This window comes from Xanthomonas sp. BRIP62411 (assembly GCF_003993525.1).
GTDB classification, from domain to species: Bacteria; Pseudomonadota; Gammaproteobacteria; order Xanthomonadales; family Xanthomonadaceae; genus Xanthomonas; species Xanthomonas euroxanthea.
In genome coordinates, this window is sequence record NZ_QEZI01000016.1 from 1 (window position 1) to 56480 (window position 56480).

Here is a 56480-nt window from a genome sequence, read left to right on the forward strand (position 1 = left end):
TGCAGGGCGCCAAGGCACGGCCTGCGCACCACTGGCGCGCGGGGCCTGGAGCGCCCGCTGCAAGCGCGGGCCGGGGCGCGGAGCGGGGGGCGGGGTGAGGGTACGGGCGAAGCCACTCGCCAGATGGGCTGCACGAGGCTTCACGCGCGCCCTCATCCGCCCCTGCGGGGCACCTTCTCCCGCGTGCGGGAGAAGGGACATGCATGAGCGCCGCAGTAACCGCTCTTCCTTATGCGGGAGAAGCATCGGTCACTTAATCGGCTGATCCAGCATCAGCTCGCGTGCAAAGCGCACCGGCGGGGCGCCGTAGGACAGCATCTGGTCGTGGTATGCCTTCAGGTTGAACTTGTCGCCCAGCTTGTCCTGCACCGCCTTGCGCGTGTCCAGATGTTCCTGCACGCCGACGAAGTAAGTCGGCAGCTGCGCCGACGACAGCTGCGCGCGCACCCACTTGCCCGAGGCTTCGCTCTCCTGCTGGAAGGTGTCGTGGGTCATCAGGTGCATCGCCTTGTCGCGCTCCCAGCCGTCCACATGCACGCCCTGGTCGAGGATGGCGTTGGCGATGGTGCGCAGGTAGAACTTGAGCTGCACCAGGTGGAACAGCGGGTCGTTATCCAGATAGCCCTGTTCCTGCATCATGCGCTCGGTGTACACCGCCCAGCCTTCGGCGAACATGCCCGAGCGCAGCACCGCGCGCAGCGTGGAGGGGAACTTGGCCGAATGCCAGCCTTCCAGGTAATGGCCAGGGGTGCCTTCGTGGATGCTGAGCAGGTGGATCATGCGGCTGTTGTATTCGCGCAGGAACGAATCGACCTGCTGGTCGTTCCAGTCGTCGGGAATCGGCGAGACCGCATAGAAGGTCTTGAGATTCTTGTCGAGCGGGCCGGGCGAATCGCAGTACGCCACCGCCACGCCGCGCTGGAATTCCGGCATCAGGATGATGTCCACCGGCGAATCGGGCAGCGTCATCAGATCCTTCTGGCGCACGAACTCGGTGGACTGCGCCAGTGCGGCCTTGGCCTCGTCCACCACCTTGTCGCGTGCCGGCTTGTCGGCATAGGCCAGTTCCAGCGCCGCCTCGATCGCGGCCTGCTGCTGGTCGTCGTTGGGCGTTTCGGGCAGTGCCGGTGCGCCCGGCTTGTCCTTGAGCACGGTGCGCGCAATGCCGTACATCTCGCTGCGCACGCGCTTGAGCTCGGACTCGGCGCGCTGCTTGATCTCGCCGCGCGACAGCGACGACAGCAGCGCGAATTTCAGCTTCTGATCGTAGAGTTGCGCACCGACGCGGAAATCGCCCTTGGCATTGGGCACCAGCACGGTCTCCAGCCAGGTCTGCTGCTCGGCCACGGCCTTGCGCAGAGCGTCGATGGCGGCCTGCGCGCGGGCCGCTTCGATCGGGCCGAGCTGGCCGATGTTGGGCGCGATGAAGGTGTCGACGATGCTGAGGATGCCCTTGTTCTGCTTGGCCACCGTTTCGGCATGGATCTTCGGCACGCGGGCCGGGTCCAGGTTTTCGCGCGCCTGCGCAAAGATGCCGGGAATCTTCTCCATGCGCTGCGTGGCCGAGGTCAGGCGCTCGGACAGCGGCGCGAAGTCGCGTGCCATCAGGCCATACAGCGCGCTGCCGGCCAGGCCGTTGTAGACCTGCGGGTCCCAGGCCCAGCTCTGCAGCACCTCGCTGTTCCAGATTTCCGATTGCAGCTGGTTGCGCAAGATGGCCGCATCGACCTGGTTCTCGCGCGACAGCTTGGCCACTTCGATGGCATCCAGATCCGATAGCAATGCCTTGCCGGCATCCAGGCTGCGCTGGCGGCCGGCGCTGCTCAGATCGTCGATCTGCGTGTCGAAGCGGTGATCGCCGGTCTGGGTGGCGGTGACCGGCGACAGCTGCATCCAGGTGTCGAGCGCGCGCTTGGACAGCGCCGCAAAGCGGGCATCCGGCGTCTGCGCATCCTGGGCGCTGGCATCAGGGGTGCCGGCGCGCGGCGATTGGGGCTGTTGCTGGCAGGCGCCGAGGCCGGCGAGCAGGGCGAGGACGAGCAGACGTTGACGCATGGTGGATCCCGATGGAAGCAATCGGCCAGCATAGGCATGTGCGCGCTTGTCCGCATCCGCCATTGGTTTAGAGTGGCCGCTTCCAAGGAGGATCACCATGCACCACGCCGGTAGCTGTCATTGCGGACGCAGCGCGTCCGAGCTGGAAACCGATGCGCCGATCACCGGGGCGTACCACGGCAATGGCCCGTTGGGCCGTGGCCATGGCGGCCTGCCGCGGTCCGGGACGCGCAGACAACCACGCCTGCAGCGCGGGTCCCAGGCGCTGTGGGCCTGGCGCATCGACCGGCAGCGGATCGAGCATCGCCACTGCCGGCAGTGCGGCGGTGCGCCTATCAGCGCGAGGATGCGTCCCGGTGCCGGCGAGCCCGCCCTGGAGGTCAAGCTGCGCTGCGTGCCGGAGCTGGCCGCGCCGAGCATGCATGCGGTCGCCGGAGCCAGCCGATGAGGCGCGCGATGCAACGGTATGCGGCCGGGTTGCTGCTGGGCTGGGCGCTGAGCGGATGTTCCAGGCAGTCGGCAGAGCTGGCGGAAGACGGCGGCGCTGCGGCACCGGCACCGCCTGCCGCGCAAGGCAACGCGCTGGCGTATGAGCACGATGTGCGAATCGAGTTGCCGGCCGATCAGATCGGCCAACGCATCGTGGCGGTTCGCACTGCCTGCCAGTCGGCGCAGTTCGGCGACTGCGCGCTGCTGGCGGTCGAGCAGACCGGTGGCCGCGACCCCAGTGGCAGCGTCAGCGTGCGTGTGGTGCCCGACGGCATCGAGCCGCTGGTGCAACTGGCCGGCCAGCATGGCGATGTCGCCGCGCGCAGCACGCGCGCCGAGGATCTGGCGCAGCAGATCGCCGACACCGGTCTGGCACAGGCGCGCCTGCAGAAAGAACACGCACGCCTGCTCGAGCTGCAGCAACGCCGCGACCTGGCCGTGACCGATCTGCTGGCCTTGTCCAAGCGGCTGGCCGAGATCGAAGCCGAGGCGCAACAGGCCCAGCAGGACGCCGCGCAGCAGCAACGACGCGTGCGCACCCAGCTGCTGACGCTCAATTTCCGTGGGACCGGGGGCGAGCAGGGCAGGGGCGAAATCGCCGAGGCGGCCGCCGGGTTCGGCCAGGTCTTCGCATCCAGCGTGGCGTTCGTGATCCGCGCAGTGGCGGCGTTGCTGCCGGTGGCGGTGGTGGGGCTGATCGTTGGCTGGCTGCTGCTGCAGGCGTGGCGCTGGCGTGCGCGGCGGCGCCGGATGTCCTGATCGGCCGCGCGGCTGGCCGGCGATGCCGCACCAGCCGCGCATGTGTTGGAGACGCGCTTGTTTCAGACAGTGACGCGAGGCGTTGCGCGCTCGCAGGTCACGCGCGGTGACGCCGTTCGTCTGCGATGGCTGCGCAGCGCCTCGGTGCACCATCGCCACACGCCGACCGCGCGCAAGGGCGGCGCAGTCGGTACGACACCGCTCAGCCTTCGTCGAATTCGTATTCGACAAACACATCCAGCCGCAGCGCCAGTTCCTGCACGGCGTCGCGCACCTTCTGCGCGGTGGCTTCGTTGCCGGCTTCCACTTCGAATTCGTGGCTGCCCGGACCTTCGTCGTCGGACAGGCCGGCCGAGCTGGAATCGTCATCGTCCAGGTGCGGCATCAGATCGTCGACTTCTTCCACGTGCTCGATGCCTTCGATGCTCTGCAGCAGGTTGGCGATGGCACGCGCGTCGTCGTCGGTGCCGGTGATACGCATGCGAAGAGTGGGCATGGGAACGTCCTAGGGATTGGGGAGCTAAAGCCTAGGCACCGGCAGGACAAAACGAAGTGATGGTGTAGGGCACTCGCGGCCTGCGCTCATTCACATCGGGCGGGTCGGCCGTCTGACGTCGGGCCGCTGCCCGACATGCAGCAAAGGCTGGCCTGCCGCACGCAACATCGCCGGCAGGATGTAGTCACGATGCAGGCGATGGATTGCAGCCATGTGGCCGAACCGGTTGCGGCAGTTGACCTGCGTGGTCATCGTCAGCGCGATCGTGTGCGCGACCGTGTGCGCGTCCACGCGGCGCAGCGCGGAAGCTGACGCATGCGCCCGCTCCAGTCACTCGTGTGCCGAGGCCTTGCGCGATCGCCGACGCACACGCGGCGCACTCGCCGTCTCGCGCGCCGGCAATGCCACCAGCTCCGCCGGCAGCGCCGGCATCGGGGTGCGCTCGTCCAGGGCCTCGCGCTTGAGCCAGTCGATAAACGCCATTGCCGCAGGTCCAGGCACGCGATGGCTGGGATGCACGATGTAGTAGGCGTAACGCGCCTTGAGGGTGGGGCCGGGCAGGCGCACCAGCTCGTAGCGCTGCAGATACGGTTGGGCGATGTGCTTGCGTGCCAGGACCGCGCCCAGGCCATAGACCGCCGCGCGCATGGCGTCGGTGCTGTCGTTGAAGGTGTGCATCGGCGGCAGCGTGGTGCCGCGCACCTGCGCGGCACGGAACCAGTCACGCCATCCCTGTGGCGACATGTCGCTCAGCAGCGGCAATTGTGCGATCTGCGCCGGCGTGCGCAGCGCGGCGACCTCCGGCAGCGACGGCGAAGCCACCGGAAACAGTTCGTCGTCCATCAGGTGATGCGAGGTCAATCCGGGCCAGGCGCCCTGGCCATAGCGGATGCCCAGGTCGGGGCCGCCGTCCTCGAAGCGCGAAAACGCCGCGTCCGACTGCAGGTCCATGCGGATATGCGGGTGCGCGCGACAGAAGCGCGGCAGCCGCGGCAACAGCCAGCAGTACGACAGCGAGCGCAGGGTGGTCACGCGCAACGGGATGGCGTCTTCGCGCGGATGCAGGTTGCCGGCCACCGAGGCGATGTCGGCCAGCGCAGCGGTGGCCGCATCGGCCAATTGGCGCCCCTCCGCGGTGAGCTTGACCCCGCGCGGCAAGCGCTGGAACAGGGTCACGCCCAGCAGCGCTTCGAGCTTGCGCACGTGATGGCTGACCGCGCTGGCGGTCAGATGCAGTTCTTCGGCGGCATGCGCGAAGTTCTGGTGGCGCGCGGCGGCGGCGAACACGCCCAGCGCGGGCAACAGGGTGGGGCGCAGGTTCATCGAGGCATGAGTGAGATTTGTGGCTCGCCTCGATACTACGCGCTTGTCGCGCCTGCGGCTGCAACCGATGCTGCAGTACCCCATCGCGATGATCGTGCCATGTCCGTCTGTCTGCCTGATGTTGTCCTCTGCGGTTCCAGCACATCACGGCAGCCTGCGCAGGTGGGGCGATGAGCGCGCAACCGGCGCCGCAGCCGGGCGTTGCCACACGCGAATGGCGCACCCCGCTGGAGCTGGGGTTTCTCGGCATCGTCTGGGGCTGCTCGTTCCTGTTCATGCGCGTGGCCGCACCCAAGTTCGGCACCGTGGCGCTGGTGGAAATCCGCCTGGCGCTCGGGGCGTTGGTGCTGTTGCCGTTCCTGTGGCTGGCGCGGGCGCGGTTCCCGCTGCATCGCTGGCCGATGCTGGCGGCGATCGGCGTGCTCAATTCCGCGTTGCCGTTCCTGCTGTTCGCCTGGGGCGCGCAACACGCGCCGGCCGCGATCGGTGCGATCTGCAATGCGATGACGGTGTTGTTCACCGCCTTGATCGCCTTCCTGTTCTTCGGCGAGAAGATCGGCACGCGGCGCGCACTGGCCTTGCTGGTCGGCTTCATCGGCGTGCTGGTGCTGGCCACCGGCAAGTCGGCCGGGTTGAGCGTGGGCCCGGCGGCCCTGGCGGGTGCCACCGCGTCGCTGCTGTATGGCATCGGCTACAACCTGGTGAAGCGCCACATGGGCGACTTGCCACCGGCCGCATCGGCCGCGTCCACGCTGGGCTGCAGTGCGCTGCTGCTGGCGCCGCTGGCCTGGTTGCAGTGGCCGACCACGCCGGTGCCGGCCGTGGCCTGGGCCTGCGCCACCGCGCTGGGCGTGGCGTGCACCGGGTTGGCGTTCCTGATGTATTACCGCCTGATCCAGCGCATCGGCCCGGCACGCGCCTCCACGGTGACCTACCTGGTACCGGTGTTCGGCGCATTGCTGGCCTGGTCGCTGCTGGGCGAGCCGTTGACCTGGACCATGCTGGTGGCCGCGGTGCTGATCCTCGGCAGCGTCGCCTTCAGCCAGCGCGCCCGCTAAAAACAAGCGCGCCCGCTTTTACCAATCCCCAATTCCGAATCCCCAATCCCGAACTAGCCAGCAGGCGGCGCCCGCACCGGCAACGGCACATTGCACAGATCGATATGCCCGGCCGGGCGCTTGTAGAAGTCGTCCCTGCGATTGCGGCGTGCTTCGACCACATCGCGGAAGGTCTGGCTGTCGGTGCGCAGCAACTGCAGTGGCGTGCGTTCGGGCATGGGCACCTCGCTGGCCAGGCGAATGGCGCGAATCGGCGAGCGCTGCGCGGGATCTTCGTAGAAACCCATCGGGTCCGGCCCGCGCGGGATCACGCTGAGCAACTCCATGCCCTTGACCACGCGGCCGACCACGGTGATGTTGCGGTCCAGCTGGCGCGGCGACTGCCCGGTGACCACATACAGCTCGGCGCCGATGCTGCTGTCTTCGTCGTTGTTGCGGCCGGCGCCCAGGGTGCCGTAGCAGTGCGCCAGCCAGGTCTTTCCGCTGGCGCTGTCGCGCCCGACCGGGAAGCCGTCGACAAAGCCCACCTGCGCCGCCCAGCCATCGCTGTCAGGCAGGCGCTGGAAGTCCAGGCCTTGCGAGGCGCGTTCGAATTCGGCCGGCAGGTGCGTCTTGGCCGAGCCCAGCGACCTGGCCTTGGCCGGCGTCTCGCCATCCGGGTCGCCGAACTGCACCACGAAGTTGTCCTGCGAGCGATAGATGCTGAGCCCGTCCCAGAAGCGTTCGTGCGCCAGCGTGCGGATGTTGCCCACGTGCGCGGGCGCGAACTGCGGCGCCAGCTCGATGATCACCCGTCCGCCATCCAGTTCCAGGTATAGCGTGCGCTCGGGGTCGAGCACGCGCCATGCGCTGGCCGGCGAGGCGTCCAGGATCTGTTGCGGGCTGCGATAGGCCGCGTTGGCGGCAGCGGGTAACACCAGGGCAAGCAGGCAGGCGGAAGCAACAGTGCGCAGCAGCATGAAGGCAGCCAGTCGGGAAGAAGCCTGATTCTTGACCAATGCGCGCAGGGGCGCAAAGTGCGGGTTCGCAACGCGCGCCATCGACGACGTATGCGCCGTGAATGCCGGCCGACCCATGCCTGCCCAAAGGAGTCGGTCGGTGCCCAGCATGCGCCGGCGCTGCAATCGCGCGCCGGTCTGCCGGTCTGCCGGTCAGCGCGCCGGCTTGCGTTTGACGTAGAGCTGCTTGCGCACGCGTGCCACCACCTCGCCATCGCGGTTGTGCACGCTGTTTTCGAACCAACGCAGGTACTTCTCGCCAGTGGCGGTGGCATCGCGCAACTCGCCCAGCACACTATCGTCGATGACGAAATCCGCGCTCACCGTGCCGCGCCCGGGTTTGACGAACTCGATGCTGCCGGCCTTGTCCCACACGTAGTAGTCGCGCCCCAGGTTCTGCATGGTCAGCAGCATCCAGAACGGGTCGGTCATCGCGAACAGGCTGCCGCCGAAATGGGTGCCGACGTAATTGCGATTCCACGGCCGCTGGCGTAACTCGACGCGGGCATGGCGGTAGTCGGCCGACAACGCGGTGACGTGGATCCCGGCAAACAGGTACGGCGGCCACAGGTTGATACCGAGCTTGAACAGGGAAGCACGCATGCGGCCAGGGTCCATGGCGGGGGCGGACCCGTAGCATACCATTCGCATGCGTATGGAGCTTGTGTCGGTGATGGCAGCGCCCGGCCGGTCTGCAGACCGGGCGCCGTGGTGCCGGCGGCGCCTAGAACACCAGCGACGACATCTTGCGGCGGTAGCGGCCGACCAGGTCTTCGTCTTCGATCACCCGGAACGCATCGATCAGGCTACGCCGCGGCAGGTTGTCGTCGAAGCCGCGGTCCTGCCGCAGCATGTCCAGGAACTGCTCCAGCGCGGCTTCGTCATTGCCGTCGAGCAGGTGGCGCACGCCAAGCAGATGGCGCGCGCGCAGGTCGGCGCCGTTGGCGGCGACGGCGGCCTGCAGGGTGTCGGCGTCCGGCGCGTCCTTGAGCACATTGGCAAAGCCCAGCCGTGCCTTGGCGCGCACCGCACGGTCGTCGGTGGCCAGGTTGGCGGGCAGGGCGTCGATCAACTGCTCGGCCTCGGCGGTGTCGCCGGTCTTCAGCAGCGCCAGCGCCAGATCCAGCTTGAGCTCGTCCTTGTCCGGCTCGGCGGCGATCGCCTCGCGCAGCGCGGCAACCTGGTCCTGCGGCTCGAGCGGGGCCGGCGGCAGGTCTTCCACCACCTGCGCCTCGGCCGGCAGCACGCCGTGCTGGGTGAGGAAGTCGCGCACCTGGCCTTCCGGCATCGCACCCGGGAAGCCGTCGACCAGCTCGCCGCCCTTGACCAGGAACACCGTCGGCACCGAGCGGATCTGGAATGCGGCGGCGATCTGCTGCTCCTTGTCCACATCGACCTTGGCCAGCTCGAAGGCGCCGTTGTAGTCGGCGGCGAGCTTTTCCAGGATCGGCGTCAACGACTTGCAGGGGCCGCACCAGGTGGCCCAGAAGTCCACCAGTACCGGTGTCGTCAACGATTTCTGCAGGACCTCGGTCTCGAAGGTGTCGGTGGTGGCATCGAATACGTGCGGCTTGTCGGACATGGGCTTCCAGAAGTGAGTGCGGCAACAGTGGGAGGTAATGGTGGCAAACCGGGCCGACACAAGGCTGGCGGTGGCCAGGCGTGCCGGCGCGCGGTCGGCCGCCATGCTGCCGGCCGTCATGGCGGCAGGGGTTCACGCCAGGCGCGCCCGGCACGACAATGCCGCGTCCTGGCGGCGCAGCCTGCGCCCGGCGTTGGAGCAAGGCAATGACACGCATCGATGGCACCCAGCGCTACCTGGGCCTGGTCGCGGCAACCGTATTCGTGCTGGCGGTGGCCGGCTTTGGCGTGGCGCTGCCCGGTTACCTGCAGGCCAGCCATCCGGTGGCCTTACTCGGTGCCAATGGGGTGCCGCATGCGTTGGGCTTCAACCTGCTGGCGTTCGTGCTGGTCGGCGCGCTCGGCATGGCCACCGGGGTCAGCCTGCTGGCGCGCATGCCGGCCAGGTCCAGTTGGAGCCTGCGGGTGGGCGGGCAGTTGATCGTGCTGGCCGGGCTGGCCTTTGTCGGCATGGGTGCGCTGCCGCTGGATCCCGCCGATCTGGACGGGCGCGCCAGCCAGGCCCATGCCACGGCCTGGCTGCTGTGGGCGGTGGCCTTCGTGCCCGGCATGCTGTTGCTCGCCGCCGCGCTGCTCAACCAATCCAATACCCGCCTCCTGGCGTGGCTGAGCCTGGCGGCGGGGCTGCTGGTGGCGGTGCTGGCGTTCGGCCCGCCGGGCCTGCTGCGGCAGGCGATCGCCCAGCGCCTGGCGTTCCTGGCCTGGGTCGGCTGGCTGGCCGTGGCGGCCTGGCGCTGGCCGGCCAGAGCCGCCGGCTGAGGCGAGCGTTTGGAGCACCTGCTGCACTGCGGTACCCTGTGCCGCTTTGCACCGCCCGAGCATCCGCTCCCAATGTCCACCGTCGAACCGAACGCCTACGACCCGCAGCAGGTCGAAACCTCCGCCCAGCAGTTCTGGGATGCCACCCGCGCCTTCCAGGTCGACGAAACTTCGGACAAACCGAAGTTCTATTGCCTGTCGATGCTGCCGTACCCGTCCGGTGCGCTGCACATGGGCCATGTGCGCAACTACACCATCTCCGATGTGGTCAGCCGCTACAAGCGCATGACCGGCCACAACGTGCTGCAGCCGATGGGCTGGGATGCGTTCGGATTGCCGGCGGAAAACGCGGCGATCAAGAACAAGACCGCGCCGGCCAAGTGGACCTACGCCAACATCGACCACATGCGCGGCCAGCTCAAATCGTTGGGCTATGCGATCGACTGGTCGCGCGAGTTCGCCACCTGCACGCCCGAGTACTACGTGCACGAGCAGCGCATGTTCACCCGGCTGATGCGCAAGGGCCTGGCCTATCGCCGCAACGCGGTGGTGAACTGGGACCCGATCGATCAGACCGTGCTGGCCAACGAGCAGGTCATCGACGGCCGCGGCTGGCGCTCCGGCGCGCTGGTGGAAAAACGCGAGATCCCGCAGTGGTTCCTGCGCATCACCGACTACGCGCAGGAACTGCTCGACGGCCTGGACCAGCTGGACGGCTGGCCGGATTCGGTCAAGACCATGCAGCGCAACTGGATCGGCCGCTCGGAAGGGCTGGAGATCCAGTTCGACGTGCGCGACACCGACGGCACCGCGCTGGATCCGCTGCGCGTGTTCACCACCCGCCCGGACACGCTGATGGGCGTGACCTTCGTGTCGATCGCCGCCGAGCATCCGCTGGCGTTGCATGCGGCCAGGTCCAATCCGGAACTGGCGGCGCTGCTGGAAACGCTCAAGCACGGCGGCGTCTCCGAAGCCGAGCTGGAAACCCAGGAAAAACGCGGCATGGCCACCGGCCTGACCGCGGTGCATCCGATCAGCGGCGAGCAGGTGCCGGTGTGGGTGGCCAACTTCGTGCTGATGGGCTACGGCACCGGCGCGGTGATGGCGGTACCGGGCCACGACCAGCGCGATTTCGAGTTCGCCAACAAGTACGCGCTGCCGATCGTGCAGGTGGTCAAGCTGCGCGAGCCGCGCAACGAAGAAGAGCAAACCTGGGATGCCACCCAGTGGCGCGACTGGTACACCGACAAGAGCCGCCCGCTGGAGCTGATCAATTCGGCCGAGTTCGACGGCCTGGATTTCGGCGGCGCCTTCGAGGCATTGGCCGAGCGCTTCGAGCGCAAGGGCCAGGGCCAGCGTCGGGTCAACTACCGCCTGCGCGACTGGGGCGTGAGCCGCCAGCGCTACTGGGGCTGCCCGATTCCGGTGATCTATTGCGCCAAGTGCGGCGCAGTGCCCGTACCGGAAGACCAGCTGCCGGTGGTGCTGCCGGAGAACGTGGAATTTTCCGGCACCGGGTCGCCGATCAAGACCGACCCGACCTGGCGCCAGACCACCTGCCCGGACTGCGGCGGCCCGGCCGAGCGCGAGACCGACACCTTCGACACCTTCATGGAGTCGAGCTGGTACGTGGCGCGCTACACCAGCCCCAACGCGCGCGACATGGTCGATCGCCGTGCCAACTACTGGATGCCGGCCGACCTGTACGTGGGCGGCATCGAGCACGCGATCCTGCACCTGATGTACTTCCGCTTCTATCACAAGCTCATGCGCGACGCGCGGCTGGTGGACAGCGACGAGCCGGTGACCAACCTGCTCACCCAGGGCATGGTCATCGCCGACACCTTCTACCGCGATGCCGACAACGGCGGCAAGGACTGGATCAATCCGGCCGACGTGGAGATCCAGCGCGACGAGCGCGGCCGCGTCACCGGCGCGGTGCTGATCGCCGACGGCCAGCCGGTGCACATCGGCGGCACCGAGAAGATGTCCAAGTCCAAGAACAACGGCGTGGACCCGCAGTCGATGGTGGCCAAGTACGGCGCCGACACCGTGCGGCTGTTCTCGATGTTCGCCGCACCGCCGGAGCAGTCGCTGGAATGGAACGAGGCCGGCGTCGATGGCATGGCGCGCTTCATGCGCCGGCTGTGGGTGCAGGTGCACAAGCACGTGGGCGAGGGCGCCGCCGCTGCGCTGGATGCCGCCGCGCTGAGCGCCGAGCAGAAGGCGATCCGCCGCAAGACCCACGAAACCATCGGCAAGGTGGACGACGACTACGGCCGTCGCCACAGCTTCAACACCGCCATTGCCGCGGTGATGGAACTGTCCAACGCGCTGGCCAAGTTCGACGATGCCAGCGCGCAGGGGCGTGCAGTGCGCCAGGAAGCCCTGGAAGCGATGGTGCTGCTGCTCAACCCGATCACGCCGCACGCCAGCCACGCCCTGTGGCAGGTGCTGGGCCGCGACGAGACGCTGCTGGAAGATGTCGCGTTTCCGCAGGTCGATGCCGCCGCGCTGGTGCGCGACGCGCTGACCCTGGCGGTGCAGATCAACGGCAAGCTGCGCGGCACCATCGAGGTCGCTGCCGATGCCGGACGCGAGCAGATCGAAGCGCTGGCCCAGGCCGAGCCGAACGCGGCCAAGTTCCTGGAAGGGCTGAGCGTGCGCAAGATCATCATCGTGCCGGGCAAGATCGTGAATATCGTGGCGGGTTGATCGTCGCTGATCGGCTAGGTCGCCATTGCCGGTTCGGGCAGTGTCCCGGAGCGGCGTGGCGACGCGGTGCGAGGTCGCTGCGGCGTTGTTGGCAACGTGTTGCACTGGCGCGTGCTGTTGCGCGGGTCGGGGTGCTGCAGGGGGTCTGTGCGATTGACTGCACTTGGTGCGTTGCGACGCATGGGTGATGTTTCCGCGATGGTTCCTGGTCCTTCATTTCAGTCGCGCTTGGCGACGTGCAGGTGAGATTGCCGGGGGTGGTTCTGGTCGTTCACTGCACCTGCGCGTGGCAACGCGTTTTTCATTCCTGGGCGCGGCGTTTTTTCGCGGCGTCCTCTCAAGCCCCGTTCACGCGGTGTCGGGCAGGCTAGCCGCCTGTTGCCGCCGCCGGGGCGCTCATCCAGACTGTGCCCATGATTCGATTCCCTACTGCCTTCGCTGCGTCCCTCGTGCTCGTCTCGAGCCTCACCGCCTGCGGCTTCCATCTGCGCAACTCGCTGGCGCTGCCGCCGGATACGCCCGCAGTAAAGGTGCAGTCCGCGGTGCAGTACAGCGAGCTGGCCAAGCTGCTGCGGCGTGGCCTCAAGGCTGCCGGCGCCACCCTGGCCGACGAAGATGCCAAGACCGGCTTCGCGCAGGTGCAGGTGTTGTCCGAGCGTTGGGGCGATCTGCCGATCGCCATCGACAGCCAGGGCCGTGCGCAGGAATACAGCCTGCGCTACGCCGCCATCTTCACCGTCACCACCGCCAACGGCTCGGTGCTGGTGCCGCAGCAGGTGATCGAGCTGTCGCGCGACTACGTGTCGCCACCGGTGGACGCCACCGGTACCGCGACCGAGCGCGAGATCCTCGCCGACGAATTGCGCAAGGACATGTCGGCCTCGATCCTGCGCCGTATCGACAGCGTGGTGCGCGCCCGCGTGCAGCGTGGCGAGAGCCTGGAAAGCACGCCGAGCGCGCCGCTGCCGCCGGCCGCCACGCCGCCCGTGCAGCCGTCCACGCCGGAATCGAGCGTGCCGGCGTCGCTGCCGCCGGCGTCCTCGTCCAATAACTGAGCAGCCGGTGATCAGCCCGTCCGCGCATCTGCCGGGCAGCCGCGCCCGGTGTCCGGAACTGGCGTGCGCCAGGCGCATGTCGCGCTTGCCGCGCGCTGACCATGCCGCGACGGCCGCCGCCGACGCGGTCTTGTCGGTAACGGTCCAGTCGCGCGTGTTCTCGTAGTCATGGAACTTCCGTAGTCATGGAACTTCGTCCAGAACAGCTGGCCGGCCAGTCCAACCAACCGTTGCAGCCGGTGTACCTGATCGCCGGCCCGGAAACCTTGCGGGTGCTGGAAGCGGCCGATGCGGTGCGCGCACGGGCGCGTGCCGAAGGCATCAGCGAACGCGAGGTCTTCGATGCCGACGGGCGGGAGTTCGACTGGAACCAGCTGGATGCGACCTTCAACGCGCCCAGCCTGTTCAGTCCGCGCCGGCTGGTGGAAGTGCGCCTGCCCAGCGGCAAGCCGGGCAAGGACGGCGCCGAGGTCATCACCCGCTTCTGCGCCAACCCGCCGCCGGATGTGGTGCTGTTGATCACCGCCAACGACTGGAGCAAGGCGCACCAGGGCAAATGGGCCGATGCGATCGGCCGCATCGGCACCATTTCGGTGGCCTGGGCGATCAAGCCGCACGAGCTGTCGGACTGGATCGAGCGCCGCCTGCGCAGCCACGGCCTGCGTGCGGACGCTGCCGCCGTGCAGCGCCTGAGCGAGCGGGTGGAAGGCAACCTGCTGGCCGCTGCACAGGAAATCGACAAGCTGGTGCTGCTGGCCGATGGCAAGGTGCTGGACCTGGAGGCGATGGAATCGCTGGTCGCCGATGCCGCGCGCTACGACGTGTTCCGCCTGGCCGAAACCACGTTTTCCGGGCAACCGGCCGCAGTGATCCGCATGCTGGCCGGCCTGCGCGCCGAAGGCGAGGCGGTGGCCGCACTGATGCCGATCCTGATCAAGGAACTGCTGCGTACCGCGGCCCTGGCCAAAGTGCAGGCCAACGGCGGCAACCTCGCTGCCGAAATGAAGGCGCAAGGCCTGTGGGAATCTCGCCAGGCGCCGTTCAAGCGCGCGCTGCAGCGGCATCCCGAGCCACGTCGCTGGGAGCGCTTCGTCGCCGAAGCCTCGGGGGTCGACCGCATGGCCAAGGGCCGCGCCGACGGCGACCCCTGGGTCGGCCTGGAACGCCTGCTGGTGGCCGTGGCCGAAGCCCGCGCGGTGAGATTGCTGGTGTGAACGCCGGCGATGCCGCCACCGGAGACCGCGCCTGCGCCAAGGATGCGCCCCCCGTCTGCCCACGCAGCGCAGCCCCCGGCCAGGCCACAGCTGCGGCCACCCCCGGCAGCGCGGCCCACACCTCGCCGCCCACCAACGCCCACCCGGCAGCGCCGAACCCGCGCTCTTCCGATTCCCCAATCCCGATTCCCGACTCCCGGCTCCACCTCTACTACGGCGGCACCTTCGATCCAATCCACCTGGGCCACCTCGCCATCGCCTGCGCCGCGCGCGACGAGCTGGGCGCGCGGGTGCATCTGGTACCGGCCGCCGACCCACCGCACCGCCCCGCGCCCGGCGCCACCGCTGCGCAGCGCGCCCGCATGCTGGAGCTGGCGCTGGCCGACACGCCCGGGCTGGTGCTGGACACCCGCGAACTGCGCCGCGCCGGCCAGGGGGGCGCGCCGTCCTACACCGTCGATACCTTGCGCGAACTACGCGCCGAACTCGGCCCCACCACACCGATCGCCTGGCTGCTCGGTGCCGATGCCTTTGTCGGGCTGAGCAGCTGGCATCACTGGCAGGCCCTGTTCGAACTGGCGCATTTCGTCGTTGCCGAGCGTCCAGGCGCACCGCTGGATCTGGGCCAGGCCCCGCAGCTTGCCCAGGCGGTGCAGGGCAGGTGGACTGCCAGCGCCAGCGAACTGGGCACTGCCCCGGCCGGCCGCCTGTGGCGGTTGCACCAGCCGTTGCGCGGCGAATCGGCCAGCGCGGTGCGCGCGCGCATCGCCGGCGGCGGCAGCGACTGGCAGGCGCTGGTGCCGGCGTCGGTGGCGGCCTTCATCGTGCACGAAGGCCTGTACGGCGATGCGCTGCCGACTCGCTGAACACGCAGCCGGCCGGACCGGCCTATAATTCACGCCAATTCCATCGAGTTACCCGCTTTGACCACCCAAGCCCAAGTCATCAAGACCTCCATCCCGAATCCGCCGCCGTCCGTGCCGGCCCTGCTGGCCACCGTGCGCGAGGCCGTGGAGGAGCTGAAAGCCAAGGACGTGGTCGAGATCGATGTGCGCGGCAAGTCCAGCGTCTGCGATTACATGGTGGTCGCCTCGGGTACCTCGACCCGCCATGTGAAGTCGATCGCCGAAGAAGTGGTCAAGTTCGCCAAGCGGCTGGACGTGATGCCGCTGGGTGTGGAAGGCGAGCGCGAGGCCGAGTGGGTGCTGGTGGACCTGGGCGATGTGGTGGTGCATGTGATGCTGCCGCGCGTGCGTGAGTTCTATGCACTGGAGCGCCTGTGGACAGTGGGCGACCAGCGTCCGGACGACGCGGACGCCGACCCCGAAGAGTGAGTGGGCCGGGCATGCCGCGCAATGCCCGACCCCCGACCGATGCGCCTGCCGCGCAGGCGCTGCAACAGCTGCGCAGCCAGGCCGGGCAACCGTCCGGCGCGCCGCTGTCGCCGGCACGCAAGCGCTTCGACCGCCTGCTGCGCGACCTGGAACGGCATCGCGCCGACCTGCAGGCCTGGCACCTCGCACGTTCGCAATGGCGCGAGCGTTACCACACCCAATTGCAGCCCTTGCTCGACCAGCGCCGCGCGGCCGACATTGCGCTGGTCGAAGCGCTCGACCGCGCGCATGCCACGGTCAAGCTGGGCAAGGCCGATCGCGCCCTCCTGTCCGAGTTGCTGTGCGACATCGCCGCCCCGCTGATCGAGGCCGGCCACGAGGCACTACGCCCGATTTACGATCGCCACAGCGCCGTCGGCTACGACCGGGAAGTGGCCGAATCCGATGCGCTGATGAAGCAGATCCTCGGCCAGGCCTACGGACTGGATGCCGACGAGCTGGATGGTATCGAGTCGCCCGAGGAGCTCTACGAGCGCGTCAGCGAGCGTCTGCAGCAGCAGCGCGCGCAACACCAGCAACGCGGTACGCAGCGGCGCAAGCGTGCCGAGAAGCAGGCGGTGGGGGAGAGTGCTGAGCCGCCGCCGGTGCGCGAGCTGTATCGCAAGCTGGCCGGCAATCTGCATCCGGACCGCGCCAGGGACGCCGACGACCACGCTGCGCGCACCATCCTGATGCAGCGGCTCAACGCCGCCTACAAGGCTGGCGATCTGCTGGGCCTGCTCGAACTGCAGGCCGAGATCGGCCTGATGGACGCACGAGGCGTGGACGCGATGAGCGCCGCGCGCCTGCAGGACTACAACCGCGAACTGGACCGGCAGTGCAGGCAGTTGCAGCAGCAGCTGCAGCAGCAGTCGGACGAGTTTTGCGCCGAATACGGGCTGGAGCTGGCAGCGCGACCCAAGCCCGAGCGACTGGGCCGGTTGATGGCCCAGCTCAAGCGCGAGCTCGAAGGCGACCTGATGGAGGCGCACCGGGGCTTGCGCGAGCTGGAAGATCCGCAATCGCTCAAGCGCTGGTTGAAGCTGCAGCGCGCCATGTCCGACGCGCCCGACGCGCCCTGGTTCTGACCACGGTTCCGGGTCGTGGTCCGGCTGCGCACGCGCCACTGCGGGTGCGTGCGCGTGCTGTGCGCAGCCTCGGTTGGACATGCTGCCAGTCATGCAGGCCAGGCGCCTGCATGCATGGATTCGGCCGGTGACAGGGGCGCTGCCGAACGGCTGATCCGTTCGGCAGCAGGGGCGGGCCGGCGTGCGGGCACGGGCTTACAACGGCCCGCGCTCCCACGGCCCGGTGATCGCCAGCGTGATGCCAGGCGTCTGGATGTTGACGAACAAGGTGCGCGCCAGCGGGTCCCAGCAGGCGCCGCAGAACTCGGTATCGCGGTAATCGCCTTCAGCGATGGTCTTGCCGGCATCGGCGATCTGCTGCGAGGTGAGCTGCACGTTGTTCTTGGCCAGGTAGAACGATTCGCCGCCGCGGGTCAGCCCGAGCAGCCGCGCGCCGGGGCCGTAGTCGTCCGGGCTCTCGCCGCCGTCTTCGCACAGCACCACGCCGCCGCGCGCGCTGACGGTGACGTTGTCCGGGTTGTGCGCGGCCAGCTGATTGCCGCTGACGAACAGTGCACTCAGGCGCTGGGTGAACAGGTCCAGCACCCACACCGCACCATTGCCGTAACCGCGCCGGCCCTGCGCATCCACGCCGGTGCTGGTGTCGACGATGAAGAGTTTGCCGTAGCTGTACCAGATGCCTTCGCCGCGGCTCATACGTAGCGCCCCGTCTGCCCAGGCCTGCGCAAACGGTCCGCTCAGGGTGTCGTTGGCGCCGATGTCCGGGAAGCCGGCCGGCGCCGCAATGCCATCCAGATCGGGCTCGGCAATGTCCACCCATTCCAGCTGGAACTGCTGGCCGATGCTAGCCACGGTGAGGTCGGCGTTGCGACGTCCGCGCACGCGCGCGGCCTGCAGGCGGCCGCCGTTTTCCAGCGAGCCATTCCGCCCACGGCGGTCATTGGGAATGAAGCGATACAGGCCGGCCTTGTTGCGGTCGTCCTCGGTGAGATAGACGATGCCGGTGCGCGGATCGATCGCCACCGCCTCATGGCTGAAGCGGCCCAGTCCGACCAGCGGCCGGCCGGTGGTGCGCTGGCTGTCCGGGTCCACTTCAAACACGTAGCCGTGCTTGCGGCCGGTGCTGGACACCGCGTTGGTCTTGATCTCTTCGCAGCTCAGCCAGGTGCCCCATGGCGTCGGGCCGCCGGCGCAGTTGACCAGCGTGCCGCCCAGGCTCGGCTCCAGGCTGCCCCAGCCGCGGCGGCCGTAACTCAGGGTGGTGGTGCCGCCGCCGGCCAGCTGGGTGCCGCTGACCAGGCCGGTGTCGTACATCGCCGGTGCGCGGAACGGCGTGGTTGCACCGCGTTCGTGGTTGCGGATCAGCACGTATTCCAGGCCGCGCAGCGGATCGCTGCCCGGGCGCCAGTCCGGCCGACGCAGGCCGACCACGGCCATGCCGTCATGGCGGTCGGGGCAGGGCTGCCCATCGTCCATGCGATCGCCGCTCCAGCCGAACGAGCGGTAGCTGAAACCGCGCGGCAACTGCAGCAACGGCAGCCCGGTGCTCTGGTCGGCGACCGGCGCGAGCGGGCCATAGCGGCTGGGCACCGGTGCCAGTTGCAGCGGCGGCGAGGCGCTGTTGGCGGCCTGGGCCTGGCGCGATTGCAGCGCGCTCAAACTGCCAAGCGCACCGGCGGCCATCACGGCAGCGCTGCCCTTGAGCACCTGGCGGCGGGCGGGATCGAAAATCGGCATCGAACGACTCCTGCGGGCTGGGTAGTGCGCCGACGCTAGAAGCCCGCTGTAACCGCACCATGACACCGCTGTGATCGCCCCGGTTCCGATGCCCAAGCTGTGACGCGGATATCATGTGGCCATGAAATGCCGACTTATCGCTACCGGCGAGCGTGCACCGGCCTGGGTGGCGCAGGGCTTTGCCGAATATCAGAAACGTCTCTCGCACTGGATGCCGCTGGAGCTGGTGGAGATCGAACCCGGCCTGCGCGGCAAGGGCCGCGACGCGCAACGCGCGATCGACGACGAAGGCCGCCGCGTGCTTGCCGCGCTGCCGAAGAACGCCTACGTGGTTGCGCTCGACATCCCGGGCCGCCCGCTCAGTTCGGAGCAACTGGCCCAGCGCATGGAGCACTGGCGCGGGCAGGGCCGGGATCTGGCGTTCCTGATCGGCGGCCCCGAAGGTCACGCTGCCGAGGTGCTGAAAACCGCCAGCGAAAGCTGGTCGATCGGCCCGCTGACCCTGCCGCACATGCTGGTGCGCCTGATCGTCGCCGAGCAGCTGTACCGCGCTGCAGCGATGCTGGCCAATCATCCGTATCACCGCGCGTAAGCGGCATGCGCGATGGCGGTAATCCGCGCGTATCCGCTGCGCTTTCGAGATGGGTGTGCGGCAAGTAGCCGGGCGCACCCTGAACCCGATCCGCGAGACCGCACGTCGTCGTGTGCACGCAAGGCGCACTGCAACGATGCGCATGCAATAGCTGAAACCGTGGCCTTGCAGCAGCCGGCTGCGCAACGCCAGACCGTGCGGCGACCGGGCATCCGAGTCGCCGCAGGTAATGACGCATCAGTTCAACGAAAAGCTCACCGGCACCAGGCCATACGCCTGCACGGCCTGGCCGTTCTGCATCGCCGGCTGGAAGCGCCAGCTGCGCAGCACCTGGCTGCGTGCGGCCAGGTCCAGTGCACGATGACCGCTGCTGGTCTGCACGCTCACCTCGGCCGGGCGCCCATCGGTGCCGACCAGCACGCGCAGCAGTACCGTGCCCTGCTGCCCGGCACGCAAGGCCGCCACCGGGTAACTGGGCGCCGGCGAGCTCAGGTAGTGCAGCTGGCCTGCCTCGACCGGGCCGCTGGGTGCGGCAATCGCCGGCGCGCTGTCGGTGACCGCGTCCGTGACTGCAGGTAAGGCGACCGCTGCGTCTTCGACCACGGCCGGCTGACTGATCACCGGGGTCTGCACCGGCACCGGGACCGTGGTCGGCGGTGTGTGCGGCACCTTCGGCGTGAACTCCCGCTTGACCTTGATCACCGGCGGTGGTGGCGTCGCGATGGTGACGGGCATGACCCAGCGTTCCTTCGGTGCGGGCGGCTGCGGAACCGCCCGGTACGAGAGCGGAATCAACAACAACCCGCCGGCCAGCAGATGCAGGGCCACCGCCGTGCTCATCGCCAGGACGCGCGAGCTGTCGATGCCTGTGGATCGGGAAGAAACCTGGGATTGCGTGCGAACCATCATCCACCTCCTCAACGGAACTGCGGAAAGGACCAGCGCGACCCGGACGCACGACACCATCCGGTAGCGTAGGTTTACCGCGCCCTTTGCATGGGCACAAGTGGTTTTGAAGCGCTGGAGGTCGGTTGGATGATTCGCCCGGTTGCCGCGATCCGCACAGATGAGTCGGCGCCGCAGGCTCGTGCGGTTCGAAGGACCGGTGGCATCGCAAGGCCAGGTACCGGAACTTGCGGCGTGCCCCAAAAAAAAAACTGCCCTCGAGGAGGGCAGTCTTGAAATCACACCGAACGCGATCGCGGCTGGATCAACGACCCAGCTCGAAGGTCACGTCCAGGTTGATCGACAAGGTGCTCTCGCCCGGGGCGACCTGGGTGTCCATCTCGGCCTTGGCCGAGCGCATCGAGGCGGCCATCATCATCGGGCGCACGCCGCCGCCGCTGCGGCCTTCGGAGATGCTGACGATGCGGCGCACCTTCAGGCCCAGCGACTTGGCGTAGGTGTCGGCGCGGGCCTGGGCCTTCTTCAGGGCGGCCACGCGCGCTTCGTCATAGGCGGGCTCGGGCTGGTCGACCGAGAAGCTGGGGCCGTTGATGTCGTTGGCGCCCTGGGCGACCAGTGCGTCCAGGACCTTGCCCAGCCGCGAGATGTCGCGGACCTTGAGGCTGACGGTGTTGCTGGCCTGGTAGCCGTTGATCCTGGGCGCCTCGTTCTCCTTGTAGGTGTACTGCGGGCTGAGGTTGATGCCGGTGGTCTGCACGTCCTTGTCGGCGATGCCAGCGGCCTTGATCGCGGCCATGACCTTGCTCATCTGCTCGGCGTTCTGGCGCATGGCGGCGTTGCCGTCGGCGGCCTGGGTGACCACGCCGGCCGACAGCGTGGCGATGTCCGGGATGCGCTTGGCCTCCGCCTCGGCCGACACGTTGAGCAGGGTGCCATCGTTGGGAATGGTGTAGCTCGGAGTGGTCTGGGCGTGGGCGGTCATGGCGGTTCCGGCAGCGATGGACAGGGCCAGCAACAACGGTTTGAGGGTGGTACGCATGAGATCTCCTGGTCTGTAAGGGAAGCGTGTTGCGGGTTCGATGAACGTGTTGTGAGTCGAACGCGACCACTGCCGCCCGGATCGGCAAGCGGGCGAGGAGGAGCAACAGGTATGCTGGACGGATGCTCTATCTCGCCTCCCGGTCGCCGCGCCGACAAGAACTGCTGCAACGCTTGGATGTGCCTTTCCAGACCCTGCAACTGGACGTGCCCGAACTGCGCGCCGCCGACGAATCGCCTGCGCAGTACGTGCAGCGCGTCGCGCTGGACAAGGCGCGTGCCGGCTTGGCGCAGGTGCAGGCCGGCGACCCCGCTGCGATCGTGCTCGGCTCCGATACCGAAGTGGTGCTGGGCGAGCGGGTGTTCGGCAAGCCGGCCGATGCGGACGACGCGATCGCCATGCTGAGCCTGCTGTCCGGGCGTACCCACCAGGTACTCACGGCCGTGGTTCTAGTCTGCGCACAACGCGCGCCGGTGCAGGCCCTGGTGGTGTCGGAGGTGACCTTCGCCACGCTCGATGCCTCACAGATCGCCGCCTATGTGGCGTGCGGCGAGCCGATGGGCAAGGCCGGCGCGTATGCGATTCAAGGCCGCGCCGAACGCTTCATCAGCCATCTGTCCGGCAGCTATTCCGGCGTGATGGGATTGCCGCTGTTTCACACCTCGCAGTTGCTCACAGCCCTCGGAGCGCATTGATGTCGGAAGAGATCCTGGTCAACGTCACCCCGCGCGAAACCCGCGTCGCGGTGATCGAGAACGGCATGCTGCAGGAGCTGCATATCGAGCGCGGCTGGCGCCGGGGCGTGGTCGGCAACATCTACAAGGGCAAGGTGCAGCGGGTGATGCCGGGCATGCAGGCGGCCTTTGTCGAGCTGGGGCTGGAGCGCGCCGCGTTCCTGCATGCCAACGACGTGGTGCGTCCGGCGCCGGCGCCGGCCAGCGTGGTCGATACCGAGGAGACGCCGATCCCGCCACCGCCGGCGGCCTCGGTACCGATCGTGGAGCTGTTGCGCGACGGCCAGGACATCGTGGTGCAGGTGGTCAAGGACCCGATCGGCACCAAGGGCGCGCGGCTGACCACCCAGATCAGCATCCCCTCGCGCTACCTGGTGCTGCTGCCGCAGTCCAAGATCGTCGGGGTGTCGGCGCGGATCGAGGACGAGGCCGAGCGGCTGCGCCTGAAGACCATCGTCAGCGAGGTTTCGGCCCAGCACGGCGGTTTCGGCTACATCATCCGCACCAATGCCGAAGGGCAGCCGGCCGAGGCGCTGGCCGAGGACATCGCCTACCTGTCGCGGGTCTGGAACGTGGTCGAGCGGCGCGGCCGCGAAGCACCGCCGTGCAGCATCATCTACGAAGACCTGAGCTTGCCGTTGCGCGCGGTGCGCGACCTGATCCGCCGCGACGTGGAAAAGGTCAAGGTCGACTCCAACGAGACCTTCGTGCAGCTGCAGGCCTTCGTGGCCAAGTACATGCCGGTGCTGGCCGAGCGGCTGGAGCTGTACACCGGCGACCGGCCGATCTTCGACCTGTACGGGGTCGAGGACGAGATCGGGCGCGCGTTGAACAAGCAGGTACCGCTGAAGTCCGGCGGTTATCTGGTGATCGACCAGACCGAGGCGATGACCACCATCGACGTCAACACCGGTTCGTTCGTCGGCCAGCGCAATCTCGAGGAAACCGTGTTCCGCACCAACCTGGAAGCCGCGCAGGCGGTGGCGCGGCAGCTGCGGCTGCGCAACCTGGGCGGGATCATCATCATCGACTTCATCGACATGGACGATGCCGAGCATCGCCGTCAGGTGCTGCGCACGCTGGAAAAGGCGCTGGCGCGCGATCATGCCAAGACCACCGTGTACGAATTCTCGCCGCTGGGCCTGGTCGAGATGACCCGCAAGCGCACCGTCGAGAGCCTGGAACGGCAGCTGTCGGAAACCTGCGGCCAGTGCAGCGGGCGCGGCACCATCAAGACCGCCGAGACGGTGACCTACGAGATCTTTCGCGAGATCACCCGCGCGGTACGCCAGTTCGATGCCGCGCGGCTGCTGGTGATCGCCTCCTCGAAAGTCGTCGCCCGCATCACAGACGAAGAGTCGGCCGCGGTGGCCGAGCTGGAGGAATTCCTCGGCAAGAGCATCCGCTTCCAGTCCGACGACCAGTATCTGCAGGAGCAGTTCGATGTGGTGCTGCTGTGAGGCCGGGAATGGGGAGTCGGGAATCGGGAATGGGGGTGGAGCGAAAGGCGCTCTGCGGGGTGCCGGTGACATCTTTAGAATGGCGGCGCGCGCGGATGGATGATCGTGCGCGCGGCGCGGTTTGTGCTCCTGCGATTCCCTATTCCCTATTCACCATTCCCCGCCGTTAATGCCCACCCCGCTGCGCCGCCGTCTCCGTCTGTTTCGCCGCTATGCGATCACCGCCACTGCGCTTGCGCTGGTGGCGATCGCGTTGCTGGTGGGTGCGGCCAGCCAGGCGTTGCCGTTGGCCGAGCAGCGGCCGCAGCAGATCGCCGCGTGGCTGAGCCAGCGCGCCGGCCAGCCGATCGGCTTTGATCGCCTGCAGACCGAATGGACCCGGCGCGGTCCGCTGCTGCGGCTGGAAGGCCTGCGGATCGGGCCGCATGGCGAGGTGCGGGTCGGCCAGGCCGAAATCCTGCTGGCGATGTATGCAGGCCTGTTGCCGGGCCACTCGCTGACCGAGGTGCGTCTGCGTGGTCTGGCGCTGACGCTGCAACGTAGCGACGATGGCGTGTGGTCGGTGCAGGGCTTGCCGGCCGGGCGGCGTTCGGACCCGTTGGAAGCGCTGCGTCGCCTCGGCGAGATCCAGGTGGCCGAGGCGCGCCTGCGGGTGGCCGCGCCGTCGATCGGCGTGGACACCACGCTGCCGCGTATCGACCTGCGCCTGCGCGTCAACGGCTCGACCGTGAACGTCGGCAGCCACGCCTGGATCGACCTGCAGCGCGCACCGCTGACCACGGTGATCGCGTTCGACCGCGACAGCGGCGACGGCAGCGCATATGCGCAGGCCGACCCGGCCGATCTGGCCGCCTGGGCGGCGTTGCTGCAGTTCGGCGGCATGCGCGTGGACGGCGGCGGCGGACGCCTGCAGGCCTGGGCGCAGCTGCGCGCGCGCCGCATCAGCGCGGTCACCGTGAATGCGGATCTGCGGCAGCTGCGCTTGTCCGGCGCAGCGTTGCCCGGAGAGTCCGCGCGCCGCACGCTGCTATGGGAGCGGCTGCAGGCGCGCGCACGCTGGCAGACCATCGACGGCGGTTGGCGGCTGGATGCGCCGCTGCTGCGGCTGGGCGCGGCGGCCAGGCCGCAGCGGCTGGACGGGTTGAGCGTTGCCGGCGGGCGGCGTTATGCAGTGGTGGGCAAACAGCTCGATGTTTCCGGCCTGATCGCGGCGGCGGCATTGAGCGAGCAACTGTCGCCTGGCTTGCGGCGCTGGCTGAGCCTGTCCCGACCACAGTTGCGCCTGGCCGATCTGCAGATTGCAGGCGAGCAGGGCGGCGCGGTGCGGGCGCAGGGCCGGATCGAGGAGCTGGGCTTCCTGCCGGTGGGCAGCGCGCCGGGCATCAGTGGCCTGCGTGGCCGGATCGATGGCGACGCGCAGGCGATTGCGCTCGATCCCGCCCCCGATGCCACGCTGCGCTTCGACTGGCCGGCCGGTTTCGGGGTGGTGCACGAGCTGCAGCTGGCCGGCAGCATCGTGGGCTGGCGCGACGGTGCCGGCTGGCAGGTTGCCACGCCGGCGTTGCGCGTACAGGCCAGGGACTACGGCGCCAACGTGCGCGGCGGGCTGTGGTTCCAGAATGATGGCAGCCGCCCGCGCATCCAGCTGGCCACGCAACTGGACGATGTCGCCCTGCCGGTGGCGCGCAAGTTCTGGATCCGCTCCAAGATGAGCAAGGCGGCCATCGACTGGCTGGACACGGCGGTGGCCGGTGGCGTGATCACCGGCGGCACCGGCCTGGTCAGCGGCGATCTGGACGACTGGCCGTTCGACAACAACGATGGCCGTTTCGAGGCGTTCGGGCAGATCCGCGACGGCGTGATCCCGTTCAATCCGGACTGGCCGGCGATGGAGCAGGTGCAGGCCGACCTGCGCTTCCTCGGCAACGGATTTTCCCTGCAGGGCAGGGGCGCGCTGGCCGGTGCGCCGATCGCGCGCCTGGAAGCCGGCATTCCCAGCTTCGCCACGTCCGAACTCTACGTGCGCGCCTCCACCCAAGCCGACGCCGCGCAGCTGTTGGGCATGCTGCGCAAGAGCCCGCTGGAGCAGCGCTACGGCGACACCTTGCGCAATCTCGCGGTGTCCGGCCCGGCCGCGGTGAGCTTCGATTTGCTGCGTCCCCTGCGCACCCACGGCACCCACGGCACCGGCGGCCACCTGCAGGGCACGGTCGCGCTGCAGGGCGCCAAGCTGGCCGATGCGCGCTGGAACCTGGCCTTCGACCAGGTCAGCGGGCATGCCGAGTACCGCGACACCGGCTTTGCCGCCGAGCGCCTGAGCGTGCAGCACCAGGGCCGCAGCGGCGAGTTGTCCCTGCGCGCCGGTGGCTTCGTGCAGGACCCCGCGCAGGCATTCGAGGCGCGCTTCGGCGCCACCCTGGACGCCAAGGAACTGTTTGACCGTGCGCCGCAGATGGAATGGCTGCGTCCCTACGTGCATGGCAGCGCACCGTGGCAGGTGGGCGTGGACGTACCGCTGCCGACCCCCGGCCAAGCGGACCCGCAGGCGTTGCTGACGCTGCGCTCGGAGCTGGTCGGCACCACCCTGGATCTGCCTGCGCCGCTGGACAAGGCGGCCACGCAGCCGCTGGATACGCAGGTCAAGGTGGCCTTGCCGGTGGGCGATGGCGACATCGACGTGGCCTTCGGCAAGCTGGTCGCGCTCAAGGCCAGCAGCCAGGGCAACCAGACCGGCGTGCGCGTGGTGATGGGCACCGACACGGTCAGCGAGCGTCCGCCGGCCAACGGCCTGGTGGTCACCGGCCGTACCGCCTCGCTGGATGCGATCGACTGGATCAGCCTGGCGCGCGGCAGCAGCGCGCCGGACACGCCGCCGCTGCCGGGCCAGCCGGCAACGCCGAAGACGGACGCGGTGCCGCTGCAGCAGGTGGATGTGCAGGCCGACAGGTTGCTGATGATCGGCGGCGTGTTTCCGCAGACGCGCCTGCGCCTGCGGCCGACCCGCGATGCGGTGGCGGTGACCCTGGACGGCCCGTCGCTGGCCGGCCAGCTCAGCGTGCCCAATGCCGATGGCGCCACCGTGCAAGGCAAGCTGAGCACGGTGCACTGGCAGCCGGTGGCCGCACCGCCCGAACCGGCCGTGCCCGAGCCGGGCGACCCGCTGGCCGGTGCGTTGCCGGAGCCGGCCCGCCGTGCGGTGGCCGAATTCGACCCGGTCTCGATCCCGCCCCTGTCGCTGGACATCGACGACCTGCAGGTCGGCAAGATGATCCTGGGCGCGGCCACCCTGCGCAGCAGCCGGCTGACCGACGGCATGCAGGTGGACCAGCTGCAACTGCGCTCCAACGACCAGAACATCGGCCTGACCGGCGCCTGGCGCGGCAAGGGCGATTCCGCCAGCACCCGGCTGTCGGCGCGGGTGGACAGCCGCAATCTCGGCAACCTGCTGCAGAACCTCACCCTGGGCGGCCAGCTGCGCGGCGGCGAAGGCCAGCTGGAACTCAACGCCGGCTGGCAGGGTTCGCCGACCGGGTTTGCGCTCGGTTCGCTGGATGGCAATCTCAAGATCGAGGTGCGTAACGGCCAGCTGCTGGAAGTGGAGCCCGGCGCCGGCCGCGTGCTTGGCCTGCTCAGCGTGGCGCAGCTGCCGCGCCGGCTGATGTTCGACTTCCGCGATTTCTTCTCCAAGGGGCTGGCCTTCAACAAGCTGGAAGGCCAGGTGCGCTTCGGCGAAGGCTTTGCGCGCACCGATGCGATCCGCATCGAAGGCCCGGCCGCCGACATCGCCATCCGTGGGCAGACCGACCTGCGCGCGCAGACCTTCGACCAGACCGTGGACGTGAACCCCAAGGCCGGCAACCTGCTCACCGTGGTGGGCGCGGTGGCCGGTGGCCCGGTCGGTGCGGCGGTGGGCGCGGCTGCCAATGCGGTACTCGGCAAACCGCTGGGCGCGATCGGCGCCAAGACCTATCACGTCACCGGGCCGTGGAAGGATCCGCAGGTGGACGTGGTGGAACGCGACGTGCGCGAGCGTGCGCCCGGCAAGCCGCCTGCAACGGGCGCGCCAACGGCGACACCAGGCACGCCCGGTCGGTCGCCCCGCTGACGGGCGCAATGGCGCGCTGCCGGGTGCGGTGTTGCCGCGCGTGGGCTGTCGGGCCTTGCGGCCAGTCGATCGGATGCAGCGCAGGCCCGCTGAAAAGCCGCGCCAGGTCTCCTGTACTCAGTCGAGCGGACTGTCGCCGTCGCTGTCGGCGCGTACGAACATCGGCAGGCGCAGGCGCGAACGGTGGCCCTGCACCGGCGCCTGATCGGCACCGGCGACGCCACGGAAATAGCCGCGTTGCCATTTCGCGCGCGCGGCGGCCGACTGCGCATCCGGCAGGTCCTGCAGAAATTGCGTGCGGCTGCGCGTCCAGTCGGCATGCTGCTGCGCCAGTTGCGGCGCCTCGGACAGAGGCTTCCACTGCGGTTGCACCTGTTCGATCAGCTGGCGCGGCAGCGGGAACAGATGGCAGAACGGCTCGCCGGCCGCAAAGCGCACCTGCCCGGGCCGGGTGAACTTCCAGTTCATGGTGAAGGTGTACGGGCTCCAGTCGGTTTCGACCAGCCCGCTCAGCGCGCCGATGCCGTCCTTGGGCCGGTTCAACGGCCCGGTGACGAACAGATCCATGCCGGTATCGGTACGAAACAGGCAGGGCACGTGGAAGGTCAGCACGCCGTAGCCGAAGTGGCTGATCGCCGGTGCCGCGGTGCCTGCATCGGCACTGATCCGGATCGCGTCCAGGCCATCGCGGCCGTCCCAGCTGGCCTCGAACCCGGCCTGGCACAGCAGCTCCCAGCCATGCGCATTGGCGATCGCCAGCGGCAGGCAGCGGTAGGCATAGCGCTGGTCGGTGGCGTCCATCCAGTCGCGCTCGTGCGGGGCGGGGCGGATGTCCAGCGTATGGCCATCCAGGACGTGGGCAATGAGCTTCATGCGCGGGCGTCGGCGTGGCGATGGGCCCGCGATGATAGCCGCGCGGCATGTTCAGCCGGACGACTTGTCTCCCCGGCGCGCGGGCCCCATCCTGACTGCATGACCGATAACGCTCTCACTCTGGCCGAAACCCGGCTGCTGCTTCCTTCCGGCCTGGACACCGGCCATCTCGACCGCACCTTCGGCGCCCTGCTGGGCCCGGGCATCGACTTCGGCGACCTGTACTTCCAGCATTCGCGACGCGAGAGCTGGAGCGTGGAGGACGGCATCGTCAAGGACGGTGCGCATTCCATCGAACAAGGCGTGGGCGTGCGCGCGATTGCCGGGGAGAAGACCGGCTTCGCCTATTCCGACGATATCCAGCGCGACGCCCTGCTGGAGGCGGCGCAATCGGCACGCGCGATCTCGCGCGAGGGCGGTGCGCAATCCACCCGCTCACTGGTGCGTGGCAATGGCCGCGCGCTGTACCCGGCCACCGACCCGATCGACGACATGGACAGCGCGACCAAGGTCGAGTTGTTGCGGCGTATCGACCAGTACGTGCGCGCGGCTGACCCGCGCGTCAAGCAGGTGATGGTGAGCCTGTCCGGCGGTGTGGACACGGTGCTGATCGCGCGCAGCGACGGCGTGCTGGCTGCCGACGTGCGCCCGCTGGTGCGCTTGAACGTGCAGGTGATCGTTGAACAGGGCGGACGCCGCGAGTCCGGCTACTCAGGCGGCGGCGGCCGTTACGGCTATGCCGACCTGTTCGCCGACGGCCGTCCGGAAGGCTTCGCCCGCGAAGCGCTGCGTCAGGCGCTGGTCAACCTGGAGGCTATTCCCGCGCCGGCCGGCGTGATGCCGGTGGTGCTCGGCCCGGGCTGGCCCGGCGTGCTGCTGCACGAGGCGGTGGGGCATGGCCTGGAAGGCGACTTCAATCGCAAGGGCACCAGCGTCTACGCCGGCCGCATCGGCGAGCGCGTGGCTTCGCCGGGCGTGACCATCGTCGATGACGGCACCCTGGACGGCCGGCGCGGCTCGCTCAATATCGACGACGAAGGTACGTCCACCCAGTGCACCACGCTGATCGAGGACGGTGTGCTGGTCGGCTACATGCAGGACACCCACAACGCGCGCCTGATGGGCGTGGCGCCGACCGGCAACGGCCGGCGCGAATCGTTCGCGCACCTGACCATGCCACGCATGACCAACACCTACATGCGCGCCGGCGAGCACGATCCGCAGGAGATGATCCGCTCGGTGAAAAAGGGCATCTACGCGGTCAACTTCGGTGGCGGCCAGGTCGACATCACCAGCGGCAAGTACGTGTTCTCGGCCACCGAGGCCTACCTGATCGAAGACGGCAAGGTCACCGCGCCGGTGAAGGGCGCCACGCTGATCGGCAACGGACCGGAGACCATGCAGAAGGTGCGCATGATCGGCAATGACCTGGCGCTGGACGAAGGCGTGGGCGTGTGCGGCAAGGACGGGCAGAGCGTGCCGGTCGGCGTCGGCCAGCCGTCGCTATTGATCGACGGCATCACCGTTGGCGGAACGCAGGCCTGAGATGCGGGGATTTGGGAATCGGGATTCGGGAATCGCAACGGCAGGAGCGGGATATCGCGTTTTTGAGCCTTGCGCCGCGTCGGTCTTGATGCCGCGAATCGGGATAAGAGCATCGGGAAGCGCAGCGGTAGAGGCGCGCAGCGTCTTCGGCGCGCAGGTGTCGCCGACCCAGGTTGCCGATGTTGGAAGCATGCTGCCGCGGTTGGCTGCGGCGGAGGCGCTCGTTGAGCAGTTGCGCGAATGCGGCCGCCAGGTCCTATTCGTCGTCTTCCAGATCCTGATCGTCTTCCAATCCCGAATCCCCACTCTCCAATCCCTGCGCCTGAGACAACTCGCGCAGTACCTGGAACAGCTCGCGGTAGGCACGCGGCGGCTTGTTCTTGGCGCGCTCGTGGATGGCGTTGCGCACCAGCTGACGCAGTTGCTGGCGGTCGGCCGCCGGGTAGGCTTCCAGCAGTTCGGCCAGCGCCACGTCGCCTTCGGCGAGCAGGCGTTCGCGCCAGCGCTCGACGCGGTGGATCGCGGCCACTTCGCGGCGCGCCGTGTCGCTGTTGGCATCCAGCGCATCGCGGATCGCGGCCAGCGTTTCGTCGTCCTCGCGGCGCATGTGCTTGGCCAGAAACGCCAGCTGTCGCTTGTGCGCGATATGCGAGGTGATGCGCTTGCTCTCTTCGATATGTGGGATCAGCGATTCGGGCACCGGCAACTTGGCCAGCTGCGCCGGGGTCAGCGCCACCAGCTTTTCGCCCAGGTCGAAAATTTCCAGCGCCTCGCGCCGCTGCTGGCTACGGCTGGCGCCGCGAAATTCACCGGTCTCTTCATCGCGTCCGCGCATTGCAATCCATCCAGAACAAGAAGTTATTCATCATCAGACAAGCCCGGCCATGGATCGCCGGGCTCTTGCGGAAGGACCCGCAATCAGGTCACTCGCACCATGAGACTAGGATAAAGCATTGAACGCACTCTCCTCCGAAACACCTGTCCACGACGACAGCCTGCAGCGCCTGGACGCGCTCACCGACATCGCCCAGCGCCTGCTCGAGCGCGCGCGTGCGGCCGGCGCCACCCAGGCCGAAGTGAGCTGCAGCGAAGAGCGCGGCCTGGACGTCAATGTGCGCCTGGGCGATGTGGAGACGGTGGAATCCACCCGCGACCGCGGCATCGCGGTCACCGTGTACTTCGGCAAGCGCAAGGGCAGCGCCAGCACTGCCGATCTGCAGGATTCCAGCCTGGAATCGACCGTCGCGCAGGCCTGCGCGATCGCCCGCTACACCGAAGACGATGTCGCCGCCGGCCTGGCCGACCCGGAGCTGATGGCGCGCGACTTCCCCGAGCTGGACAGCTGGCATCCCTGGGCGCTGGACGCCGACACCGCGGTGGACCTGGCGCTGGCCTGCGAGAGCGCCGGGCGTGATGCCGATGCGCGGATCAGCAACTCCGATGGCGCCTCGGCCAGCACCGGGCTGAGCCTGTCGGTCTACGCCAACTCGCATGGCTTCATCGGCCGCGAGCGCGGCACCCATCATTCGATCAGCTGCGCCTTGATCGCCGGCCAGGGCGACGGCATGCAGCGCGATGGCTGGTACAGCAGCGCGCTGGCGCGCGAAGACCTGGAGGCGCCGGAAGCGATCGGCCGCCACGCCGCCGAACGCACCCTGGCGCGGCTGCAGCCACGCTCGCTGCCGACCGGCCAGCTGCCGGTGCTGTTTGCGCCGGAAGTGGCGCGCTCGCTGGTCGGGCATCTGCTCGGCGCGGTCTCCGGCGGCGCGCTGTATCGCCGCGCCAGCTTCCTGCTCGACAGTGTCGGCAGCAAGCTGTTCCCGGACTGGTTCAATATCGAAGAGCTGCCGCACCTGCGGCGCGGCCTGCGCTCGGCCGCCTTCGACGGCGAAGGCGTGGCGACGCGGCGTTCGGCATTGATCAGCGACGGCGTGCTGCAGCGCTATGTGCTGGGCAGCTACTCGGCGCGCAAGCTGGGCCTGCAGACCACCGCCAACGCCGGCGGCGTGCACAACCTGCAGGTCACCGCCAATGCCGGCGATCTGGCGTCGATGATCGCCGGCATGTCGCGCGGCCTGCTGGTCACCGAGCTGATGGGCAACGGGGTCAATCCGGTGACCGGCGACTATTCGCGCGGCGCCGGTGGCTTCTGGATCGAGAACGGCGCGATCGCCTATCCCGTCGACGGGCTGACCATCGCCGGTAATCTGCGCGAGATGTTCGCCGGCATCGAAGCGGTCGGCAACGACGTCGATCCGCGCTCGCACGTCAAGATCGGTTCGGTGTTGCTCAACCGCATGACGGTGGCAGGCGACAGCTGAGCGCGTCTGACCAGGCTGCTGCGCCCCTCACCCGGCGCGCGCGCGTTTTGCCGCCGTGCCTGGCGGCAGCCGGCATGCGCCGCAGAGACCATGTCTTCCCGCACTGGTGGCTGGCTGAATCGTTGCTATAGTCCGCCGCACCACAACCATGCATGGGGAGACATGATGAGCGAATTCGAGTCGCACGCCGCACCGCCGCCGCCGCCGATCGGCAGCAGCACGCCGTCGGAGGAGCGCACTTTGGCGCTGGCCGCGCATCTGCTCGGCATCCTGACGTCCTTCATCGGCGCACTGGTGATCTGGCTGGTCAGCAAGGACGCCAGCCCGTCCAAGCCGTTCGCCACCGACCAGGCCAAGGAAGCATTGAATTTCCAGATCACCGTGATCATTGCCTATGTGGCTGCGGTGATCCTGACCATCGTGTCGTTCGGCATCCTGTTCTTCGTGCCGACGCTGGTGTGGATCGCCAATCTGGTGTTCTGCATCCTGGCCGCGGTCAAGGCCAACAACGGCGAGCATTACCGTTATCCGTTCACGCTGCGCCTGATCAAGTAATCCGGCGCAATGGCAACGCCACAGGCCCGGCAGCGATGCCGGGCCTGTGTCGTTTCAGGCGATGCCGCGATCAGTTCTGCGCCGGGGTGTTCTCGGCGAAGTACTCGTGGCTGTCGGCATTGGTGATCGCCTGGGCCGGGTTGCTGATCGCCAGGTTGCGCGCACCGGACTGGCCATACACGCGGTCCTGGGTGCCGGCCACCGCGGTGAAGTGGCTCATCTCGTGCACCAGCGTACCGGCCTTGGAGTCGGTGCCTTGGGTCGGCGCGCTCCAGAACGCGTTGCAGACGTAGATCTCGTACGGCGCATTGGCGTAGACGTACGCGTAGGCGCTGTCGGTGCAATCGCAGTTGATGGTGATCTGGCCGTTGTTCTGGTCCAGCGCGTTGTCGATGTTGACGAAGTTCGAGCTAACCCGGCTGTAGCGCGAGGCGTTGTAGGCGCCGAACCAGGTGGTGTAGCGCGCGCCGGTGCTACCGGCATTGAGGTAGTTGCGCGCGTTCTGCGAGTAGGCGCGGGCCGCCGTGACCGCGCTGCCGGCCTGGCTGGTGCGGGTGGTGCTGCAGTTCAGGTAATTGACGCCGTTGACCACGGCGGTGGGACCGATCGCCATCCGGCGCTGTACACCGCGGTTGACGCCGTCCAGCCACACCGTCAATGGCGCGCTGCCGGCCACCGCGGTCTTGCCATCGGCGGTCTTCAGCAGGCTGCCATCGGCCAGCGAGGCGTACTGCAGCGGCGAGCTGACCCGGATGGTGTAGTTGCCGCTGGTGGACAGGTCGTAGGCGGCAGCCAGGTCGACCACGCCCTGCACGGTCTGGCCCGGCTTGAGGATGGTGAAGTCGGCCGCCTTGGGCAGGCCGCGCTTGACCAGGCGTCCGGTATAGGTCACCGGCGCGCCATCGCGGCTCACTTCCAGGATGCCGTTGTCCAGCGATTGCAGCGGCAGCTGGTAGGTCGGTACGCGGGCGATCTGGCTGCCGTTATTGGTGACGGTCACTGCGATCTTGCCCTGGTGTCGCCCGGCCTGATCGGCGACCGGCGCCAGTTCGATGGTCAATGGGACCGGTCCGCGCACGGACTGTGCCTGCGCCGAACCGAGCACGCCAACAACGGCCAACGTACCTGCTGCAAACGATGCGAGAAAAACGTTCTTCACCAGTGACTCTCCATGTGGTCGGGGGATGTCCGCGGACGCGGGCAAGTCAACCTAGGCAGAGCGAGCAGACGCAACAAGAGAACCGATTGATGCTGTTTTTGGCCTACTGGTGATCATGAAACGACAAAAGCGGACACCGATGGCGACAATTCACCTGAAAATTGCGTGGCCATCCACACTTTTCGGCCAGTTTCTGAAAATGCGCGTGTGAAAAGGTATGGAAAGAGAATTTACGTTCTGTGACGCAGCACATTGCCTGCGAGGCGGTGCGCGACAAAAACGCACCGTGCGCTGGCGCACGGTGTGCGCAAGGAGCGGTGTGACCGCTTGATCGGCGCAGGTAGTGAGGTGGGACGGGGGCGGTGCACGTCCACCCGGCGTGCCGGGGAGGGTGGCCAGGCCACCGGTTGCTCTAGTGCGCGCGGTCCACCGCAAACCGGCCCAGCGTCGCCAGCGTGTCGCCGGGCGCGCCGTAGGGTTGCAGGATGTCGTGCATGCGGGTGGCCAGTTCGGCCAGCTTGGCCTTGGCGCCGTCCATCCCGAGCAGGGCGGGATAGGTGGATTTGGCTTGCGCGGCGTCCTTGCCGGCGGTCTTGCCCAGTTGCGCCGAGCTCGATTCCACGTCCAGGATGTCGTCGCGGACCTGGAACGCCAGCCCCAGCGCGTCGGCAAACGCATCCAGGCGCTGCTGATCGTCGGCTGTGGCAGCACCGGTGAGCGCGCCCATGCGCACGGCCGCGCGGATCAGCGCGCCGGTCTTGAGTGCGTGCATGCGCTCGAGGTCGCGCAACGATTGCAGCTGGCCGGTGGCATCGATATCCAGCGCCTGGCCGCCGCACATGCCGGCAGCGCCCGCGGCGGTGGCCAGACTCTGCAGCCAGCCGACCCGCAGTTCCGCACTGACCGGGGCCGCAGCCAGCAGTTCGAACGCACGCGTCTGCAACGCATCGCCGGCCAGGATCGCAGTGGCTTCGTCGAAGGCGATATGCACGGTGGGTTGGCCGCGGCGCAAGGCGTCGTCGTCCATTGCCGGCAAGTCGTCGTGCACCAGCGAGTAGGCGTGGATCAGTTCCACCGCCACGGCGGGCGTGTCCAGGCTGTCCTCGTCGGCGCCGAACAGCGCGCCGGTTGCATACACCAGCAACGGGCGCATGCGCTTGCCGCCGCCGAGCACCGCGTGCCGCATCGCCGCGTGCAGTCGTTGCGGCGCCAGCGCCGGGGTGGGCAGGCAGGCTTCCAGCCGGCGTTCGGTGCGGCCGATCCAGTGGTCAAACAACGCCGAACTCACTCAGCCGCCGTCCTGCGATGGCGGTTCGAAGGCTTCGGCCAGATCGGGGCGCGCGGGGTCGGTCAGCAAGCGCACGCGCAGTTCGGCCTGTTCCAGTGCCTGCTGGCAGTCGCGGTACAGCCCGATGCCGCGCTCGTAGGCCGTGAGCGATTGCTCCAGGCTCTGGTCGCCGACTTCCATCTTCTGCACCAATTGCTCGAGTTCTTCCAGCGACTGTTCGAAGCGGGCGACCGGGGAGGTTTCATTCAAGGATTTTTTGACCATCGCCAAAGTGTGCGGCGCGCAGGCAGGCGGGTCAATTCGCATTGGCGTGGTCGCGCCAGTGCAAGGACGCGCCGTTGGCCTGCAGCCAGTGGCTCAATGCCGCCGAGAGGATGCGGTCGCCGGCTGCCAGCACCTGGCCGTCGGCCCACAGGATCGGCAGGCGCGCGCGTTGCCAGGGCGGTAGATCCAGCACCTGCAGCAGGTGCTTGAGCCGATGCGAATGCGCGCGCTGCGGCAGCACGATGCGTTCGCCACCCTGGCGTGCGCGCACCAGCAGCGGTTGCGCGAAGCGCAGGCCGGCGGCGCCATGCAACCGCAGGCAGGCGCCATCCGGCAGTGGCAGCGGGCTTGCGCCATCCCAGCATGCCTGCCATGACGCCGGCCAGGCGGCATGCGGATGCAGCAGGTACAGGCACTGGCGCCAGCGCCGCACCTGCACCTGTTGCCAGGCAAAGCAGGCTTGCCGATCCGGCGCGTCGTCGTCGATCTCCTGCTCCAGTACGGCCACGCCGTGCGCAGGCAGCGGTGGCGCCTGCGCTGCAGCCACCCAGGCGCGCAGCAGCCGCGGCCGACGTGCGGCCGGCTGTGCACGCAGGATCCGCAGATCCAGCGCGCCGGTGGTGGTCAGCAGGCCGGGCAGTTGCGCGCTGTCCTCCTGCAGCAGCAGGTCGCTGGCATCGGCGCTCAAGCGCGCGCTGCGCGCCAGTGCCTCGGCAGCTTGCGGCCAACGTTGCTGCAGCACGGGCATCAGCTGGGTGCGCAGGAAGTTGCGGTCGTGGCGGGCATCGGCATTGCTGGGGTCTTCGATCCATTGCAGGCCCTGTGCCTGCGCATAGGCCAGCACCGCGGCGCGCGCGTGCTCTAGCAAGGGACGCCACAGCATGCCGGCCGCGAATGGACGCTGGGCGCGCATCGCGGCCAAACCGTCCGGGCCCGAGGCGCGCAATGCGCGCAGCAGGAAGGTTTCGGCCTGATCGTCGCGATGATGCGCCAGGGCCAGCCATTCGCCGGGCGCCAGTGCCTCGGCAAACGCAGCGTGGCGTGCCTGGCGTGCCGCCGCTTCCAGGCCCAGGCCGCTGTCGCGCGCGACCTGCACGCGTGCGATCTGCAGGGGGACCTGCAGGGCATCGCACTGGCGCTGGCAGTGCGCGGTCCAGGCATCGGCATCGGCGTGCAGGCCATGATGCACATGCACCGCACGCACCCCCATCTGGCGATAACGCGACGTTGTTGCCAGCAGATGCAGCAGCACGCTCGAATCCATGCCGCCGCTGTAGGCGACCAGGACCGGGCCGGGCGGCGGTGCCGGTGGCAGCAATCCGGTCATCGATGCAGGTGGCTTGCTGCGACGCTGCATCCGGGTGCGAGCGGCGACGACTGACTCGCCGCTGCCGCCCGCGCTGCGCGCAGCCGGCGCATCAGCGCTTGGCCGCGGTCTCGAACGTGGCCGACTGCGGCAACGTCACCGGCACGCCGGCGCTGTCGCAGGTGCCGGCCTTGCACAGGCGCTCGCGCAGGCGCGGGGTGGCCTGGACGATGACGTGGTAGATCACGTTCTCCTCCAGCGTGCCGCGGAAGGCCGCGCTGCCCGGGCCGGTGGCCCAGATGCCGACGTCTTCGCCGCCATGGCTTTCGGACTTGGTCGGCACCAGCGATTCCTGCATGTAGCTGGGCGCCTCGGTGTCGACGTGGGTCAGGTCCGGGCGGCCGGCGGCCGGCTCGCTGCTGCTGGGTTCATGCGGGTACTTCTTGGCGCCGGCCGGCTGCGCGTTGCTGGCGCCGGTGTAGCCGGGGCCGTTGGCGTAGCTCAGCGTGGTGTAGGGCTGGCCGGCCAGGTCGGTGGCCAGTTGGGTGCGGTCGCCTTCTTCGCCGCCGGTGCCGCGCACCTTGCCCAGGATCGGGTTGCCGCGCACCGGGTAGCCGACGAAGTTGAGCGTATGCGAATGGTCGGCGGTGACGATGATCAGCGTGTCCGGCGGCGCGGTCTGCACGGCGGCGCGCACCGCATCGGACAGCGACACGGTCTCATCGAGCGCGCGGTAGGCATTGCCGGCGTGGTTGGCGTGATCGATACGGCCGCCTTCGACCATCAGCACGAAGCCGTTCGGGTCGCGCGACAGCGACTGGATCGCGGTGCGGGTCATCTCGGTCAGGCTGGGCTCGCCCTGCGCGGTGCGATTGCGGTCGTGGTCGAACTGCATGTGATCCGGCTCGAACAGGCCCAGCAGCGCGGGCGCGCCGGAGGCCGCCTGCAACTGTTGCTCGTTCCAGACATAGGCGCCCTGCGGGTGCGCCTGTTTCCATTCGGCGACCAGGTCGCGGCCGTCCAGGCGCAGGCCGACCTTGTCGTCGTACTCCGGATCGCGTTCCTGCACGGTCTGGAACTGGCTGCGTCCGCCACCCAGCACCACCTGCGGGCCACGCCCGAAGCGCGCGCTGGAAAGCAACTGCTGGGCGATGTCCTGGCAGCCGGCGGTGCGGGCGGACTCGGGCAGGTCGGTATCGTTTTCCCAGTTGCGGTCCGGCGAATGCGCATAGGTCGCCGCCGGGGTGGCGTGGGTGAGGCGGGTGGTGGTGACGATGCCGGTGGCCATGCCGGCGCTGTCGGCCAGCTGCAGCCAGCTGAGCAGACCCTTGCCCAGGCTGTCGGCGCAGTCGCTGCGGTTGCCGCTGCTGACGCCGATCGCGCCCATGTGCGTTTTCACCCCGGTGGTGATCGCGGTCATGGTGCCGGCCGAATCCGGCGTCTGCGAATCGGTGTTGTAGGTCTTGCTGAAGGCGGTGGCCGGGAATTGCTCCCACGACAGCAGGTTCTCCTCGCCCGGCCCGCCCTTGCGCTGGCCATCCAGGATGCGCGCTGCCGCCACCGTGGTCAGGCTCATGCCGTCGCCCAGGAACAGGATCACGTTGCGCGCGCGCCCGGCCATCGCGCCATTGCCGGCCGCGCGCGCCGCGCCCGAGCGGTACCACCATTGCGGCGTCTCGCCGGCCGGATGCGCCACCTGCGGCACCTCCACGCGCACGGCGGCAGGCGCGGATGCGCTGGTGCCGGCGCTGGAGGCGCAAGCGGCGACACACACGGTGGTCAGGGCGGCGAGGGCAGGCAGGCGGTAACGCATCGGCATCGAACTCGTGGCTGAATCGGCGCCTATTATGCCGGCATGCCTGGTGTCACACAGATGACACGCCGCTGTTCCAGTCGTGGCCTCGCGGGCGGCGCGGGCCTGGGCTATGGTGCATGCACTCTCCCCCCGGATGACTCGACGCATGACATTGGTCTCGGCCTGGTTGCGCATTCCGTTCTGGCAACGCGTGGTGGCCGGCTTCGTGCTCGGCGCGCTGGCCGGCTGGGCCATGGGCCCGGCGGCCGATGTGTGGTTCGGCCCGCTCGGTGACCTGTATGTCACCCTGATCAAGATGATCGCGATCCCGCTGGTGTTCTTCGCGGTGATCAATGCGATCTCCTCGTTGCACGGGCAAAAATCCGTCGCCGCGCTCGGCGGGCGCACCTTCCTGTGGTTCGTCATCACCGCGGCGTTGGCGGTGGGCGTGGGCCTGGCGGTGGGCACGCTGATGCAGCCCGGCGCCGGCCATTTCAGCCTGAGCGTGGATTCGGCCTGGAAACCGCGCGATGTCCCCAGCCCGATCAAGGTGCTGCTGGATGTGGTGCCATCCAATCCGTTCTTTGCGCTGACCGGCATCGGCACCAAGACCAATGCGGCCGGCGAAACGGTGCTGGCGGCGGGGCGCGGATCGATCCTGCCGGTGATCTTCTTCGCTGCGCTGCTGGGCTTTGCGATGGTCAAGCTCGGCGAGCGCGTGGCCGAGGCGCGCAAGCTCACCGCGCAATTGAGCGACATCATGATCCAGGTCACCCGCTTCGTGCTGGAGATGACCCCGCTGGGCACCTTCGGGCTGATCGCCAGCCTGGTCGGCAGCTATGGCTTCGAAAAACTGCTGCCGTTCGGCAATTTCGTGCTGGCGCTGTATGTGGCCTGCGCGATCCATATCGTGGTGGTCTACAGCAGCCTGTTGTTGCTGCATGGGCTGAATCCGTGGAAGTTCTTCCGCGGTGCCGCACCGGGCATGCAGGTGGCGTTCGTCAGTTCGTCGAGCTTTGCCGCGATGCCGGTGGCGATGCGCTCGATCACGCATAACCTGGGTGTCAGCAAGGACTATGCTGCATTCGCGGTGCCGCTGGGCGCCAGCATCAAGATGGATGGCTGTGGCGCGATCTTTCCGGCCCTGTGCGCGGTGTTCATTGCGCAGTACACCGGCGTGCCGCTGACCGCAAACCAGTACTTCGTGGTGTTGATTGCCTCGGTGCTCGGCAGCTTCGGCACGGCCGGCGTGCCCGGCACCGCGGTGATCATGGCCACGGTGGTGCTGAGTGCGGCCAACCTGCCGCTGGAAGTGATCGGCTACCTGTACGCCATCGACCGCATCCTCGACATGATGCGCACCATGACCAACGTGACCGGGCAGATGCTGGTGCCGGTGCTGGTGGCCAAGGAGACCGGCCTGCTCGACAAGGCAGTCTATGAGTCGGCATCGACCAACGTGGGGCTGGAAGATCCACTGGCCGATCGCGCTCCGACGCAGCGCTGAGCGCCAGCGATGCGCATCGGGTCTCCCACGCTGCGCGATCGCCTGCAGCAGTTGCCTGAGCTGGAGAGCGTCGACGGCGTGTTCGTGCAGCGGTCGTTGGCCGACGACCCGTTCGAGCAGCAGTATCTGGAGGTTCGGCGCAAGGAAGGCCGGCTCTACACCGATGCACAGGTACGCAGCCTGCCGCGCCCCGGCGGCAAGCTCGGGGCGAGCCTGGAATGGCAGGTGCGTGCGCTGTCCAGCGCCTTGCTGGTCCGGCACCTGCGCGCGCAGGCAGGCGAGGGCGCCATTGCCGAACTGGGCTGCGGCAACGGCTGGCTGTCGCAGCTGCTGGCGCAGTCGCTGCAGCGCGACGTCTGCGGCATCGACGTCAACCGCACCGAGCTGACCCAGGCCGCGCGCGCGTTCGGCCACGACCAGCACCTGAGTTTCATCGCCGCCGACATCCAGACCCTGGCCCTGCCGCGCGATCTCTTCGACGTCATCGTGATCCCGGCCTGCATCCAGTATTTCGCCGACCCCGCGGCATTGGTCATCCGCCTGCTCGCCCAACTGCGCGACGGCGGCGAGCTGCATATCCTCGACAGCCCGCTGTATGCGGATGCGCACGCCGCCGATGCAAGCGCGGCGCGCAGCCTGCGCTACTTCACCGAGCTGGGTGTTCCGGCGCTGGCCGCGCACTACCACCAGCACACCTACGCCAGCTTCGACCGCTTTGCGGTGCAGCGCCTGTTCGACCCGCGACGCCCGGGCGCGCGCCTGCGGCGGATGCTCAAGTTGCGGCAGCCGCATTTTCCCTGGTTGTGTCTGCGCAAACAGGACAACCTGGACGCGCTACGTCCTGGGTGAAGCAACCGCGCTGCCGGACCATGCATTGGGTGTTTGGGTCGTGCGCACCCGCGTCCCACCCGCATGGCACACTGCCAGCTCATCCATTGACGAGGGCGGGCGGTGATTGGCCAACAGCGTGATCTGACATTTCGTTTTCTGGCCGAGCCCAGTGACGTCAATTTCGGCGGCAAGGTGCATGGCGGCGTGGTGATGAAGTGGATCGACCAGGTCGGCTTTGCCGTGGCCAGTGGCTGGAGCGGGCACTACTGCGTCACCGTGGCGGTGGGCGGCATTCGCTTCGTGGCGCCGGTGCGGATCGGCGATCTGGTCGCGGTATCGGCCAAGCTGGTCTACACCGGCCGCACCAGCATGCACTTCGCCATCGACGTGCGGGCACGCAGCCCGATGGGTGGCGACTCGCGGCTATGCACGCATTGCATCATCGTGTTCGTGGCGATGGACCCGGACGGCATCACCCCGGTGGCAGTGCCGTCCTGGCAGCCGGGTACGCCGGAAGACCAGCGCCTGGCCGAATACGCGCTCAAGGTAATGGAGCTGAGCAAGGGCATCGAGGACACCATGGCGCATTACCAGGCCGACACCTCGCGGTAACCTGCGGCGCGCGCTGCGCTGCGCCGTTGGTCCCGCCATGCGCGAGGTGCGACAGGTAGCCCGACGCTCGCTGCCTGCCACTTGGCCCGGCGATGGATGCCACCCGCTGTCATGCAGCGGTCATGGGGCCTGCGGGACGCCCACGCACGACGACGACCCAGCAAAAAGGCCGCGGGATCGCCGCGGCCTCTGTCATGCAATCGACGCAGTGTCCACCAGTGGGTCAGAGCACCCGGCGTGCCTGGATGAACTTCTCGCTCCAATAGCCGCTGGCCAGCGAATCCACCCGCACGTCCTTGCCGCGGCTGGGCGCATGCAGGAACTTGCCATCGCCGACCACCAGACCCACATGGTCGATGCGGCCGCGCCTGCCGAAGAACACCAGATCGCCGGCCTTGAGCGCGTTGGGGTCCTTGATCAATTCTGCGGACTCGTCGCGTGCGATGTCGCGCGAGACGCGCGGCAGGTCGATGCCCAGGGCGGTCTTGAACACATAGCCGACCAGGCCGCTGCAGTCGAACCCTTCGGTGGACTCGCCGCCCCAGACGTACGGTGTGCCGAGCAGGGCCATGGCGCGTTGCAGGATCACCTGGACACGGCTGTCGGCCACGGCGTTCTGCGCGGCGTTGGCCGCACTCTGGGACACGTCGTAATTGGCCAGCAGGCGGCTGAGGTCACCGGCGAACATCGCCGAACGGTCCATCAGCGGAATGGCGTCGTTGGCCGCCAGGTGCGGAAGCAGGGCGGCCAGTGTTGCGGTGGCAGCGGCGTCGGCGCGGCTGCGGGTTGCGGCTTTCTCGGCGGCGACGGTGCTGTCCGGCGGGGCCGTCTGCGGAGCGGATGCGGTGCCGTTGGCGGTCTGTGCCAGGGCGGGAAGGGCTGCGAGCCAAAGAGCGGTGGCGCATAGCAGGCGGAGCGGTTTCCGGGGCGGAAGCGGTGCGGCGCCAGTGATGATCTGTTCGTCGTTCGTCACGCGGGAATCACAATTCTGCTGTCGATGCGGGATGATGCCTTGGTGAAAGAATCGTTACGTTCAAAAAAGGTTAAATTTCCGTTTTATGAAATGTGATACGCGTCACATATCAGGGCAAAACCCGCTTTGAGCCTGAATAATGGTCACGCCAGTAGGCGCCATCCAGGAAATCCAAGCGGACGGTACCGCCGGTGGTGGGGGCGTGCACGAAGCGGCCTTCACCGACATAAATGCCGACGTGGGTCACGTTGCCGCTGGAGCCGAAAAATACCAGATCGCCGGTGGTCAGTTTCTCCTGCGGGATGCGGGGTCCCTGCACCGCGGCCAGTTCACGCGAGGTGCGTGGCAGCGCCAGCGCCAGCACGTCCTTGTAGACATAGGTGACCAGCCCGCTGCAGTCGAAGCCGGTTTCCGGCGTATTGCCGCCAAAGCGGTACGGCGTGCCGACCAGGCCCAGCGCACGCATCAGGATGTTGTTGGCGGCGGCCGGGTTCGACGGCGGCACCTGCGGCCAGACCCGCGGTGCCGGCGGCTTGGTGGCGGCCGGTCGGCGGACCGGCGCCTGTGCGCAACCGCCCAGCAGCACGAGCAGGCCCAGCAACGAACTGGCCACCACGCGGCGGGCGCGGGCGGCGAAAACTGGCGTGATATGCATGGAGCCGGGATAATGGGCGGTTCGAAAGGTCGCCATGATGGCGGCGCACCCGGCGGCCGACAAGCCGTCCTCCACCGTCTGCCACCGGGCAGCCTATCCAGAGCCAGGCATGAAGATCGAAAAAGACAGCGTCGTCCGCTTCCACTACACCGTTTCCGAGCTCGGCCAGGAGCCGATCGAGAGCTCCAAGGAGCGTGACCCGTTGGCGATCATGATCGGCCACGGCAACATCATTCCGGGCCTGGAAGCGGCCATGATGGACAAGGAGGCCGGCGAGAGCTTCGGCGTGGACGTCAAGGCCACCGAAGCGTATGGCGAATACCGCGAAGGCCTGAGCCAGCGCGTGCCCAAGAAGCACTTCGGCGCCACCAAGCTGGTACCGGGCACCCAGGTGGTGCTGCAGACCAACTTCGGCCCGCGCGCGGTGACGGTGCAGAAGGTCGGCATGAGCGTGGTCGACGTCGATCTCAATCACCCGATGGCGGGCAAGGACCTGCACTTCGACGTGGAGATCATCGAAGTGCGTGAAGCCACCCAGGAAGAGCGCGACCACGGGCATGTGCATGGCGAAGGCGGCCATCACCACTGAGCGCAGCCGTTATACGGTCTGTGAAGCGGGCGGGCCGATGCGGGCAATCGGCAACATCGGCATGCCCCGCGTGGTGATGCCGATTCGCCCGCGCCGGTCGTGTTCGCCCGGCCAGCGTTCGCTGGATGTGTTTCTGCGGCCCGCCATCTCGGCGGGCTGCTTGCATGGTGCGCGCCGCGATCGCCGCGCCGTGCTGTCCGGGTCGCGATGAGCCCGCGCGATCTTCTGCTGCCCGTTGCAACCAGCGAGCGCATGGTGGTGCTGGATGTGCTGCGCGGTTTCGCGCTGCTGGGCATCCTGCTGATGAATATCGAAGCCTTCGTCGGTCCGCTCGATCTGGCGATCACCGGCGTGGAGCCGCATTGGCATGGTGCCGACCGGGTTGCCGATGCGCTGGTGTACCTGTTCGTGCAGGGCAAGTTCTACACGCTGTTCTCGCTGCTGTTCGGCATGGGGTTTGCGGTGATGGCGCAGCGCGCCGCGCAGGCAGGGCGCGGGTTGGTCGGCCCTTATCTGCGTCGCACCGGTACGCTGCTGGCGATCGGGCTGGCGCATGCGCTGCTGCTGTGGTCCGGCGATATTCTGGTGACCTACGCCTTGCTCGCCTTGCTGCTGCTGGCCACGCGCGCGGTGCCGACGGTGACGCTGCCGTGGTTTGCCGTGCTGGTCTACTGCTGCGCGCCCGGGTTGATGTTGCTGTACGGCGTCGCGGGCACGTTGACGCAGCTCGACCCGGCATCTGCAGTGGAATGGAAGGCCGCAGTGGCCGACGCAGCGCAACAGGCGGCAGCCAACGTGCAGGCGCAGCGCGCCGCCTTCGGTGGCGGCAACTATGCGCAGGCCACGCTGCAGCGCTGGCATGACCTGCAGCAGGCACTGAACGGGCTGAGCATCAACGGCCCGGCGATGCTTGGCATGTTCCTGCTGGGCAGCTGGTTCGTGCGCAGTGGTGCAATCGCCGCGCCCGAGCGCTTTCCGCGCCTGTTCCGGGGCTTGCGCTACGGCGCGCTGCCGCTCGGGCTGGGCGTGATGGGGGTGAGTTACGCGCTGGAGCCGTGGATCGATCCGGCGCGCCTGGATCTGCGCCTGTCGGGTGCCTTCGCGCTGGCGCTGATTGCCGGCCCGCTGATGAGCCTGGGCTATGCGGCGTGGGTGGTACGCCTGGCGCCGCGCCTGGCATGGCTGGCGCCCGCCGGACGCATGGCGCTGACCAACTACCTGATGCAGTCGTTGGTGTGCACGTGGATCTTCTACGGTTACGGGCTTGGCTACTTCGAACAGCTGCCGCGCGTATGGCAACTGCCGTTCGCGCTGGTGCTGTTTGCGCTGCAGGTGGTGCTGAGCCAGCTGTGGCTGCGCTGGTTCCGCTTCGGGCCGGTGGAATGGCTATGGCGCAGCGTGACCTATCTGCGCGTGCCGCCGATGCGTCGCAGCAGTGCGCGCGTGAGGTAGTGCGCACATGAGCGGCGCGCCTGTCGATGTGGTGGTGGTCGGGGCCGGCGCCATCGGCCTGGCGACCGCGCTGGCCCTGGTCGAGGCGGGGCGGCAGGTGCACGTGCTCGATGCCGGTGCGGTGGGTGCGGCAACTTCGTACGGCAACTGCGGCACCATCACGCCGAGCCATGCGCCGCCGCTGGCAGCGCCGGGCATGATCGCGCAGGCGCTGAAGTGGATGCTGACGCCGGACGCGCCGCTGTATATCCGGCCACGCCTGGATCCGGCGCTGTGGCGCTGGTTGCTGCGGTTTGCGCAGCGCTGCAATACGCGTCACTGGCAGGCCAGCGCGCAGGCGCGCGCGGCGTTGCTGGGCGATGCGCGACACCGCTTCGACGACTGGGTCGAGCGCTATGCACTGGACTGCGAATTTCGCAGCGATGGGCTGGACTACGTGTTCGGCGACGCGCGCCGCTTTGCGCAGTATCGCCACGAGTGCGGCGTGCTTGCACAGTGGGGCATCCAGGCCGAGATCATCGAGGGCGCCGACTATCTGCGCCAGGACCCGGCATTTCGCGCAGGCATTGCCGGTGCGATCCATTTCCCCGGCGATGCGCATCTGCGTCCGGAGCGCTACACCGCAGAACTGGCAAGGGTGCTGCGTGCGCGCGGTGCGGTGATCCAGGCGCAGTGCCGCGTCGATGCGGTGGTGCCGGACGCACGCGGCGCGTGCGTGCACACCGAGCGCGGGCGATGGCAGGCGCGTGAGGTGGTGATCGCAACCGGCCCGTGGTCGCCGGTGCTGGCGGCGCAGCTGGGGTTGCGCTTGCCGGTGCAGGCCGGCAAGGGCTATTCGATCACCTATACCGCCCCGGCATTGATGCCGCGCCGCCCGGTGGTGCTGAAGGACCGTTGGGTGTTCGTGGTGCCGTGGCGCGATCGTCTGCGTATCGGCAGCACGATGGAATTCTCCGGACGCGATACCCGCCTCAACCCCACGCGCCTGGCGGCGCTGGAGCGCGCAGCGGCCGATTATCTGCATGCGCCGGCTGGCCCGGCCGTGATCGAGCGCTGGTATGGATGGCGGCCGATGACCTGGGACGACGTGCCGGTGCTGGGGCCGGTGCCGGGGCGTCCTCACGTCTGGCTCGCAGCCGGGCATGGCATGCTCGGCATCAGCATGAGCACTGCAAGCGGACAACTGATGGCCGACCTGATCACGGGCCGCGCACCTGCGCTGGACCCGCATCCTTACCGGGCGGAGCGATTCGCGTGAGTGCCCGATACGATTACGATTTGGTGATCCTGGGCGGCGGCTCCGGTGGATTGGCCGCTGCGTTTCGCGCGGCCAGGCACGGTGCACGCGTGGCAGTGATGGAGCCGAACGAATTAGGTGGCACCTGCGTCAATCTCGGCTGCGTGCCGAAGAAGGCGATGTGGCTGGCGGCCGATCTGGCCGGCAAGATCGAGCTGGCCGGGGCGCTGGGTTTCGATGTGTCGCGACCGACATTGGCCTGGCAGGAACTGGTCACGCACCGGCAGGGCTACATCAACAACATCCACGCCAGTTATCGGCGTCGGCTCAACGAAGATGGCGTGGTGATGATTCCGCAGCGCGGCGTGCTGCAGGATCGGCATACCATCATGGGCGGCGATGGCGTGCCCGTCACTGCCGAGCACATCGTGATCGCCACCGGTGCGCATCCGCTGCGGCCGGACATCGACGGTGCCGAGCACGGTGAGGTGTCCGACGATTTCTTCAATCTCTGTCATGCGCCAGAGCAGGTGGCGATTGTCGGCGGCGGCTATATCGCGGTGGAGATCGCCGGCCTGCTGCAGGCGCTGGGCAGCCGTGTGCATCTGTTCGTACAGGGCGATCGATTGCTGGAGCGCTTCGATGCCGAGCTGACCCTGCAACTGGCGGACAACCTGCGGCACCTGGGCGTGCGCCTGCATTTCGGTTTTTCCACCACCGGCCTGGAACGCGATGCACACGGCAAGCTGCGCGTGCACGGCCATCCCGCGCACCCCAGCGAGCAGGGCAACGACGTCTTCGACCAAGTGTTTTTCGCCACCGGCCGACGCGCCAACACAGCGGGGCTGGGTCTGGAAGCGGTCGGCGTGCGCCTGGGCGACAAGGGCGAGGTGGTGGTGGACGAAGGGCAGACCACCAGCGTGCCGAACATCCATGCCATCGGCGATGTCGGCGGCAAGGTCGGGCTGACGCCGGTAGCGATCGCGGCCGGTCGCAAGTTGATGGACCGCCTGTTCGGCAGGCAGCCGGATGCACGCATGGACTACGAAGGCGTGCCGAGCGTGGTGTTCTCGCATCCGCCGCTCGGGCAGGTCGGGCTGACCGAGGAGCAGGCGCGTGCGCGGCACGGCAGCGCGGTACGCATCTACCGCAGCAACTTCCGTCCGATGTTGCATGCGCTGGCCGACGCGCCGCAGCGCAGCCTGTTCAAGCTGGTCTGCGTGGGCGAAGAAGAGCGCGTGGTCGGCGTGCACCTGCTGGGCGAAAGCGCCGACGAAATGCTGCAGGGGTTCGCGGTGGCCGTAAAGATGGGCGCGACCAAGCGCGACTTCGACGAGACCGTGGCAATCCATCCCACTTCGTCGGAAGAGATCGTGTTGATGCACTGATGCACTGATGCACTGATGCACTGTGCATCGATGCGGCTGTTGTGGCCGGACCAACGAGGGCATCAGTCCGTTGCCTGATCCGGTACTGACGTCGGCCCCTGCGTTTCACAACGTGTGGCAGCCCCGCGTAACACCGAAAGCTAGTTCTGCACCCGACGTAAGTGTGCTTGACGCAGGCCAGGGCCCTGCGAGCGAACAGATCAAAGCCCCTCTCCCCTCGGGAGAGGGGTTGGGGTGAGGGTCCGGCACAATCGGCGCGTCAATCAACTGCCGATCTGCCGTCCACAGCCGGTCATGCCTCATCGCTGGCATCCTTGCGCGATGTCCAAGCCCCGCAAACCAGTGACGCTTCCCCCTGCCGGCCCACCTGCGCGCGCCGGCTCCCACGGCGCGGCGCTCTCTAGCGAACAGGCGCGACTGCGCATTCTGGCCGCGATTCGCGCAATTCCTTCCGGCCAGGTCGCAGGCTATGGCGAGGTGGCTCTGCGCGCCGGCCTGCCCGGGCGGGCGCGGCTGGTGGCCCGCGTGCTCAGCGGCAATGACGATCCGCACCTGCCCTGGCACCGGGTGCTGCGCAGCGATGGCCGGATCGCATTGCCGGACGGTTCGTCCGGCTACCGCGAGCAGTGTCGGCGGCTGCGTGCCGAAGGCGTGGCGGTCGAGCAGGGCCGGGTGCGCCGCGCCAGTGCCGCGCAGCGGCTGGATGCCGCCGTGTGGGGACCTTCATAAGCCTGACGTTATGATGGTTGGCATTCCGAAGGATGCCGTCATGCCCCAACTGCCGCCCGTCACCAAAGCGTTGTTGATCGCCAATATTGGCTTGTTCCTGCTGCAATGGGCACTGGGCGACCTGGGCGCCGGCGTGCTGCCCTCCGATGCGGCGCTGTCGTCGCTGATGCTGTGGCCGATCTCCAACGGCTTCGATGCGTTCTCGCCCGGCGCCAGCTTCATGCCGTGGCAGTTGCTGACCTATGCATTCCTGCATGGCGGCTTCAACCATCTGTTCTTCAACATGCTGGCACTTTTCATGTTCGGCGCGGCACTGGAGCAGACCTGGGGCCAGAAGCGCTTTCTGACCTACTACCTGGTGTGCGTGGCCGGTGCCGGCGTGTGCCAGTTGCTGATGGCCTGGTTCACCCAGAGCGGGGCGCCGGTGGTGGGGGCCTCGGGCGGTGTGTTCGGCCTGTTGCTGGCCTACGGCATGCTGTTTCCGAATCAGCGGGTGATGTTGCTGTTTCCGCCGATCCCGATGAAGGCGCGCACCTTCGTGATCGTGTTCGGTGCGATCGAGCTGTTCCTGGGCGCAACCGGCTGGCAGCCGGGCGTGGCCCACTTCGCACATCTGGGCGGCATGCTGTTCGGCTGGTTGATGATCCGTTACTGGCGCGGGCAGTCGCCGTTTGGCGGTAGCGGCGGCAGGAAAGGCGGTGGCAAGGGGCGCAAGCCGCCGCTGCGCGTGGTGCGCTGAGGTCCGGCAACGCATCGCCTCGTAGGAGCGGACCTGGCCGCGACAAGGCTTTACCGGTAAACCGCCGTCGCGGCCAGGTCCGCTCCTACGACCAGGGTGTTTCAGGCTGGTAGGCAGATCCATAAACGCCGGAGACAAAAAAAGAGCGCGGATTCCGCGCTCTTTTTCATTGCCTGCCACCGTGTGTTGATGGCCAGTGACGTCCTGGCGCCTGAATCAGCGCCAGATCTTCAACTGCTCGGCATCCACGCGCTGCATCGGCTGGCCGGCCTTGCAGCTGAAGGCGGCACCGAATTCCGGCAGGTTGGACAGCGGGCCGTTGGTGCGCCACTGGCCCGGTGCACGGATGTCGGCGCTGGCGCGCTGTACCGCTTCGTTTGGCGACAGCTGCTGGGCCCACAAGCCGGCCCAGGCGGTGAAGAAGGCCTGCTTGTCGGCCTCGGTGGCGGCGGGCTGTGCCTTGCTGAAGGCCTGCCAGGCCAGTTCGATACCGGCCAGATCCGCCAGGTTTTCTTCGGCGGTCTGCGCGCCGTTGACCTTGACGTTGGGCACGCCCGGATACGGGTAGGCGCCAAACTGCTCGGCCACCTTGCCGGTCAGCAGGGTCCAGCTGGTCTTTTCGGCCGGCGTCCACCAACTGCGCAATTCGCCCTTGGCATCCACCAGCGAACCCTTGGCGTCGATGGCACGGGTGATTTCGTGGGCGACCAGCGCGCCGTAGGCGCCGTACTGCGCGGCCGGCGTGCTGCCGGCGGTGAGCACCGGCGGCTGCAGCACGGCGGCAGTGATGATCAGGCGGTTCTGCGCGATGTCGTAGGCCACTGCCGGCTGCTGCGGCAGCACATCCCAACGACGGTCGGCGTTGCCCTTGCCGATGCGCTTCATCTCCTCGCGGTGGCGCCAGGTCGAGGCGATCAGCATGTTGCCGCCGAAGCTGCCGCGGCCCATCGGCTGCACGGTGTAATCCAGATCGCGACGCGGCGCGCCGACTTCGATCTTCATCGCCGACAGCTTGGCCTTGGCTTCGGCCACTACCTCACCGTTGCCCCAGCCGGTGCGCTCCAGCGCGGCCAGCTGCGCGTCGCGCATCTGGTCGGCGATGGCTTCGGCCTGGCGGCGCGTGTCGCTGCTCAGATAGCGCGCCACGTATTCGCGGCCGAGCATCGGGCCGGCGGCGATGTTGATCGCGTCCAGCACCTGCTGCCAGCGCTGCGGCGGCAGGGCATCGCCACGCAGCAGACGGCCGCGGAACTGGTATTCGGCATCGTGGAAGCTCTTGGACAGGTACGGCGCCATCGCATCGCCCACGCGCCAGCGCAGATAGGCCTTCCACTGTTCCGGCTTGATGCTGACGATCATGCTGTCGAGCTGCTTGAACATGGCCGGGTCGGCCATCGACACCAGGTCGTCCTTGACGCCCTGCGCTTCCAGGAAGTCGGCCAGGCGCAGGTTCTTGTACTGCTTGGTCAGCTCCTTGGTGGCGATCGGGGCGTAGTTGTTGAACGGGTTGTTGATGCCCTGCACCGACTGTGCGCTGCGTGCCAGCGCGGTCTCGATCTGCAGCACCGAGGCGGCATCGGCGTCGAGCTTGTCGGCGGCGGTGCCGGTGAGCGCCAGGATCTGCTTGACGTAGGCGCGGTAGCGGCCCATCAGCGCCTGGGTGTCGGCATCGGTACGGGTGTAGAAGGCCGGGTCGGGCAGGCCCATGCCGCCCTGCATGAAGTAGCCGATGTGGCGGTCGAGCGCCTTCAGGTCCACGTCCGGGCCGAAGTTGAAGCCGACCGGGATGCCGACCTGGTGCAGTGCGGCGATGGAAGCGGGCACATCCTTGGCCTTCTTGATCGCATCGATGCGCGACAGCAACGGGGCGATCGGATTGGAGCCGTCTTTTTCCACGGCGGCCTCATCCAGGCCGCTGGCCCAGAAGTCGCCGAGCAGTTTCTGCACGTTGCCCTGCGGTGCCTTCATCGACGCATCCAGCAAGTCGCGTTGCTGCTGCAGCGCGCGCTCGGACAACTGGCCCAGTGCGGTGACGGCACCCGCCTGCGGCATCGGGTTGGCCTTCAGCCAGCCGGCGTTGGCGTAATCGTAGAAGTTGGTGCAGGCCGCCGAGACGGCCGGGGCCTTGGGGGCAGCCTTCTTCTTGCGAGCGGCGTCGGCGTCGGGGGCGGACAGCAGCGTGATCAGGCTGAAGCCAAGAGCGAGGGCAAGCGGACGAATGGTGGGCATCGAGAAGACGGGTGGCCAGATTGAAGTCGGCGGAGTTTAGCAAGGCTGCGTGCTGCGCAGGCATGTGCCCGCTGCCGTTCGTCTCCGCTGCTGGGCGTTTGCGTGAACGCGACAGGCCCGCGTGTGCGGGCCTGTGCGGTCGGTGGTGGGTAGGTGGAAGCGCTTGCAGCCGGTTACCAGATCACCACGCGGTCCTTGTCCGGGCGCACCATCGCATCGCCGGGCTTGCAGGCGAAGGCGTGGGCGAACTGCGGCATGTTGGACGGCGAGGCGTTCGCGCGCAGGTTGTCGGGGGCATGCAGGTTGCTTGCCAGATCGACCAGTTGCTGCTTCTCACGCATTTGCCCGCGCCAGCTGAGCGCAAACCCCAGGAAAAAGCGTTGATCCGGGGTGTAGCCATCGATGGCGGCCGCCCGCTCGGGATGCGCCCGCAATGCCGCCTGTAGCGCGTCGTAGGCGACATTGGTGCCGCCCAGATCGGCGATGTTTTCGCCAAGGGTGAGCTTGCCATTGACGTGCAGGTCGGGGTGGTCGGGCAGTGGAGCGTAGGCATCGAACTGTCGAACCAGGGCATCGGCCCGCTGCTCGAATACCTTGCGATCCTGTGGCGTCCACCAGTTCACGTTGTTGCCCGCACCATCGAACTGGCTGCCCTGGTCGTCGAAGCCGTGCATGGCTTCATGCCCGATCGTTGCACCGATACCGCCATAGTTGAGGGCATCGTCGGCCTTGGGGTCGAAGAACGGTGGCTGCAGGATGCCTGCCGGGAAGTTGATGGAGTTGGCGCTGGGGTCGTAGTAGGCGTTGACGGTCTGCGGGGTCATCGCCCAACGGGTGCGGTCGGTCGGCTTGCCGATCTGGGCGATGTCGTAGCGATAGTTGAATGTGGCCGCCGTCTGCAGATTGCGGTGGTACGCGCCGGGAACGATCTCCAGCCCGGACCAGTCGCGCCAGGTATCGGGATAGCCGATCTTCGGCTGGAAGGTTTGCCACTTGGCCAGGGCCTTGGCCTTGGTCTGCGCGCTCATCCAGTCGACGTGTTCGATACGCACCTTGAGCGCAGCGCGAATGTTGTCCACCAGCTCGCTGGCGCGCTGCTTGGCTTCGGGGGTGAACATCCTGGCCACATACAGCTGGCCCAGGCCTTCGCCCATGCTGGTATTGACCCTGCGCAGCACGCGCTTCCAGCGGGGTTCCTGTTCCGGTTGCCCGTGCAGCGTCTTGCCGTAGAACGCAAAGTTGTTGTCGGCGAAGGGCTTGCTGAGGTCGCCGGATGCATCGTCGATGGTATGGAAGCGCAGGTAGGCCTGCCACTGCGCGATCGGAGCGCTGGCGAGCTGGCGGTCGAACTCTGCGAAGAAGCGCGGATGCGACAGCGAGAAGCCGGACCCTGCGTCCACGCCCTGGGCGGCGAAGAAGCGCGTCCAGGAGAAGTGTGGCGTCAGTTTGTCCGCTTCGGCCAGGCTGACGAAGTGATACTGATTCTGCGGTTGACGTGCCTCGACCCGGCTCAACGTAGCAGCCGCCAGGCGCGTTTCCAGCGCAAGCACGTCGTTGGCTTGCGCACGCGCTGGGTCTTTGGCAATGCCGGTGAGTTCGAGCGACTTGGCGATGTAGTCCAGATACGCCGCACGGATGGGCGCGTACTCGGCGGCGCTGTAGTACTCCTTGGTCGGCAAACCCAGGCCGCCCTCGGTGGCGAAGGCGATCTGCATGTCCGCCGTGTGGAAATCGGCGCCGGCGCCGAAGTAGAAGACTTGCGCGTCGCCCTCTGCGTAGCGGCCGGTGATGTAATCGGCGACCTGCCTGCCGGAGGTCAGCGCGGCGATGGCTTCCAGTTGCCGACGGATCGGTTGGTCACCCGCAGCCTCGATCGCGGCCTCGTCCATGCCCGACGCATACAGCATGCCGATCTTGCGGGCCACCGGATCGGCCTGTGCGCCTGCTTGCTTGGCTGCGGCTTCAGCGATGTCACGCTGCACGAGTTCGCTTTGTTCAGTCAGGATGTCGCTGACGCCCCAACTGGTGCGATCTGCCGGTATCGGGTTGGCCTTGCGCCATTTTTCGTTGACGAAGTTGTCCAGGTCCTGGCATGCGCTTGTTGTCGGATCCAGTTCGCCGATGTCCAGCGCCGACTTGGATGGGGCGAGGGTCGCCGCAGGCGCCAGCGCGTCCGGCGTCTTCGTGGCGCTGCCGTCGTCGGATGCGCGCTTGCAGCCGGCCAGTGCGATCAGCAGGCTGAGGGCGAGTGTGGAGGTCTTGATGGCTGACATGGCGGAAATGGGCAGGAAGGAGCGCCGAGGATAGGCGGGCGCTGCCGTGCCGGCACGCAGGCTTGAGCTTTATTGAGACTTGTTTTGAAGGCGACGAGGGGTGGGGCACCGATGCCCGATGGCATGGCCCGAAAAAGGAACAAGGGTGCGCCGCGGCAGGCCGCCTGAGGGCGTAAATGGCAGGGGGAGACGCAAAAAGACGCGGCTGCGTAAGTTGCGCCACCTGCAGCAAGCCGCGTCCGATGCGCGATGCACGTCTTGAATCTGCCACCTGCAGGCGTAGCGCGCGATCTTGGCGGCATCACATTCCACTGCCGCAAAACAAAAGGGGCGACGATCTCTCGATCGCCGCCCCCGTTGTTTGCAGCTACCGTGCAATTACCAGATCACCACCTGCTTGTCGCCCTGGCGCACCATCGGATCGCCGGCCTTGCACGAGAACGCGGCGGCAAACGCCGGCATGTTCGACGGGGCGCCGATGGCGCGGAAGTTGGCCGGTGCATGCGGATCGGTCTTCAGGCGCACCACCAGTTCTTCCGGGGTGAAGTTGCGGCGCCACACCGTGGCCCAGTTGAGGAAGAAGCGCTGGTCACGGGTGATGCCGTCGGTCTTGGGATCGTCCTTGCCGGCGGTGGCGGTCTTCATCGCGTCGTAGGCGGTGTTGAGGCCGCCCAGGTCGGCGATGTTTTCGCCCAGGGTCAGGTCGCCCTTGACCTTGTCGCCGGCCGGGGTGCGATAGCCGTCGAACTGCGCGACCAGCTTGCCGGTGCGCGCCTTGAACGCGTCCAGGTCCTTCTGCGTCCACCAGCCCGGATCGGCGATGAAGTTGCCGTCGGCACCGAAGCGGCTGCCCTGGTCGTCGTAGCCGTGGGTCATCTCATGCCCGATCACCGCACCGATGCCGCCGTAGTTCATTTCCTCCGGCGCATTCGGGTCGAAGAACGGCGGCTGCAGGATCGCGGCCGGGAACACGATCTCGTTCTGCAGCGGGTTGTAGTAGGCGTTGACCGTCTGCGGGCTCATGCCCCATTCGGTCTTGTCCACCGGCTTGCCGATCTTGGACAGGTTCCACTTGTAGTTGTACTCGGACGCGGCCATCACGTTGCCCAGGTAGCTGTCGCGGCTGGTGGTCAAGCCGTTCCACTCGCGCCACTTTTCCGGGTAGCCGATCTTGGGCGTGAAGCTCTCCCACTTGGCGATCGCCTTGGTCTTGGTCTCCGGGCTCATCCAGTCCAGCTTTTCGATGCGGGCCTTCAGCGCAGTGCGCAGATTGGTCACCAGGGTTTCCATCTTGGCCTTGGAATCGGCCGGGAAGGCGACCTTGACGTACATCTGGCCCAGCGCTTCGCCGGTCTGGCTGTTGATGGTGGCCAGCACGCGCTTCCAGCGCGGCTTGATTTGCTTCTGCCCGCGCAGGGTCTGGTTGTAGAACGCGAAGTTCTCATCGACGAACGGCTGGCTCAGGAACGGCGAGGCGCCATCGACGGTGTGGAAGCGCAGGTAGGCACGCCAGATCGCCGGATCGGTGTCGGCGATCATCTTGCTCACTTCCTGGTGGAAGGCCGGGATCGCCAGCGAGAACATCTCCGGCGTGGGGACGCCCTGCGACTTGAAGAACTCCGTCCACGACCAGTTGGGCGTCAGCTTGTCGGCATCGGCCGGCGAGATCGGGTTGTAGGCCAGTGACGCATCGCGCGACATCTGGGTGCTGGTCTTGGAGACCTTAGCCAGACGGGTTTCGAACGCGACCACCTGCTTGGCCTGCGCGGCGGCATCGGCCGCGGCCACGCCGGACAGTTTCAGCACCTTGGCCACGTGCGCCTGGTAGGCCTCCAGCTTGGCCTTGTTGGCGGCGCTGGTGTAGTACTCCGGGTCCGGCAGACCCAGCCCACCCTGCATGGCATAGGCGATGTTTTGGCTGGACTTCTTGAAATCCGCCTCGGCGCCGAAGCCGAACAGCTCGTTGTTGCCCTTGGCCGCGCTGCTGCGCAGATAGTCGACCAGCTTGGCCTGGTCGCTGATGGCGTCGATCGCGGCCAGTTCCGGCTTCAGCGGCTCGATGCCCTGGGCATTGATCTTGGCCTCGTCCATGCCGGTGGACCACAGGTCGCCGACGATCTTTTCCACGCCGGTGGCGCCGGTGGCGGCCGCGGCCTGTTCGACCAGCTGCTGCTGGATCGCATTGGAGCGCTCGTCGAGCATCTCGAACGCGCCCCAGCTGGTGCGATCGCCCGGCACCGGGTTGGCGGCCAAAAACTTGGCGTTGGCGTAGGCATTCAAATCCGTGCAGGCATTGCCGTTGGGGTCCAGATCGGCGGAGGTGAACTGGTTCACGGCCGGCAGCTTGCTCTGGTCCAGGGTCAGGGTCTTGGGTGCCGTCTGGGTGGTTGCGGCGGTATTGGCCGCGGGCGCGGCCGGCGCGGCGTCTTCGGATTTCTTGCAACCGCTCAAGGCGGCGGCCACGGCCAGGGACAAGGTCAACAAATGAGGTGTACGAATCACAAAGGGCTCCAGGAGCAGATGTGGGACGCCCCGTCGCCGGGGCTGTGGCCGGCACTCTACGC

50 protein-coding genes are annotated in these 56480 nt (G+C 67.9%); 28 read left to right on the top strand and 22 right to left on the bottom strand.

The window, feature by feature from the left end:
* Window positions 1-249: 249 nt before the first annotated feature.
* Complete coding sequence (locus EO139_RS12895; protein WP_126970958.1) at window positions 250-2055, bottom strand: DUF885 domain-containing protein; 1806 nt, start codon at window positions 2053-2055, stop codon at window positions 250-252.
* A 97-nt stretch (window positions 2056-2152) separates the two neighbouring features.
* Between EO139_RS12895 and EO139_RS12900 the strand changes: the two genes are divergently transcribed.
* Entirely contained in the window at window positions 2153-2503 is a 351-nt protein-coding gene (locus EO139_RS12900; protein WP_164739839.1) for an aldehyde-activating protein, read from the top strand.
* Complete coding sequence (locus EO139_RS12905; RefSeq protein WP_104648062.1) at window positions 2500-3303, top strand: DUF4349 domain-containing protein; 804 nt, start codon at window positions 2500-2502, stop codon at window positions 3301-3303. The genes EO139_RS12900 and EO139_RS12905 overlap by 4 nt, the downstream gene beginning before the upstream one ends.
* Before the next feature lie 202 nt (window positions 3304-3505).
* On the opposite strand, the gene EO139_RS12910 is transcribed toward EO139_RS12905, so the two are convergent.
* The 3 genes from EO139_RS12910 to EO139_RS12920 all read right to left on the bottom strand — a co-directional run bounded on the left by EO139_RS12910 (window position 3506) and on the right by EO139_RS12920 (window position 5122).
* Entirely contained in the window at window positions 3506-3799 is a 294-nt protein-coding gene (locus tag EO139_RS12910; RefSeq protein ID WP_104581898.1) for a hypothetical protein, read from the bottom strand.
* 90 nt (window positions 3800-3889) lie between these two features.
* Window positions 3890-4090, bottom strand: coding sequence for a hypothetical protein (locus tag EO139_RS12915; protein ID WP_241235959.1), 201 nt, complete (start codon window positions 4088-4090; stop codon window positions 3890-3892).
* A gap of 39 nt (window positions 4091-4129) precedes the next feature.
* Window positions 4130-5122 carry a LysR substrate-binding domain-containing protein gene (locus tag EO139_RS12920; protein WP_126970962.1) on the bottom strand — a complete coding sequence of 331 codons (993 nt, stop codon included), beginning with the start codon at window positions 5120-5122 and terminating at the stop codon, window positions 4130-4132.
* Between the two features lie 170 nt (window positions 5123-5292).
* On the opposite strand from EO139_RS12920, the gene EO139_RS12925 reads away from it, so the two are divergent.
* Window positions 5293-6180: a DMT family transporter gene (locus EO139_RS12925; RefSeq protein ID WP_126970964.1), complete on the top strand. Its 888-nt coding sequence runs from the start codon at window positions 5293-5295 to the stop codon at window positions 6178-6180.
* 53 nt (window positions 6181-6233) lie between these two features.
* Here EO139_RS12925 and EO139_RS12930 read toward each other — a convergent pair whose 3' ends face one another.
* From EO139_RS12930 to trxA, 3 genes are all read right to left on the bottom strand, one after another.
* A complete protein-coding gene (locus tag EO139_RS12930) occupies window positions 6234-7139 on the bottom strand; it encodes a peptidylprolyl isomerase (RefSeq protein WP_126970966.1) in 906 nt (301 codons plus the stop codon).
* Window positions 7140-7331: 192 nt separating this feature from the next.
* On the bottom strand, window positions 7332-7781 hold the full coding sequence (locus EO139_RS12935; RefSeq protein ID WP_104582204.1) for a DUF4442 domain-containing protein: 450 nt from the start codon (window positions 7779-7781) through the stop codon (window positions 7332-7334).
* A gap of 121 nt (window positions 7782-7902) precedes the next feature.
* Window positions 7903-8760 carry a thioredoxin gene (gene trxA, locus EO139_RS12940; RefSeq protein ID WP_119128837.1) on the bottom strand — a complete coding sequence of 286 codons (858 nt, stop codon included), beginning with the start codon at window positions 8758-8760 and terminating at the stop codon, window positions 7903-7905.
* 206 nt (window positions 8761-8966) lie between these two features.
* On the opposite strand from trxA, the gene EO139_RS12945 reads away from it, so the two are divergent.
* The 7 genes from EO139_RS12945 to EO139_RS12975 all read left to right on the top strand — a co-directional run bounded on the left by EO139_RS12945 (window position 8967) and on the right by EO139_RS12975 (window position 17023).
* On the top strand, window positions 8967-9578 hold the full coding sequence (locus tag EO139_RS12945; RefSeq protein WP_126970968.1) for a DUF998 domain-containing protein: 612 nt from the start codon (window positions 8967-8969) through the stop codon (window positions 9576-9578).
* A 72-nt stretch (window positions 9579-9650) separates the two neighbouring features.
* Window positions 9651-12293: a leucine--tRNA ligase gene (leuS, locus tag EO139_RS12950; protein ID WP_126970970.1), complete on the top strand. Its 2643-nt coding sequence runs from the start codon at window positions 9651-9653 to the stop codon at window positions 12291-12293.
* Between the two features lie 413 nt (window positions 12294-12706).
* On the top strand, window positions 12707-13348 hold the full coding sequence (lptE, locus tag EO139_RS12955) for an LPS assembly lipoprotein LptE (RefSeq protein ID WP_104648057.1): 642 nt from the start codon (window positions 12707-12709) through the stop codon (window positions 13346-13348).
* A gap of 185 nt (window positions 13349-13533) precedes the next feature.
* On the top strand, window positions 13534-14562 hold the full coding sequence (gene holA / locus EO139_RS12960) for a DNA polymerase III subunit delta (RefSeq protein ID WP_126970972.1): 1029 nt from the start codon (window positions 13534-13536) through the stop codon (window positions 14560-14562).
* A 179-nt stretch (window positions 14563-14741) separates the two neighbouring features.
* Window positions 14742-15428 carry a nicotinate-nucleotide adenylyltransferase gene (gene nadD / locus EO139_RS12965; protein WP_241235967.1) on the top strand — a complete coding sequence of 229 codons (687 nt, stop codon included), beginning with the start codon at window positions 14742-14744 and terminating at the stop codon, window positions 15426-15428.
* A 57-nt stretch (window positions 15429-15485) separates the two neighbouring features.
* On the top strand, window positions 15486-15896 hold the full coding sequence (gene rsfS / locus EO139_RS12970) for a ribosome silencing factor (RefSeq protein WP_024939731.1): 411 nt from the start codon (window positions 15486-15488) through the stop codon (window positions 15894-15896).
* Window positions 15897-15907: 11 nt separating this feature from the next.
* On the top strand, window positions 15908-17023 hold the full coding sequence (locus EO139_RS12975) for a J domain-containing protein (protein ID WP_126970976.1): 1116 nt from the start codon (window positions 15908-15910) through the stop codon (window positions 17021-17023).
* A 195-nt stretch (window positions 17024-17218) separates the two neighbouring features.
* On the opposite strand, the gene EO139_RS12980 is transcribed toward EO139_RS12975, so the two are convergent.
* Window positions 17219-18760 (bottom strand): alkaline phosphatase PhoX, encoded by a 1542-nt coding sequence (locus EO139_RS12980; RefSeq protein ID WP_126970978.1) that lies wholly within the window; start codon window positions 18758-18760, stop codon window positions 17219-17221.
* Window positions 18761-18881: 121 nt separating this feature from the next.
* On the opposite strand from EO139_RS12980, the gene rlmH reads away from it, so the two are divergent.
* On the top strand, window positions 18882-19352 hold the full coding sequence (gene rlmH / locus EO139_RS12985; protein ID WP_016903756.1) for a 23S rRNA (pseudouridine(1915)-N(3))-methyltransferase RlmH: 471 nt from the start codon (window positions 18882-18884) through the stop codon (window positions 19350-19352).
* Between the two features lie 237 nt (window positions 19353-19589).
* Here the strand turns inward: rlmH and EO139_RS12990 are convergent, their stop codons facing one another.
* On the bottom strand, window positions 19590-20192 hold the full coding sequence (locus EO139_RS12990; RefSeq protein WP_232099337.1) for a TonB family protein: 603 nt from the start codon (window positions 20190-20192) through the stop codon (window positions 19590-19592).
* Here EO139_RS12990 and EO139_RS21700 point away from each other — a divergent pair.
* Window positions 20086-20325 (top strand): hypothetical protein, encoded by a 240-nt coding sequence (locus EO139_RS21700; protein WP_232099352.1) that lies wholly within the window; start codon window positions 20086-20088, stop codon window positions 20323-20325. The genes EO139_RS12990 and EO139_RS21700 overlap by 107 nt on opposite strands.
* Before the next feature lie 237 nt (window positions 20326-20562).
* Here the strand turns inward: EO139_RS21700 and EO139_RS12995 are convergent, their stop codons facing one another.
* Complete coding sequence (locus EO139_RS12995) at window positions 20563-21297, bottom strand: SIMPL domain-containing protein (protein ID WP_104581909.1); 735 nt, start codon at window positions 21295-21297, stop codon at window positions 20563-20565.
* A gap of 122 nt (window positions 21298-21419) precedes the next feature.
* Between EO139_RS12995 and EO139_RS13000 the strand changes: the two genes are divergently transcribed.
* The 3 genes from EO139_RS13000 (at window position 21420) to EO139_RS13010 (ending at window position 27596) form a co-directional block, all read left to right on the top strand.
* Window positions 21420-21992 (top strand): Maf-like protein, encoded by a 573-nt coding sequence (locus EO139_RS13000; RefSeq protein WP_115677577.1) that lies wholly within the window; start codon window positions 21420-21422, stop codon window positions 21990-21992.
* Window positions 21992-23491 (top strand): ribonuclease G, encoded by a 1500-nt coding sequence (gene rng / locus EO139_RS13005; protein WP_104534149.1) that lies wholly within the window; start codon window positions 21992-21994, stop codon window positions 23489-23491. Before EO139_RS13000 ends, rng begins: the two co-directional genes overlap by 1 nt.
* 169 nt (window positions 23492-23660) lie before the next feature.
* On the top strand, window positions 23661-27596 hold the full coding sequence (locus EO139_RS13010; RefSeq protein ID WP_126970980.1) for a YhdP family protein: 3936 nt from the start codon (window positions 23661-23663) through the stop codon (window positions 27594-27596).
* A 117-nt stretch (window positions 27597-27713) separates the two neighbouring features.
* Here EO139_RS13010 and EO139_RS13015 read toward each other — a convergent pair whose 3' ends face one another.
* On the bottom strand, window positions 27714-28469 hold the full coding sequence (locus EO139_RS13015; RefSeq protein ID WP_126943667.1) for a DUF6065 family protein: 756 nt from the start codon (window positions 28467-28469) through the stop codon (window positions 27714-27716).
* Window positions 28470-28568: 99 nt separating this feature from the next.
* Between EO139_RS13015 and tldD the strand changes: the two genes are divergently transcribed.
* Window positions 28569-30014, top strand: a complete 1446-nt coding sequence (tldD, locus tag EO139_RS13020) for a metalloprotease TldD (protein WP_119128498.1) — start codon at window positions 28569-28571, stop codon at window positions 30012-30014.
* A gap of 256 nt (window positions 30015-30270) precedes the next feature.
* Here the strand turns inward: tldD and yjgA are convergent, their stop codons facing one another.
* Window positions 30271-30849, bottom strand: a complete 579-nt coding sequence (gene yjgA, locus EO139_RS13025; protein WP_126943877.1) for a ribosome biogenesis factor YjgA — start codon at window positions 30847-30849, stop codon at window positions 30271-30273.
* Window positions 30850-30967: 118 nt separating this feature from the next.
* Between yjgA and pmbA the strand changes: the two genes are divergently transcribed.
* On the top strand, window positions 30968-32335 hold the full coding sequence (gene pmbA, locus EO139_RS13030; protein WP_126970982.1) for a metalloprotease PmbA: 1368 nt from the start codon (window positions 30968-30970) through the stop codon (window positions 32333-32335).
* A gap of 90 nt (window positions 32336-32425) precedes the next feature.
* Complete coding sequence (locus EO139_RS13035) at window positions 32426-32890, top strand: DUF4870 domain-containing protein (RefSeq protein ID WP_164739140.1); 465 nt, start codon at window positions 32426-32428, stop codon at window positions 32888-32890.
* Between the two features lie 70 nt (window positions 32891-32960).
* Here the strand turns inward: EO139_RS13035 and EO139_RS13040 are convergent, their stop codons facing one another.
* The 5 genes from EO139_RS13040 to EO139_RS13060 all read right to left on the bottom strand — a co-directional run bounded on the left by EO139_RS13040 (window position 32961) and on the right by EO139_RS13060 (window position 38726).
* Window positions 32961-34049 carry a M35 family metallo-endopeptidase gene (locus EO139_RS13040; protein WP_104648046.1) on the bottom strand — a complete coding sequence of 363 codons (1089 nt, stop codon included), beginning with the start codon at window positions 34047-34049 and terminating at the stop codon, window positions 32961-32963.
* A 412-nt stretch (window positions 34050-34461) separates the two neighbouring features.
* On the bottom strand, window positions 34462-35337 hold the full coding sequence (locus EO139_RS13045; protein WP_115677570.1) for a polyprenyl synthetase family protein: 876 nt from the start codon (window positions 35335-35337) through the stop codon (window positions 34462-34464).
* On the bottom strand, window positions 35338-35601 hold the full coding sequence (locus EO139_RS13050) for an exodeoxyribonuclease VII small subunit (protein ID WP_104581917.1): 264 nt from the start codon (window positions 35599-35601) through the stop codon (window positions 35338-35340).
* 31 nt (window positions 35602-35632) lie between these two features.
* Window positions 35633-36928: a tRNA lysidine(34) synthetase TilS gene (gene tilS, locus EO139_RS13055; RefSeq protein WP_104581918.1), complete on the bottom strand. Its 1296-nt coding sequence runs from the start codon at window positions 36926-36928 to the stop codon at window positions 35633-35635.
* 91 nt (window positions 36929-37019) lie between these two features.
* The gene (locus tag EO139_RS13060) at window positions 37020-38726 is read right to left on the bottom strand and encodes an alkaline phosphatase (RefSeq protein WP_104581919.1); all 1707 of its coding nucleotides are present in this window, start codon (window positions 38724-38726) and stop codon (window positions 37020-37022) included.
* A 142-nt stretch (window positions 38727-38868) separates the two neighbouring features.
* Here EO139_RS13060 and EO139_RS13065 point away from each other — a divergent pair, with 142 nt between their 5' ends.
* The 3 genes from EO139_RS13065 to EO139_RS13075 all read left to right on the top strand — a co-directional run bounded on the left by EO139_RS13065 (window position 38869) and on the right by EO139_RS13075 (window position 41652).
* The gene (locus EO139_RS13065; RefSeq protein ID WP_104581920.1) at window positions 38869-40209 is read left to right on the top strand and encodes a dicarboxylate/amino acid:cation symporter; all 1341 of its coding nucleotides are present in this window, start codon (window positions 38869-38871) and stop codon (window positions 40207-40209) included.
* A 9-nt stretch (window positions 40210-40218) separates the two neighbouring features.
* The gene (locus EO139_RS13070) at window positions 40219-41058 is read left to right on the top strand and encodes a class I SAM-dependent methyltransferase (RefSeq protein ID WP_104581921.1); all 840 of its coding nucleotides are present in this window, start codon (window positions 40219-40221) and stop codon (window positions 41056-41058) included.
* A gap of 102 nt (window positions 41059-41160) precedes the next feature.
* A complete protein-coding gene (locus EO139_RS13075; protein WP_104581922.1) occupies window positions 41161-41652 on the top strand; it encodes an acyl-CoA thioesterase in 492 nt (163 codons plus the stop codon).
* Between the two features lie 223 nt (window positions 41653-41875).
* Here EO139_RS13075 and EO139_RS13080 read toward each other — a convergent pair whose 3' ends face one another.
* Entirely contained in the window at window positions 41876-42625 is a 750-nt protein-coding gene (locus EO139_RS13080; protein ID WP_104581923.1) for a C40 family peptidase, read from the bottom strand.
* Window positions 42626-42734: 109 nt separating this feature from the next.
* Entirely contained in the window at window positions 42735-43316 is a 582-nt protein-coding gene (locus EO139_RS13085; protein WP_104582207.1) for a C40 family peptidase, read from the bottom strand.
* 73 nt (window positions 43317-43389) lie between these two features.
* On the opposite strand from EO139_RS13085, the gene EO139_RS13090 reads away from it, so the two are divergent.
* From EO139_RS13090 to EO139_RS13120, 7 genes are all read left to right on the top strand, one after another.
* Window positions 43390-43869, top strand: coding sequence for a peptidylprolyl isomerase (locus tag EO139_RS13090; protein ID WP_115677565.1), 480 nt, complete (start codon window positions 43390-43392; stop codon window positions 43867-43869).
* Window positions 43844-44080: a hypothetical protein gene (locus EO139_RS13095; protein ID WP_126970985.1), complete on the top strand. Its 237-nt coding sequence runs from the start codon at window positions 43844-43846 to the stop codon at window positions 44078-44080. Before EO139_RS13090 ends, EO139_RS13095 begins: the two co-directional genes overlap by 26 nt.
* Complete coding sequence (locus EO139_RS13100) at window positions 44077-45321, top strand: DUF418 domain-containing protein (RefSeq protein ID WP_126970987.1); 1245 nt, start codon at window positions 44077-44079, stop codon at window positions 45319-45321. Before EO139_RS13095 ends, EO139_RS13100 begins: the two co-directional genes overlap by 4 nt.
* A 7-nt stretch (window positions 45322-45328) precedes the next feature.
* Window positions 45329-46579 (top strand): FAD-dependent oxidoreductase, encoded by a 1251-nt coding sequence (locus EO139_RS13105; protein ID WP_104648040.1) that lies wholly within the window; start codon window positions 45329-45331, stop codon window positions 46577-46579.
* Window positions 46576-47946, top strand: a complete 1371-nt coding sequence (gorA, locus tag EO139_RS13110; protein WP_126970989.1) for a glutathione-disulfide reductase — start codon at window positions 46576-46578, stop codon at window positions 47944-47946. Before EO139_RS13105 ends, gorA begins: the two co-directional genes overlap by 4 nt.
* A 321-nt stretch (window positions 47947-48267) precedes the next feature.
* Window positions 48268-48675: an MGMT family protein gene (locus EO139_RS13115; protein ID WP_119131279.1), complete on the top strand. Its 408-nt coding sequence runs from the start codon at window positions 48268-48270 to the stop codon at window positions 48673-48675.
* A gap of 40 nt (window positions 48676-48715) precedes the next feature.
* Window positions 48716-49414, top strand: coding sequence for a rhomboid family intramembrane serine protease (locus tag EO139_RS13120; protein WP_026064941.1), 699 nt, complete (start codon window positions 48716-48718; stop codon window positions 49412-49414).
* Between the two features lie 216 nt (window positions 49415-49630).
* Here the strand turns inward: EO139_RS13120 and EO139_RS13125 are convergent, their stop codons facing one another.
* The 3 genes from EO139_RS13125 to EO139_RS13135 all read right to left on the bottom strand — a co-directional run bounded on the left by EO139_RS13125 (window position 49631) and on the right by EO139_RS13135 (window position 56397).
* Window positions 49631-51643: a M13 family metallopeptidase gene (locus tag EO139_RS13125; protein WP_126943693.1), complete on the bottom strand. Its 2013-nt coding sequence runs from the start codon at window positions 51641-51643 to the stop codon at window positions 49631-49633.
* A 173-nt stretch (window positions 51644-51816) separates the two neighbouring features.
* Window positions 51817-53916, bottom strand: a complete 2100-nt coding sequence (locus EO139_RS13130) for a M13 family metallopeptidase (RefSeq protein ID WP_126970991.1) — start codon at window positions 53914-53916, stop codon at window positions 51817-51819.
* A 378-nt stretch (window positions 53917-54294) separates the two neighbouring features.
* Entirely contained in the window at window positions 54295-56397 is a 2103-nt protein-coding gene (locus tag EO139_RS13135; protein WP_164739866.1) for a M13-type metalloendopeptidase, read from the bottom strand.
* Window positions 56398-56480 lie beyond the last annotated feature (83 nt).

What these genes read in the sequence shown, in the direction of transcription:
- EO139_RS12895 (WP_126970958.1), bottom strand. Translation starts at nt 2,055, where the DNA reads ATGCGTCAACGTCTGCTCGTCCTCGCCCTGCTCGCCGGCCTCGGCGCC.
- EO139_RS12900 (WP_164739839.1), top strand. Translation starts at nt 2,153, where the DNA reads ATGCACCACGCCGGTAGCTGTCATTGCGGACGCAGCGCGTCCGAGCTG.
- EO139_RS12905 (WP_104648062.1), top strand. Translation starts at nt 2,500, where the DNA reads ATGAGGCGCGCGATGCAACGGTATGCGGCCGGGTTGCTGCTGGGCTGG.
- EO139_RS12910 (WP_104581898.1), bottom strand. Translation starts at nt 3,799, where the DNA reads ATGCCCACTCTTCGCATGCGTATCACCGGCACCGACGACGACGCGCGT.
- EO139_RS12920 (WP_126970962.1), bottom strand. Translation starts at nt 5,122, where the DNA reads ATGAACCTGCGCCCCACCCTGTTGCCCGCGCTGGGCGTGTTCGCCGCC.
- EO139_RS12925 (WP_126970964.1), top strand. Translation starts at nt 5,293, where the DNA reads ATGAGCGCGCAACCGGCGCCGCAGCCGGGCGTTGCCACACGCGAATGG.
- EO139_RS12930 (WP_126970966.1), bottom strand. Translation starts at nt 7,139, where the DNA reads ATGCTGCTGCGCACTGTTGCTTCCGCCTGCCTGCTTGCCCTGGTGTTA.
- EO139_RS12935 (WP_104582204.1), bottom strand. Translation starts at nt 7,781, where the DNA reads ATGCGTGCTTCCCTGTTCAAGCTCGGTATCAACCTGTGGCCGCCGTAC.
- trxA (WP_119128837.1), bottom strand. Translation starts at nt 8,760, where the DNA reads ATGTCCGACAAGCCGCACGTATTCGATGCCACCACCGACACCTTCGAG.
- EO139_RS12945 (WP_126970968.1), top strand. Translation starts at nt 8,967, where the DNA reads ATGACACGCATCGATGGCACCCAGCGCTACCTGGGCCTGGTCGCGGCA.
- leuS (WP_126970970.1), top strand. Translation starts at nt 9,651, where the DNA reads ATGTCCACCGTCGAACCGAACGCCTACGACCCGCAGCAGGTCGAAACC.
- lptE (WP_104648057.1), top strand. Translation starts at nt 12,707, where the DNA reads ATGATTCGATTCCCTACTGCCTTCGCTGCGTCCCTCGTGCTCGTCTCG.
- holA (WP_126970972.1), top strand. Translation starts at nt 13,534, where the DNA reads ATGGAACTTCGTCCAGAACAGCTGGCCGGCCAGTCCAACCAACCGTTG.
- EO139_RS12975 (WP_126970976.1), top strand. Translation starts at nt 15,908, where the DNA reads ATGCCGCGCAATGCCCGACCCCCGACCGATGCGCCTGCCGCGCAGGCG.
- EO139_RS12980 (WP_126970978.1), bottom strand. Translation starts at nt 18,760, where the DNA reads ATGCCGATTTTCGATCCCGCCCGCCGCCAGGTGCTCAAGGGCAGCGCT.
- rlmH (WP_016903756.1), top strand. Translation starts at nt 18,882, where the DNA reads ATGAAATGCCGACTTATCGCTACCGGCGAGCGTGCACCGGCCTGGGTG.
- EO139_RS21700 (WP_232099352.1), top strand. Translation starts at nt 20,086, where the DNA reads ATGACCCAGCGTTCCTTCGGTGCGGGCGGCTGCGGAACCGCCCGGTAC.
- EO139_RS12990 (WP_232099337.1), bottom strand. Translation starts at nt 20,192, where the DNA reads ATGAGCACGGCGGTGGCCCTGCATCTGCTGGCCGGCGGGTTGTTGTTG.
- EO139_RS12995 (WP_104581909.1), bottom strand. Translation starts at nt 21,297, where the DNA reads ATGCGTACCACCCTCAAACCGTTGTTGCTGGCCCTGTCCATCGCTGCC.
- EO139_RS13000 (WP_115677577.1), top strand. Translation starts at nt 21,420, where the DNA reads ATGCTCTATCTCGCCTCCCGGTCGCCGCGCCGACAAGAACTGCTGCAA.
- rng (WP_104534149.1), top strand. Translation starts at nt 21,992, where the DNA reads ATGTCGGAAGAGATCCTGGTCAACGTCACCCCGCGCGAAACCCGCGTC.
- EO139_RS13010 (WP_126970980.1), top strand. Translation starts at nt 23,661, where the DNA reads ATGCCCACCCCGCTGCGCCGCCGTCTCCGTCTGTTTCGCCGCTATGCG.
- EO139_RS13015 (WP_126943667.1), bottom strand. Translation starts at nt 28,469, where the DNA reads ATGAAGCTCATTGCCCACGTCCTGGATGGCCATACGCTGGACATCCGC.
- tldD (WP_119128498.1), top strand. Translation starts at nt 28,569, where the DNA reads ATGACCGATAACGCTCTCACTCTGGCCGAAACCCGGCTGCTGCTTCCT.
- yjgA (WP_126943877.1), bottom strand. Translation starts at nt 30,849, where the DNA reads ATGCGCGGACGCGATGAAGAGACCGGTGAATTTCGCGGCGCCAGCCGT.
- EO139_RS13035 (WP_164739140.1), top strand. Translation starts at nt 32,426, where the DNA reads ATGTCTTCCCGCACTGGTGGCTGGCTGAATCGTTGCTATAGTCCGCCG.
- EO139_RS13050 (WP_104581917.1), bottom strand. Translation starts at nt 35,601, where the DNA reads ATGGTCAAAAAATCCTTGAATGAAACCTCCCCGGTCGCCCGCTTCGAA.
- tilS (WP_104581918.1), bottom strand. Translation starts at nt 36,928, where the DNA reads ATGACCGGATTGCTGCCACCGGCACCGCCGCCCGGCCCGGTCCTGGTC.
- EO139_RS13060 (WP_104581919.1), bottom strand. Translation starts at nt 38,726, where the DNA reads ATGCCGATGCGTTACCGCCTGCCTGCCCTCGCCGCCCTGACCACCGTG.
- EO139_RS13065 (WP_104581920.1), top strand. Translation starts at nt 38,869, where the DNA reads ATGACATTGGTCTCGGCCTGGTTGCGCATTCCGTTCTGGCAACGCGTG.
- EO139_RS13070 (WP_104581921.1), top strand. Translation starts at nt 40,219, where the DNA reads ATGCGCATCGGGTCTCCCACGCTGCGCGATCGCCTGCAGCAGTTGCCT.
- EO139_RS13085 (WP_104582207.1), bottom strand. Translation starts at nt 43,316, where the DNA reads ATGGCGACCTTTCGAACCGCCCATTATCCCGGCTCCATGCATATCACG.
- EO139_RS13090 (WP_115677565.1), top strand. Translation starts at nt 43,390, where the DNA reads ATGAAGATCGAAAAAGACAGCGTCGTCCGCTTCCACTACACCGTTTCC.
- EO139_RS13095 (WP_126970985.1), top strand. Translation starts at nt 43,844, where the DNA reads ATGGCGAAGGCGGCCATCACCACTGAGCGCAGCCGTTATACGGTCTGT.
- EO139_RS13100 (WP_126970987.1), top strand. Translation starts at nt 44,077, where the DNA reads ATGAGCCCGCGCGATCTTCTGCTGCCCGTTGCAACCAGCGAGCGCATG.
- EO139_RS13105 (WP_104648040.1), top strand. Translation starts at nt 45,329, where the DNA reads ATGAGCGGCGCGCCTGTCGATGTGGTGGTGGTCGGGGCCGGCGCCATC.
- EO139_RS13115 (WP_119131279.1), top strand. Translation starts at nt 48,268, where the DNA reads ATGTCCAAGCCCCGCAAACCAGTGACGCTTCCCCCTGCCGGCCCACCT.
- EO139_RS13120 (WP_026064941.1), top strand. Translation starts at nt 48,716, where the DNA reads ATGCCCCAACTGCCGCCCGTCACCAAAGCGTTGTTGATCGCCAATATT.
- EO139_RS13125 (WP_126943693.1), bottom strand. Translation starts at nt 51,643, where the DNA reads ATGCCCACCATTCGTCCGCTTGCCCTCGCTCTTGGCTTCAGCCTGATC.
- EO139_RS13130 (WP_126970991.1), bottom strand. Translation starts at nt 53,916, where the DNA reads ATGTCAGCCATCAAGACCTCCACACTCGCCCTCAGCCTGCTGATCGCA.